Here is a 48,879-nt window from a genome sequence, read left to right as displayed (position 1 = left end):
GGACGGCTGAGTTGCGTTAGACTGTGTCATGACCTGCCTCCCTCAATAGTGGCTCTGTGTTGTTGCCTCAACCTCAACGTAACCCACGACGTTGAGGAGGGGCAGGTCAATCCATCATGTCTAGCCGGCTCCTGCGAGTGATGTGCCTACCCATGTTCAATGCCCAGTACTTTCGTACCTTCATCACCCTGGTCGAGACCGGCAGTTTCACCCGCACGGCCCGCCAGTTGGAGATGACCCAGCCCGGGGTCAGCCAGCATGTACGCAAGCTCGAGCAGTATCTGGACAAGCCGTTGCTCGAGCGTCACGGGCGTCGCTTCACCCTCACCGAGGCGGGGCGTCGTGCCTACGACTATGCGCTGAAACTGTTCGCCGAGCACGAGCAGTTTCGCCACTCGCTCGACGCCGATTCGCTCTTCTCCGGTGATTGCCGCCTCGCCTCGCCCGGCAGCGTGGGGCTGATGCTCTATCCGTTCATCCTCGGCCAGCAGCAGATGTACCCGGGGCTCACCGTCAGCTACAGCTTCGCCTTCAACCACGAGATCGTGCAGGACGTCCTGGCCGGTCGCTACGACCTCGGGATCGTCACCGAAGAGGTCAGGCAACCCGACCTGAACGTCGAGTCGTGGCACCGGGAGCCGCTCTGTCTGGTGGTGCCGGCCGACTTCACGGGTAGCGGTCTCGCCGACCTGATGGGCATCGGCTTCATCAGCCATTCGGAAGGGGTGAGCCATGCCGGGGCCCTGCTGCGCAGCAATTTTCCGACAGAGTTCCGCTCCATGAGCCACTTCCGGCGGCAGGGATTCACCAACGAGGTGGGCATGGTGCTGGACGCCGTGGCCCGCGGGCTGGGCTTCACCGTGGTGTCGCGCCTGGTGTTGGAGACCTCGCCGTGGCAGCGTCAGGTCAAGGAGCTCGACCTGCCGATGCCGGTCCACGAGACGCTACACCTGGTGAGTCGGGTCGGGGTCGAGATGCCGCGTCGTTATGCCCGTCTGCTGGAGGATTTCCGCGAGCAGCGCCGCCAGGCGCTCTATGGCTACAGCGAACAGCCGGGCTTCGGCCAGGCGGCCGACGACTGAGCGGTGCTCCCTGACGGCGAGGCCCTGCGGTTGCGGGGCCTCTCGTCAGTCACCTCTCTCGATCCCCTCTCTCGATCACCTCTCTCCATCACGATAGGCATCGATGCTCGGGCAGGAGCAGATCAGCTGCCGGTCGCCGAAGACGTTGTCGACCCGGTTGACCGCCGGCCAGACCTTGGCGTCCTTGACCGCGTCGGAGGGAAAGGCGCCGAGCTCCCGGGAGTAGGGGCGTTCCCAGGCGTCGTCCATCAGGTCGGCCATGGTGTGCGGGGCGCGCACCAGGGGGTTGTCGTCGGTCGTCCACTCGCCACGTTCGACCCGGGCGATCTCCTCGCGGATGGCGATCATGGCGTCACAGAAGCGATCGATCTCGTAGCGAGACTCCGACTCGGTGGGTTCGACCATCAGCGTGCCCGGCACCGGGAAGGACATGGTCGGGGCGTGGAAGCCGTAGTCCATCAGGCGCTTGGCGATGTCCTCCTCGCTGATGCCGGAGGCCGCCTTGAGCGGGCGGATGTCGATGATGCATTCGTGGGCCACGGTACCGTTGATGCCGCGATAGAGCACCGGGTAATGCGCCTCCAGCCGCCGCGCGACGTAGTTGGCATTGAGGATCGCCAGCTCGGTGGCGTGGGTGAGTCCTCGGGCCCCCATCATCTTGATGTAGGCCCAGGAGATCGGCAGGATCGCCGCCGAACCGAAGGCCGCCGCTGCGACCGCGCCGCAGTCGGCGTTCACGCCCTCGATGGGGGTGACCACGTGGTTGGAGACGAAGGGCGCCAGGTGGGCCTTGACGCCGATCGGGCCCATGCCGGGGCCGCCGCCGCCATGGGGAATGCAGAAGGTCTTGTGTAGGTTGAGGTGCGAGACGTCGCCGCCGAAGTCGCCGGGGCGGGTGATGCCCACCTGGGCATTCATGTTGGCGCCGTCGACATAGACCTGGCCGCCGTGCCGGTGGACGATCTCGCATACCTCGCGCACGCTCTCCTCGAACACGCCGTGGGTGGAGGGGTAGGTGATCATGATCGCCGAGAGCTCGCCGCTGTGTGTCTCGGCCTTGGTGCGCAGGTCGGCGAGGTCGACGTTGCCCTGCTCGTCGCACTCCACCACCACCACCTTCATCTGTGCCATGGCCGCCGAGGCGGGGTTGGTGCCGTGGGCGGAGCTGGGGATCAGGCAGACGTCGCGATGCCCCTCGCCGATGGCGGCCTGGTAGCGGCGGATCGCCACCAGGCCGGCGTATTCGCCCTGGGCGCCGGAATTGGGCTGCATGGAGATGTGGTCGTAACCGGTGATCTCCACCAGGAAGGCGGCCAGTTCACCGATCATCTGCTTGTAGCCGGCCACCTGCTCCTTGGGGGCGAAGGGGTGGATGCCGGCGAACTCGGGCCAGGTGATCGGGATCATCTCGCTGGTGGCGTTGAGCTTCATGGTACAGGAGCCCAGCGGGATCATGGCGTGGGTCAGCGACAGGTCCTTGTTCTCCAGGCGCTTCAGGTAGCGCAACATCTCGGTCTCGCTGCGGTAGCGCCGGAAGGTGGGGTGGGTCAGGAAGGCCGACTCGCGCCGGCAGGCCGCGGGAATGCCGCTGATGCCTGCCGAGACGATGCGCTCGTCCAGGGCGGTCACCGAGAGTCCGTGTTCCTCGCCCAGCAGCACGTCGAGCAGGGCGTCCAGGTCGTGGGCGGTGGTGGTCTCGTCGAGGCTCACGCCGACGTCGCCATTGTCGAAATAGCGCAGGTTGATCTCGTGGGTCAGGGCGCGACCATGGATCTTGCCCGCATCGATAGCGGTCAGGCGCAAGGTATCGAACCAGCTGTCGTGGGCCAGCGTCACGCCCTTCTGCTTGAGCCCCTCGGCGAGGATGGTGGTCAGGCGATGGATGCGCCCGGCGATGGTGGTGAGTCCCTCGGCGCCATGGTAGACGGCGTAGAAGCCGGCGATATTGGCCAGCAGTGCCTGGGCGGTGCAGATGTTGGACGTCGCCTTCTCGCGGCGAATGTGCTGCTCGCGGGTCTGCATCGCCATGCGCAGGGCGGGTTTGCCACGGGCGTCCTTCGACACCCCGATGATGCGTCCGGGGATCGAGCGCTTGAGTTTGTCGGTGGTGGCGAAGAAGGCGGCGTGGGGGCCGCCGTAGCCCATGGGGACGCCGAAGCGCTGGGAGCTGCCGACCACGATGTCGGCGCCCAGGGCCCCGGGCTCCTTGAGCAGCACCAGGCTCATGATGTCGGCCGCCACGCAGGTCATGATGCCGCGTCGAGCGGCCCCGGCCAGCAGCGGGGCGAGGTCGTGCACCCGGCCGCCGTCGCCCGGGTATTGCAGCAGGGCGCCGAAGACGTCGGCATCGGCCAGCTCCTCGGCGGGAGCCACGATCAGCTCGAAGCCGAAGTAGGCGGCGCGGGTGCGCACCACGTCCAGGGTCTGGGGCAGGACGTCGGTGGCGATGAAGAAGGCAGCGCTCTTCGACTTCTTGTTGGCGCGCTTGCACAGCGCCATGGCCTCGGCGGCGGCGGTGGCCTCGTCGAGCAGCGAGGCGTTGGCCAGTTCCATGCCGGTGAGGTCCATCACCATCTGCTGGAAGTTGAGCAGCCCCTCCAGGCGGCCCTGGGCGATCTCCGGCTGATAAGGGGTGTAGGCGGTGTACCAGCCCGGATTCTCCAGCACGTTGCGCTGTATCACCGGTGGCAGGTGGGTGTCGTGGTAGCCCTGGCCGATGTAGGTCTTGAACACCTTGTTCTGACGCGCCAGGCGCTTCAGGTAGTCGAGCGCCTCGGCCTCGCTGCGCGGGGCGTCCAGCGACAAGGGGCGGCCGAGGCGGATGCCGGCCGGTACGGTGCGCTCGATGAGCGCCTCCAGGCTTTCCAGGTCCAGGGCGGCCAGCATGGCGGCGACGTCATCGGCGTTCGGGCCGTTGTGGCGTTGGAGGAAATCGTCGTGTGCGGCCAGTTCGGCCAGTCGGCGGTTGTCGAGAACCATGGAGCACCCTGTGTGTCTGGACCCGCCGGATCGCGGCGGTCGGCGAAACAGCATCCCCGGCCGGGCTGGCCGGGGGGCGGAGAAGCGGCTCAGTCGTCGGCGTCGACCACGGCCTGGTAGCCGTCGGCATCGAGCAGTGCGTCGAGGGCGGCGGCATCGACGACTCGGACCTTCATGATCCAGCCATCCTCATAGGGCGACTCGTTGACGGCCTCGGGCGCGTCCTCGAGGGCCTCGTTGACCTCGACGATTTCGCCGGCCACCGGGGCATAGAGGTCGGAGGCGGCCTTGACCGACTCGATCACCCCGAACTCCTCGTGGTGCTCGAGTGCGCGGCCCACCTCGGGTAGCTCGACGAAGACCACGTCGCCGAGTGCCTCCTGGGCATGGTCGGTGATGCCGATGGTCACGGTACCGTCGCCGTTGTCCAGCACCCATTCATGGCTTTCGGCGTAGCGAAGGTTGGCAGGAATTGAGCTCATTGCATTTTTCCTATACGAAAAAGGTTTACCGGTTTCGTGAATGCTAACGCCATTGGCAGCGTTTGGCGAGTCCGTTCATGGCATCGCCCAAGGCGGTCCCTCATGGCGGTGCACGCCTCTCAGGGTGGCTCGCCGGATGTTCGTCGTCCAGTCCCACCGAGAGTGCCGGCCTCGTGAGCCGAGCCGGCGCGGCGAGTCGACAGGCGACGCCATTCCTCACTACGCTTGTGAGAACCGCGCCGGGCGCCCGGGCCTCCCGGGTCATGGGGGCGAAGCGCGATTGCATGGGGTGGGAGTGGCGCGATAGAGTGGCATGTTTCCGATAAGAAACAAGTTTCTTCTGGCGCGCCGAAGTCGACCGCCGGGATCCGCCAGGAGAACCCCCCGGCATCGACATGCGAGACTGGTGACAAAACGGTATGATCCGCTATGGTACGCGGGCTCGCCCTGTCGATCATTCGGCAGGGAGTGCTTTCGGCATGACGATCGACTGACCTGAACCAGTTGGCCTGCGGGGTTGGTTGGCAGGCCAGAACAACAAGCGAATAGGGAGACTTCCGTGGAAACCTTGAACAGCATCTTCGGTGCCATCAACAGCGTCGTGTGGGGGCCCCTGATGCTCATCCTGCTGCTCGGGGTGGGTCTCTACCTGCAGATCGGCCTGAAGCTCATGCCGATCCGCAAGCTCGGCATGGGCTTCCGACTGATGTGGCAGGGGCGCGAGGCCAAGCCGGTCCCGGGCGAGAAGAAGCGGGTGGAAGAGGAGGGCGAGATCTCGCCCTTCAACGCCCTGATGACGGCGCTCTCCGCGACCATCGGGACCGGTAACATCGCCGGCGTGGCCACGGCCATCGCCCTGGGTGGGCCTGGGGCGGTGTTCTGGATGTGGATCACCGCCCTGGTGGGCATGGCCACCAAATTCGCCGAGGCGGTGCTCGCCGTGCGTTACCGCGAGACCGACAGCACCGGCTACCATGTCGGTGGGCCGATGTTCTACATCAAGAATGGCCTGGGCCGGAAGTGGCTCTGGCTCGGCGGAGCCTTCGCCTTCTTCGGCGCCGTGGCGGCCTTCGGCATCGGCAATACCGTGCAGTCCAACTCGGTGGCCGATGCCCTCGACTCGACCTTCGCCATTCCCCACTGGTTGACCGGCGTCGTGATCATGGTGCTGGCCGGTGCCGTGATCCTCGGCGGCATCAAGCGGATCGCCAGGGTGGCGGGCAAACTGGTACCGATCATGGGCATCCTCTATGTCCTGGCCGGTATCCTGGTGCTGATCGTGAATGCCGGACAGATCGGCGAGGCCTTCCGGCTGATCTTCTTCTATGCCTTCAACCCCATGGCGGCGGCCGGTGGTTTCGCCGGTGCGGCAGTGATGGCGGCGATCCGCTTCGGCGTGGCCCGTGGCATCTTCTCCAACGAGGCGGGGCTCGGCAGCGCGCCCATCGCCCATGCCGCGGCCAAGACCAGGAACCCGGTGCGCCAGGGCCTGATCGCCATGCTCGGTACCTTCATCGACACCATCCTCGTGTGCACCATCACCGCACTGGTCATCCTGACCTCGACGGTATGGATCCAGGGCGAGGCGGGGGCTTCGCTGACGGCGCTCTCCTTCGATGCGGCATTGCCGGGCTTCGGTAATCAGATCGTCTCGTTGGCGCTGGCGGTATTCGCCTTTACCACCATCCTCGGCTGGTCCTTCTATGGTGAGAAATGCTTCCAGTTCCTGTTCGGTACCCGCTCCATCATGCTCTACCGGGTGCTCTTCGTGCTGGCCATCCCGCTGGGTGCCATGGCACAGCTGGGCTTCATCTGGCTGATGGCCGACACCTTCAACGCCATGATGGCGATTCCCAACCTGATCGCCCTGGCGCTGCTGTCGCCGGTGGTGTTCAAGCTGACCCGGGATTACTTCGACGGCAAGGAGATCCTGCCGGGCGAGGAGCTGGACCACGACCAGCCCTGAACGGGGATTCACGGCGGAGGGGCCCGGTGGGGTGCCCTTCGCCGCCGGGCCCCGGATTCCATTATCCATGAGGAAACGACATGAGCGAACTCAAGCGTACGCCGCTGCATGACCTGCACCGGGAACTGGGGGCGAAGCTGGTGCCCTTCGCCGGTTACGAGATGCCGGTGCAATATCCGCTCGGGGTCAAGAAGGAGCATGAGCATACCCGTGCCGCCTGCGGCCTGTTCGATGTCTCCCACATGGGCCAGGTGCTGCTGCGCGGGCCGTCGCCCGCCGAGGCCCTGGAGACCCTGGTGTCGGCGGATGTCGTGGGCCTGGCCGAGGGCATGCAGCGCTATGCCCTCTTCACCAGCGAGGAGGGGGGCATCCTCGATGACCTCATGGTGGTCAATGCCGGCGATCATCTCTACCTGGTGGTCAACGCCGCCTGCAAGGAGCAGGACATCGCGCATCTGCGTCGTGGCCTGGCCGATCACCGGGTCGAAGTGGTCGATCGAGGTCTGCTGGCGTTGCAGGGTCCCAAGGCCGCCGCGGTCATGCAGCGGCTCTGCCCGGAAGCCTGCAAGATGGTGTTCATGCAGCACGGCCGATTCACGATCGAGGGCATCGACGTGTGGGTCAGCCGGAGCGGTTATACCGGCGAGGATGGCTTCGAGATCTCGGTGGCCGCCGATCACACCGTGGACCTGGCGCGGCGTCTGCTGGCCGAGCAGGAGGTCGAGGCGATCGGCCTGGGGGCGCGCGACTCCCTGCGCCTGGAAGCCGGCCTGTGTCTCTATGGACACGATATCGACACCACCACCACGCCGGTAGAGGGGGGGCTGATCTGGGCCATCGGCAAGGCGCGCCGTCGCAGTGGCGAGCGTCCGGGCGGTTTCCCTGGGGCCAACCTGATCCTGCACCAGATCGAGGCCAGGGACCATCGCCGCAAGCGCGTGGGCCTGCTGGGCGAGGGGCGAGCGCCGGTGCGCGAGGGCGCCGAGCTCTACGACGCCGACGGCCAGCGCCTCGGCGTCGTGACCTCGGGAGGTTACGGCCCCAGCGTCGGCCGGCCGGTGGCCATGGGTTATGTGGTCGTCGAGGCTGCGGAGCCGGGTAGAACCGTCTACGCCGAGGTGCGCGGCAAGCGGTTGCCGATGACGGTCAGCAAGATGCCCTTCGTGACGCCCGGCTATTATCGCGGCTAGCAATTTTATACCGTTATCTTTCGTATCGTTGCATGATTGCCCACCGCCGATCCGACGCCAACGGCCACCTCCAAGGGAGGTGGCCGTTGGTCTTCGTTTCCCTGGTACAGCCTCCTAGTGCATGGCGTCGTCGTAATCCTGCCAGTAGTGCCCCATCCGGCGCTCTTCGGTCAGTTCATGGAGCTCGAAGCGCCGGGCCAGGCGGGCGCCACCATCACGGGTGAGTGGCTGCCAGGCCAGCCGGGCACGCTGGCGGGTCGAGTGCACGAAGAAGGCATCCAGCGGCAATGACAGGTAGACCCCCTTGTCGAAGCTGCCTTCACCGAAGTCGCTGCCGGCGTCGGTGACGGTGGCCCAGCCCCCCAGCCGCACCCCCGAGTCGAACTCCCGCGAGAGGTCGACGGTGATGCCGAGATCGCCGGCCAGGTAGCGTCCCATGCCGACCTTGGCCAGGACGTCCTCGAAGCCGGTTTGCCAGTAGCCGGTGAGGTGGCCGGTCCAGGTGCTGTAGTCGCGCAGGTCGAAGCGCTGGTCGAAATCGCGCTGCCTGACCCAGTTGACGTCGAGGCCTACCGCCAGGTCGCCATTGAAGGGACGGTAGAGGAGCTCGCCGCCGACCCCCGCGAACATGGTCTCGAGTAGCCCGCCATAGCCCATGGCATACCAGTCGCCCCCCAGGCGTGCGGTGTGACTGTACTGCAGGTTGCTGATGCCGACGTCGGTCTCGGCCAGGTAGTCGCCGATATGCGTGCGTACCCTCGGCAGTTCGGAGTCGGCGATGTACTCGTAGTTCTCGAGGTTGTCGGCCAGGGTGTAGGCCAGGGTGGCCGAGAACCAGCTGTTGGTACCGAGCCGGTACTCGCTGTCCAGGTTGGCTGAGACGCGGTAGAGATACCCGTCGGGGCCGCCGAAGTTCTGCTCGAGCATCGGGCCCAGGCTCCAGCTGACGCCGCGCGGGTCGGCCTCATGCAGGACCTCGCCGGTCGCGGGCCCGAGGGCGCCGTGGGCATAGATACCGTGGCGGTGGTCCACCGTGTCGTCGGCCGAGGCCGTTGCCGCCACCAGGGCGCGCCGGTCGTGCACGCTCTCGCGCAGTTCCAGTCCTCGTTCCTGCCAGCGAAAGCGGAATGTCTCCACCTCGCTGCCCAACTGGTTGTGCAGTAGTCTCCCGGCGCGCTGCTCGCTGTCGGCCAGCGAAGGGTAGCGGCTCGGTTCGCCTTCGACGATCACCTCGGGGCCGTCCTGGCGCAGCCGGCGCACGTTGATGCCGGCGTTGTTGGCGAGCTCGCGCCTCAACGTCTGCCAGTCTCGGGTATGTTCGGCGGGGGCCGGGCCCACCGTGACCGGTGCGGGATCGCGCTTCACCTGGGAGAGGGTCGCCAGGTTGGTGGAGAGCGAGATGCCCAGCATGGCGGTATCGCCGCGTTGCCAGCCGGCCCTGAGTTCGATGCCGTCGGTCAGGCGATAGCGGGCACCGAGGTTGAGGCGGGAGTCCTGGTCCTGGTGGTTGCGCTGGGGCTCACGCTGATAGTCGTTGCCCTCGAGCTCGAGCTGCAGGACCAGCGGGTCCCAGGGCGTCTGGTACTCGATGCCCCCGAACACGGCGGGCGGACCGCTGAACAGGCTGCCCAGGTTGAGGGTGCCGCCGTCGTCGCCCGAGCTGAACCCCGAGCGACGTTCGAAGCGATCGTCGAGCCGTGCGAGGGGGTTGGTGAAGTCGTCCTGGTTGCCCAGGTAGCCCCAGCCGATTCCCAGGCTGACATCGATAGCGTGCCAGCGCTTGCTCGCCACCAGGTATTCGGCACCGAACAGCCCGGTGCCCCCCATGTCGCGTACCCCGACGGCGACCTGGGGCCAGTGGCGGCTCTCCTCGCGCAGGCGCAATTTCGCGTCGAGGCCCTTGTCGAGGTTGTTGCGATCTTCCGTCGCTGCCAGGTACTGACGGTTCTCGACCTCCACGTAGCGGAAGCCGGCCTCCAGCCATTCGGTGGGCTGGAAGAAGAGGTTGTAGCGCCGATAGGGGGCGGTACGCGAGAAGGAGAAGGCGAAGTCGCCCAGGGGGGCCATGCGCGCCGTGGGCGTCTGCATCAGGCCGATGCCGCCGAAGTCGCCCTGGCCGAGGTCGGCCTGGGCGGTAGTGGCCGCCGTCAGGCCGACCGCCAGGGCCAGTGGCGAATGCAGCCGGCGGCGTCGTTCGAGTCCATTCATGGGGTCTGGCCGAAATCCGTATCGGTGAGGTCGAAGGCGTCACAGGTCCCTCCTGGCAGCCGCGAGGCGAGAAACTCCGGCAGGGCGCGGTTCACCCAGTCGGCTTCCCGGCTGTCGCCGGGAAGCCGCAAGACGATCCGACTCCCCGGCACCAGCGGGCTTGTCTCGGCGTTCCAGGCCGCAATGCCCAGCCGCCGTGGCGGGCTCTGGGGGGCGACGACCCAGGTCTCGTCGGCGGCGCGCCAGCTCTCCCCGGGCTGATCCCGCAAGGCCCGTTGCAGCGTCAGGCCGGGCGACCAGGGCCGCCGCACGACGCCACCGAAGGTCCACAGCTCCACCCAATCGGGCGGCTCGCATTGGCCGGCAGCGCTCAGGGTCGACAGCCGTGGGTCGTGGCGGGGAGCGGCGAGCAGGGCAGCCAGGTCGGCGCGTGCCGGGGTGCGGCCGCCTTGCCGGTGCAACTCGTCGATCGCGGCCTGCCAGTCGTTCAGGGCCGCCGCCGCCGATGGTTGACCGTCGAGGTTCCAGCGGCTGGCCAGGGTTGCGAGTTCCTCCTGGAGTCTCAGGGCCTGATCTCGCTGCGAGGCGACGTGCTGCCGACGCAGATAGTAGACGAAGGCCGGATGATCGTGCTGGATGCCGTGGGACAACCAGTACTCCGAAAGGCGGGGGGATTCGCCCGAGGCGCTCGGTGTCAGGCCGAGCGACAGGACCGCCAGCGCCAATCGGCTGGCGAGCCCCGTCGGCGAGCGAAGAGGGAAGGTTCCTTTATCCAGCATGGTGGTGTCTCGTGGGGGCGGTGGGTCGCCGCGGCGCCTCTCAAGGCCCGGCATGGGCAGTGGCGATATCCTCGGCATCGGTCCACCAGGGGCGTGCCACTTGCCAGCGAAGTCGCTGCCCGCCGGGCCAGATGGTGACATCACCGGCCCAGATGCGCTGGCTGGTGGGATCGCGCCACAGTCGGTTGGTGGTGCGTTCTCCCCCCTGCCAGCTCAGGTGCTCGGTGCAGCGCTCGAGGTCGAGGGTCGTCAACGGCAGCGCCAGCGGGCCTGGAGCAGCGCAGTGCAGGGTGACACTGGCCGTGGCGTACTGCTCCGCGCCGGCACCGTCTCGCCAGTGGGCATGCAGGCGATAGTGCTCCGCATCGTCGCTGGCTTCGCGCCACTGGCCGAGCAGGGCGGCGTCGAAACCGGCACTGGACATGGGAAGTCCATCCCGCAGGTGGAGAGTGGCTCGATCACCGGCCTGCCAGTAGGTGTCGCGGCCGTTGTCGCCACTGCGGTGGGCCATGACCATCAGGGCGTCGTTACCTTCGCTGGTCACGGCCAGCGAGGCATAGGGCAGTGCCTCGGCACGCGCGGCCGTGTCGTTCGCTCGCCAGGGCGCGGCCAGGGATTCGCCCATGGGGGTCAGCCCGCCGCCCTGCACGCATCCACCGAGACCGAGACCCAGTGCCACGGCCAGATAGCCACGCAACAGGACCGCCTTGCGGCGGCCCTGTCCTGGTAGCGGTTGTGGACTGTCGCGTCGCGGATCGTGACCCATCAGCGGGTGCCCGTGCCGGTACCCGTGCCGGTACCCGTGCCGGTGCCGCCGGTGCCGGTGGCACCAGTCACCACGCCGATGCCCACGGCGCCCTTGTCGATGGCGCCGGCGATCGCGTCACCCGAGTTTCCGGGGGCGTCGCCCGAGGCGCCTCCACCGGTGGTCACGCCACCTCCGGCGACCGCGTCGGGGGCCGGGGTGTTGCCCGAGTTACCGGGCGTCCCGGGTGTCTGGGTGGTACCTGCCCCCAGGTTGGCGTCGGCAGAGACATCGGCACCGACCGATGCGCCGCTGCCGAGGTTGGCGCTGCCCGTCGCATTGGCCTGGCCGGTGCCGGAAGCCTGCTGGGCGAGGGTCAGAGGCGAAAGCGCCATCAGGGCGATTCCGCCGATGGCGGCGGTCCGCCTCAATGGTTTCAAGGTGTGGATCATGGGTGTCGTTCTCCTGTGGTTGGGCCGGAGGGGGCTCCGGTCCCGATTGTGCCGGAACCGGTCCGGCATACGGCATCTGCAGAGGGGGCTCCAGTTTGCCCCTGGCAGAGGCATCTTGCTCGCGGGAAAGGTCCCGTATTGCCTCGTGATGGTGATGTAATACACGAGTCATTAAAGACGAGAAAGAAACCGATATTTTTCTAGTTATAATATTTGTAAATAATAGTAATAAATTGAAAAATGGAAAACATCGGGGATGACAAGCAGTCAAAAAGGATTATGCTTTCTCTCGTTTCGTTGATGGCGTCCAAGGATCAGGAAGCTCTCGTCGTACCCTCACCTGACCAGTCATTCATCGCCACTACGGCCGTCCAGGCCGGAGTGTCGGTGCGTGTTGCCCACTGGCAACCCAGGCTTCAGGGATGGTCTGTCGACTCTGGGGCGGTAGCGTGCCTGGAGGCCAGCCACGGTCTACCCGCCGGTCTGTCGAGCGTGTCCGAATGCGGATGCGCCGTCGCCTGAGCACGACATGACATGATGCTGTGCATGTTTTGCGACAGTTCTGTTCGATCAGATGTCGCTAAATGACAACATTTATGTCTGTAAATCGCGCCAGTTTCGAAAAATATAATATCGTGAACAAGTGTTATTTTTTTGAAATGAAGGTGTCAGATTGACATAAAAGGGATGTTGTTGCCGTCGGGGCCGAGGCGGCATCAGGGATGGTAACGACAACGGCTTGTAAGTGAGAAGCGTAATGACGCCCAATCGGATGCGCCGGATGATGACCGGAGCAGTACTGGCCACTGGCCTGATCGCCCTGCAGGGCTGCGCCTTCGCGCCCGGCGGGCATATCGACTACCGCACGGATACAGCCCCCCTCGACGACCTGGTGGATATCGAGCCCATCACCTTCGGGCTGGTGCGCTCCCAGCGGCGTGACAACATCGATCCGGACGACATCGGTCGCGTCAGCGAGTCGCTGCGCGGCGACATCGGTGCCTACGACTACCGGATCGGCAAGGGCGACGTGTTGAGCATCATCGTCTATGACCACCCGGAGTTGACCATCCCGGCGGGCAGCGAGCGCAGTGCCGCGGAGTCCGGCAACATCGTGCACAGCGATGGCACCATCTTCTATCCCTATATCGGTCGCATCGAGGCCCTCGGTCTCACCGTCGCCGAGGTGCGCGACATCATCACCCGGGGGCTCGAGCCCTATGTGGCCATGCCCCAGGTCGAGGTACGGGTCGCCGAGTTCAATTCCCAGAAGGTCAGCGTGACCGGGGCGGTGGCGGAGCCGGGGTCGATGCCGATCAGCAACGTGCCCTTGACGGTGCTGGACGCGATCAGCCTGGCCGGCGGGCCGACCGAGGAGGCCAACTGGCACGAGGTGATCCTGACCCGGGAGGGCGAGGAGACCCGGATCTCGCTGCACGACATGCTCAACAACGGCCAGCTGGCGCAGAACCGCCTGCTGCGGGATGGCGACCTGGTGCATGTGCGCGACAACACCGATCAGCGAGTCTACGTGATGGGCGAGGTGCGCGATGCCCGGAGCCTGCCGATGGGCGGGAGTCGCCTGACCCTGACTGATGCCCTGTCCGAAGCCGGCGGCATCGACGAGGGCAACGCCAACGCTTCGGGCATCTTCGTCATCCGCCGGGCGTCAGCGGAGAGCAACAAGCTGGCGACCGTCTATCAGCTCGATGCCCGCAACGCCACGGCCCTGGTGCTCGGTACCGAGTTCGAGCTGCAGCCCACCGACGTGATCTACGTCACCACCACGCCACTGGGTCGCTGGAACCGCGTGATTCGCCAGTTGCTGCCGACGGTCAGCAGCCTCTACCAGACCACGCGTATGGGGCGCGAGCTCGACACATTCAGGGAGTGATCGGAGCCGAGGCGACGTCATCGACCCATCTGTTCAGGACATTTTCATGGCGAAAGACATCAAGGCGGGCGGGCGCCCGCCCCACGACGAGATTGACCTGGGGCGACTGTTCGGGGTGCTGCTGGACGGCAAGTGGCTGATCGTCTCCGTGACTGCCCTGTTCGCGCTGGCGGCCATCGTCCATGTGCAACTGACCACGCCGATCTTCCGTGCCGATGCGCTGGTCCAGGTGGAGGGCAAGACCGGGCTCAGTAACCCGCTTGCCGAGGTACGTTCGATTCTCGGTGAGGAACCCAAGGCGGAAGCCGAGCTGGAGATCCTGCGCTCGCGCATGGTGCTGGGCAAGGCAGTGGACCAGGAGCGCCTCGATATCGTGGTGATCCCGACCCGCCTGGCCCTGGTCGGCGGTTTCCTGGTGCGTCGCGGCATGGAGCGTCCGGGCTTCGCCAGGCGCAGCGTCTGGGCCGGCGAGTATCTCAATATCGGCAGTCTCGAGGTCGATGAGGAGTGGCTCGGCCGGGCCTTCCGGCTGGTGGCCGCCGAACCGGGCCGCTACCGCCTCTATCACGGCGACGTGCTGCTCGGCGAGGGGCGCGTGGGCGAGAACGAGACATTCCTCGATGGCCAGGTGGCGCTCCGTGTGGCCGAGCTGGAGGCCGGGGAGGGCGCCGAATTCACCGTCGTCAGGCGGACCCGGCTGGCGGCGATCAACAGCCTGCGCTCGCGTTTCAGCGTCGGCCAGCGTGGCCGCGACAGCGGGGTCTTCAACATGACTCTGACCGACGAGGATCCCGAGCGTGCCCGGCGCACCCTGAGCGTGATCGGGCAGATCTACCTGACCCAGAACGTCGAACGCCAGAGTGCCGAGGCCGAGCAGAGTCTCGAGTTCCTCGAAGCGCAGGTGCCCGAAGTGCGTTCCGAGCTGGCCACCGCCGAGGACGCCCTCAACGCCTACCGCATGGAGCACGACAGCGTCGACCTGTCGCTGGAGACCCGCTCGGTGCTCGACCGCGTGGTCGAGCTCGAGGCGCAACTCAGCGAGCTGGAGATGGAGCAGGCCGAGATCCGCCGGCGCTACAACGGCGCGCACCCCACCTATGCGGCGCTGATGGAGAAGCGCGAGAACCTGGAGCGGAGTCGTGACCGGCTCAATGGGCAGATCCACGAGCTGCCCGAGACGCAGCAGCAGATCCTGCGCATGTCCCGCGACGTGGAAGTGACCCAGCAGGTCTATGTGCAGCTGCTCAACAAGATCCAGGAGATGAGCATCACCAAGGCCAGTACCGTGGGTAATGTGCGCATCCTCGACGATGCCGTGGCTCAGCCGGGGCCGGTGGAGCCGCGCAAGCCGGTCACGGTGGCGCTCTTCACCCTGATCGGCGGCTTCCTGTCGGTGGCCTTCGTGCTGGTGCGCAGCATCTTCAACCGCGGGGTGGAGAGCGCCGACCAGATCGAAGACCTGGGCTTGCCGGTCTACGCCACCGTGCCGCTCTCCGAGGACCAGCAGAAGCTGGTACGCCGCTTCAAGCGGCGGCACCAGAAGCGTGGCCGCGAGGTCGTCTGCGGCGTGCTGGCCCAGAACGCCCCCGACGACACGGCGGTCGAGGCGCTGCGTGGCCTGCGTACCAGCCTGCACTTCGCCATGCTCGAGGCGCCGAACAACCGGCTGATGATCACCGGCCCCAGCCCGAACATCGGCAAGAGCTTCATCAGCGTCAACCTGGGGGCCGTGATCGCTCAGGGCGGACAGAGCGTCCTGGTCCTGGACGCCGACATGCGCAAGGGCCACGTGCATAGTGCCTTCAACGCCGACAGCCAGGGTGGCCTGTCGGAGTACCTGGCCGGCAAGTGCGCGCTCGACGAGGTGCTTCGCCAGTCGCCGATCAAGGGCCTGAGTTACGTGGCCCGCGGCAAGGCCCCGCCCAACCCGGCGGAGTTGCTGATGAGCGACCGCTTCAGCCGGCTACTCGACGCCCTCGGCGAGCGCTACGACCTGGTGATCATCGATACGCCGCCGATCCTGGCGGTGACCGACGCCGCCGTGGTCGGGCACCAGAGCGGCACCACCCTGCTGGTCGCACGCTTCGGGCTCAATCCGCCTCGCGAGATCGACGTGGCGATGCAGCGCCTCGAGAGCAGTGGGGTCGCGGTCAAGGGCGGCATCCTCAACGCTATCGAACGCAAGGCCGCCACCAACTACGGCTACGGCTATTACCACTATGCCTACAAGACGACCAATACCTAGGCCGGCACGACCACCGACACCCGGGCCCGCGAGGCCGGTGACCGATTTCCGCCCCCGCGATGGCGGGGGCATTCCTCAACCCCTCACACCACACCATGGAAGTGTCATGACCACCATCAAAGAGCGAGTGATTGACCGGCTGGAGCGCAAGGACGCCGTGATCGGGATCGTCGGGCTCGGCTACGTGGGCCTGCCGCTGATGCTGCGCTACAGCGACATCGGCTATCGGGTGCTGGGTATCGATATCGACCCGGCCAAGGTCGAACGGCTCAACGCCGGAGGCAGCTACATCGAGCATATCCCCGGCGAGCGGGTCGCCCGTGCCTGCGATGCCGGCTTCGAGGCCACCACCGACTTCGCCCGCGTCGGCGAGGCGGACGCCGTGATCCTCTGCGTGCCGACCCCGCTCAACAAGTATCGTGAGCCCGACATGAGCTTCGTGATCGATACCGTGGATGCCCTCAAGGGCCACCTGCGCGAGGGGCAGGTGATTTCGCTGGAGAGCACCACCTACCCCGGTACCACCGAGGAGGAGCTGTTGCCGCGGGTCGAGGAGGGCGGCCTGGCGGTCGGCGAGCAGTTGTTCCTGATCTATTCACCGGAACGCGAAGACCCGGGCAACCCCGCTTTCGAGACCCGTACCATTCCCAAGGTGGTGGGGGGGCACACCGCGGCCTGCCGCGAGGTGGGGGTGGCGCTGTATCGGCCGGCTATCGACCGGGTGGTGCCGCTGAGCTCCACCAGGGCCGCCGAGATGACCAAGCTGCTCGAGAACATCCATCGGGCGGTGAACATCGGTCTGGTCAACGAGATGAAGGTGGTCGCCGACCGCATGGGCATCGACATCTTCGAGGTGGTGGATGCCGCGGCCACCAAGCCCTTCGGCTTCACTCCCTACTACCCGGGGCCGGGCCTGGGCGGCCACTGCATCCCCATCGATCCCTTCTACCTGACCTGGAAGGCCCGCGAGTACGGCCTGCATACCCGCTTCATCGAACTCTCCGGCGAGATCAACCAGGGCATGCCGGAGTACGTGGTCGGCAAGCTGATGGAGGGGCTCAATCAGCAGGGACGCGCCCTCAAGAGCAGCCGGGTGCTGGTACTGGGCATCGCCTACAAGAAGAACGTCGACGACATGCGCGAGTCGCCCTCGGTACGGATCATGGAGCTGGTTCGCGACCGCGGCGCCGAGGTGGCCTACAGCGACCCCCATGTGCCGGCCTTCCCGCCCATGCGCGGGCACCACTTCGACCTCGAGAGCGTGCCGCTTGCCCCCGCCACCCTGGCCGATTTCGACGCCGTGGTGCTGGCCACCGATCATGATCGCTTCGATTACCCGATGATTCGGGCCCACGCCCGGCTGATCGTCGACACCCGCGGCATCTACCGCGGCGATGGCCTCGACAAGGTGATCAAGGCCTGACCCCGACTCGACCCACCATGCGCACAAGGAACACGCCATGAAGTATTTCGCACTGATCGGCGCCGCCGGTTACATCGCCCCGCGCCACATGAAGGCCATCAAGGATACCGGCAATCACCTGGCGGTGGCCTACGACATCAACGACTCGGTGGGCATCATCGACTCCATCTCGCCGGAGAGCGAGTTCTTTACCGAGTTCGAGTGCTTCCAGGAGCACGCCTGGCAGCGCCGGCGCGACCCCTATACCGCGCTGGACTACGTGGCGGTGTGCTCGCCCAACCACTTGCATCACGCCCATATCACCGCCGGGCTGCGCCTGGGCTGCGACGTGATCTGCGAAAAGCCACTGGTGCCCACGCCGGCCCTGCTCGACGAGCTCGAGCGGGTCGAGCTGGAGACCGGCAAGCGGGTCTACAACATCCTGCAGCTGCGTCACCATCCGTCGATTCTCGAACTCAGGGAGCGGGTCGCCGCCGAGACCCACCACGACAAGCACGACGTCGAGCTGACCTATATCACCTCCCGTGGCCGATGGTACCAGGAGAGCTGGAAGGGCGACCCGCGCAAGTCCTTCGGTGTGGCCACCAACATCGGGGTGCACTTCTTCGACATGCTGCACTTCGTGTTCGGTGACCTCGAACGCAACGTGCTCCACTACGCCGACGAGAAGAAAGCGGCCGGCTACCTGGAGTACGAGAAGGCCCGGGTGCGCTGGTTCCTCTCCATCGATGCCGACGACCTGCCCTCGAGCGTCGAGGGCCAGCAGACCACCTATCGCTCGATTCTCTGCGAAGGGCGCGAGATCGAGTTCTCGGGGGGATTCACCGATCTCCACACCGTCAGCTATCGGGAGATCCTCGCCGGCCGTGGCTACGGCATCAACGAGGCCCGCCACTGCATCGAGACCGTCGATGCCATCCGTGTCGCTGCCGTTGAGGCGCCGTCTGCGGGTGAGGCTCACCCCTGCCTCAAGCGCTTCGCGCAGTGAGGTCGGCCATGAACATGCAGATACCACAGGTGCAGATACATCCCAGCGCCGTCGTCGACGCGGGGGCCGAGATCGGCGAGGGCTCACGCGTCTGGCACTTCGTCCATGTCTGTGGTGGGGCGCGCATCGGCCGTGAGGTCTCGCTCGGCCAGAACGTCTTCGTCGGCAATCGGGTCGCGATCGGCGATCGCTGCCGGGTGCAGAACAACGTCTCGGTCTACGACAACGTGACCCTGGAAGAGGGGGTGTTCTGCGGACCGAGCATGGTGTTCACCAACGTCCACAACCCGCGAGCGCTGGTCGAGCGCAAGGACGAGTATCGTGACACCCGGGTGCGCGAGGGCGCCACCCTGGGGGCCAACTGCACCATCGTCTGCGGGGTGACCATCGGCCGCTTCGCCTTCGTCGGTGCTGGCGCCGTGGTCAGTCGCGACGTACCGGACTTCGCGCTGGTGGTGGGGGTGCCGGGGCGCCAGATCGGCTGGATGAGCCGCCACGGCGAGCGCCTGGACCTGCCGCTGGAGGGCGAAGGGGCGGTGACCTGTCCGCATACCGGCGACCGCTACCGTCTGCACGGTCGCTCCGTCACCTGCCACCCCGCCTGAGCCGAAACCAAGGGAAGCGACACGCATGGACTTCATCGATCTCAAGGCCCAGCAGTTGCGGATCCGTGACCGCATCAACGATGGCATTCGCACCGTGCTGGAGCACGGCAAGTACATTCTCGGGCCGGAAGTGGAAGAGCTGGAGGCGCGGCTGGCCGCCTACGTCGGCGTGCGCCACTGCATCAGCTGCGCCAACGGCACCGATGCCCTGCAGATCGCCCAGATGGCGCTCGGCATTGGCCCCGGCGACGAGGTGATCACGCCTGGCTTCACCTATATCGCCACCGCCGAGACCGTGGCCCTGTTGGGCGCGCGGCCGGTCTACGTCGACATCGAGCCGCGGACCTACCTGCTCGACCCGGCCAAGCTCGAGGCCGCAATCACCCCGCGCACCCGGGCGATCATCCCGGTCTCGCTCTACGGTCAGTGCGCCGACATGGATGCCATCAACGCCATCGCCGGGCGCCACGGCATCCCGGTGATCGAGGACGCGGCCCAGAGCTTCGGCGCCACCCATCGGGGCCGGCGCTCCGGCGGTCTCTCGACCATCGCCACCACCTCCTTCTTCCCCAGCAAGCCGCTGGGCTGCTACGGCGACGGCGGGGCGCTGTTCACCGACGACGACGAGCTGGCGGTGGTGCTGCGGCAGATCGCTCGTCACGGCCAGGACCGTCGCTACCACCATGTACGCGTCGGCATCAACAGCCGGCTCGACACCCTGCAGGCGGCCATCCTGCTGCCCAAGCTGGAGATCCTCGACGAGGAGCTGCTGCTGCGCGAGAAGGTCGCCCAGTGCTACGGGCGGCTGCTCGGGGCGGCGGGGCTCGTGACGCCTCACATCGAACCCGGCAACACCAGCGCCTACGCCCAGTACACCGTGGAGGTGGAGGATCGCGAGCTGGTGCTGGCGCGGCTGGCCGAGGCCGGTATTCCTACCGCGGTGCACTACCCGATCCCGCTCAACCAGCAGCCGGCGGTGGCCGACCCCGGCGCCGAGCTGCCGGTGGGCAATGCGGCCTCGCGGCGGGTGGTCAGCCTGCCGATGCATCCCTACCTGGGCGCCGACGACCAGCACCGAATCGTCACGGCCCTCCAGGAGGCCCTGCTGTGAAGCCGGAAGTCCGGGGAGGCGTCGCGTGTTGAGCCGTCTTGCCGCACCGGCCCGCCGCCTGCTACCGACCCATGCCTTCGCTCGCGGGGTGAGCGTGCTGGTGGGGGGCACGGCGGGGGCGCAGCTGCTGGCCGTGCTGGCCGCACCGCTGCTGACACGGCTCTACACCCCGGACGACTTCGGTCTGCTGGCGGTGTATGGCGCGCTGCTGGCGCTGTTCACGGTGGTGGCGAGCGGCCGCTACCAGTTCGCCATTCCGCTGCCCGAGTCGGATCGCGCGGCCGCCGAGGTCGTGGTGCTCAGCCTCGCCGTCGTGGTCGTGACCACGGCGGCCGCGGTACTGCTGGTGGGTCTCGCCGGTGACGGCCTGGCCGAACGGCTCGGGGTGCCGGCGCTGGCCCCCTGGCTGTGGTGGCTGCCGGTGGGGGTGGCGCTGGCCGGCGGTTACCAGGCGGTGAGCCACTGGGCGGTGAGAACCAGGGCCTTTCCGGCCATCGCCGCCACGCGCCTCAAGCAGTCGCTTTCGCTGCTGGCGATCCAGCTCGTGGCGAGTCCGCTGGGGGGGCTGGGGTTGATCATGGGGCAGGCGGTCGGGCAGGGCATGGGCACCCTGTCGCTGGCACGCTCTACGCTGCAGGCCGTGGCGTACCATCGGGTGCGCCCGGCCGGCGTGCTGGCGGCCGCCGTCCGCTATCGTCGCTTCCCGCTCTTCTCCACCTGGTCGGGGCTGTTCAACACCCTTGGCAAGCAGTTGCCGCCGCTGCTGTTCGCCGTGCTGTTCAGCCCGGTGGCGGCGGGGCTCTATGCCCTCGCCCACCGGGTGCTGGCGATGCCCATGGCGCTGGTCGGCGAGGCGGTGGGGAAGGTGTTCTTCTCGAGCGCCGCCGAGGCTCACCGCGCCGGCCGGCTCGGCCCGCTGGTGACCGAGGTGCACGCCATCCTGGCGCAGATCGCCATGCCGCCGGCCATCGTGCTGGCGCTGGTCGGGCCGGAACTGTTTGCCCTGGCCTTCGGCGATGCCTGGCGGCCGGCCGGCGAGTTCGCCCGCTGGATGGCGCCCTGGCTCTACATGGTGTTCGTCACCTCGCCGCTGAGCCACCTGTTCTCGGTGATGGAGCGCCAGTGGCAGGGCATGGCCTTCCAGGCCCTGCTGCTGGTGGTACGACTGGTCGCCATCGCCATCGGCGCTGCGCTGGACGACCTGCTGCTCACCGTGGCGCTCTTCTCGCTTACCAGCACCGCCTGCTGGATCGGCTTCCTGGCTTGGCTCACGGCCATCACCGGCAACCGCTGGCCGGCCCTGGTGATGCCCACCGGCACGGCCCTGGCGTGGAGCCTGGCGTTGACCCTGCCGCTGTCGCTGGCGCTGCTCCCCGGCGAGACCCGTTGGCCGTGGCTGGCGGGCCTGGCACTCAGCGGTGGGCTGCTGGTAACGCGTTACCTGTTCCTGTTTCGAAAGGCCTATCGATGACCGCGATCCATTGTCACTTCACCTCACGCCACTGGGTATCCCGTGCACTCCCGGCCGGTAGCGCCCACCTGCGTGGCACCGCCTGGCTGGGCGGGCGCCGCCTGGGGCCCGACGAGGCTGCCGCGCTGGTCGATCCCGCCGTCGAGGCCGGGCGCTGGCGGGCGCGGCTGGCCGGGCTGAACGGCTTCCATGCGCTGGTCCGCCAGGATGCCGCCGGGCTGGTGGCCGTGGTCGACCGGATCCGCTCGTGCCCGCTCTTCTACGGGGTCGCCGGGGGTGAGCTGTACCTCAGCGATGACGCCGACTGGGTGCGTCGCCGGGTCGGCGACGAGGCCATGGACCCGGCGGCGTGCGAGGAGTTCCAGCTGGCCGGCTATGTCACCGGTCGCGACACCCTGTTCCGGCGGGTCAAGCAGCTGCGCGCCGGTGAGTGCCTGGTGGCACACGAGACCGATACCGGGCTCTCCCTGTCGCCGCAGCGCTACTACCGTTTCGGCCATGCCGAGGTACCCGGCCGCGACGAGGCGGCACGGCAGGCGGCGCTGGGTGAGGTCACCGAGGCCGCCTTCCGGCGCCTGACCGAGTTCGCCGACGGGCGCCAGATCGTGGTGCCGCTCAGCGGTGGCTACGATTCGCGACTGGTGGCGACGATGCTGGCCCGGCTCGGCTATCCGAAGGTACTGACCTACGCCTATGGCCACCCCGGCAATCGCGAGGCCGCGGTGAGCCACGAGGTGGCCCGCCGCCTGGGGCTGCCCTGGACCTTCATCGAGTACAACCGGGAGGCCTGGCGGGAGGCCGCCGAGGGGGCGGATTACTGGGACTACCAGCAGTGGGCCTCCGGTTGGCACAGCATCACCAACATGCAGGACTGGCTCGCGGTGAAGCGGCTCGAGGCCGATGGCCGGGTCGATCCGGATGCCGTCTTCGTCCCCGGGCACTGTTGCGTCACCGGCTTCGTGCCGCCGGAGGTGTTCGCCGCCGAGCGCGAGGGGCGGGCGATGGCACCGGGCGCCCTGTGCGAGGCGATCCGGGCTCGCCACTACACCCAGTGGTGCACGGCCGAGGGGGATGCCGCCTTCGATGAGCGGGTGGTCCCGCGGCTCGCCCGCGAGTATCCCTTCGATCGGCCTCTCGAGACCGATGCCTTCATCCGCGACTTCGTTCGCTTCGGCTGGCAGGAGCGGCAGGCGAAGTTCATCGTCAACACCGTCCGCTCCTTCGAGTTCTTCGGGTTCGACTGGTGGATGCCCCTCTACGACCGCGAGTTCATGGACTTCTGGCAGCACGTGCCGCGCTCCTGGCTCGACGGGCGAGAGGCCTATGTGGCCTTCGTCGAGCGTGCCTTCGCCGACAACGGAGGCGGCGATGTGCCGCTCGGCAATGCCGCCCGGCAGGCCCGGCGTAGCCTGGGGGCCCGGCTGGCGCGCCTGGCGCTGTTCAGGCGCGGGCCCGGGGCGCGGCTCAAGCTCGCCCTCAGGCGCGCCCTTCCGGGCCTGGCCAAGGGCAATACCACGGCCTCGAGTGGTCGTTTCCCGGCCGAGGAGTTCGAACGACTCATGGCCAGGGGGTATTCCCACAACGGCGTGGCGGCGCACGTCTTTCTCGAGAGGTTTTCCTGACCCATGGCCGCTCCCCGACCGTTACGCCGCCTCCGCCGCCTGGGCGACGCGGCCGCGCTGCTGGCGCGCAACCTGCACCGGGCGCAGGGGCTGACCCCGGTAACACCGCGCACCTTTGGTGATTACCGCCTGTGCGGCATGGATCGCACGCGCCTCGCGGCGGCCCTGTCGCTCTACGCCGAGCTGCATGATGGCAAGCCCCTCGATCCGGCACGCCGGCTGCTCTACCGGTGGGCCGGCGAGCGCCTCGGAGTGGTTGCCGAGGACGCCGATGGCCGGGTGGTGGGCGTCGGCTTCTATGGCTTCAATCTCCGCGACCTGCGCGAGGGCAGGGTGCACGCGAGCTTCAGCGGTGTGCGGCCGGCCCATCGCGGCCGAGGGCTGGCGACCGAGGTGCGCCGCACCGCGATCCTGCATTTCCGTGCCAACGGCGTGACCGGGTACTCGTCACGCATCTCCGCGGACAACGTCGCTTCGCTCAAGGCCAGCTGCAGGCTCGGCTTCCGGGTGGTGGACCGCTATACGGACCCGGCGAGCGGCGAAACGCGCTACTACCTGGTGTGCGACTTCGATCGGGACTTTCACGTCGAGGGTGACGACGCACAGGGAGGAGGCGACAGGGAGCATCGGCCCACACCGGCAAAGGATTCTGCACAATGAAGAGTGATCCCCTGTTTCATCCGGGATGGATCCGGTTCAACGAGCAACAGTGGGGGCTCGAGGCCGAGCCCGTGTCGTTGACCCCCGACAAGGGCGATGCCTGGCGCCTCGACACGGTGTTCTACCGCAACCGGCGCGGCAAGCTGGTCACCCCGCCGCGCAACCCCTACCTGCCACTCCACTTCGAGTGCAGCAGCGAGCGCCCGGCATCGATCAATCGGCGCAAGCGGATGGCGCTGACCCGCCTCGCCGAGCGACTGTGCGAGACGGGGCTCGGCGGCAGCCTCAGCCTCTCTCCGGTGGCGGACGACGTCCGTCCCTTCGAGTGGGCGCGGATGACCGCGCGTCCGCGCTTCACCTACCACCTGGAGATCGCCGGGCGCGAGGCGCGCATCGATCCCAGTGCCCGCAAGAAGGCCCGCAAGTGCCGGCGGCTCGAGTATCGCTGCGAGGTGAGCGACGACTATGCCGCGGTGGCGGGGTGCCTGTCCGGCCCCGAGGCGCGCAAGGGGTTCGATTACCGCCTGGAGGCCGCCGAGCTCGAGTCGCTCGCCGAGCTGATGGGGCCGGAGCACTTCGTCTGCTTCCTGGCCCGCGACAGCCGGGGCGAGCCCATGGGCACCCGGGTCTGCCTCTATGCCCCCGGGGGCCATGCACTGGCCTGGTCGGCGGGCATGAGGACCGAGGCCATGAAGGATGGCGTCAACAACCTGGTGGCCGAGGAGGCCCTGGCGTTCTTCGAGACGAAGGGTTGCACGGTGTTCGACTTCATCGGTGCCAACATCCCGCCGGTGGCGGAGATGAAGGAGGCCTGGGGCGGACGGCTGGTCTGCCACTTCGCGATCAGCCAGCGCGGCGTGCGCCAGCTGGCCCGGGAAGCCTATGTGACGGCACGTACCCTGCTGAAGAGGGAATCCAAGTGAACGACATGACTGCACCGCACGGCTCACGCCCGGCGCCCCGTCCGGGTGCCGCCTCGATACCCCGTTCGCCGCTCGTTCCCGCCTCTTCGGAGGCCAACGAGGCCCCCGGCACGGCGGCGCTCGGTAGCGATCCGCTGCTCGCCTGGCTCGAGCAGGTGCTCGACGAGCGTTTCGGCCTGCCCCTGCGCCTGGAGCGTGACGGCCCCGCACGGCTGGTGCTGTCCCTGGACGGGGCGCCGGGCCAGTTGCTGTTCGACCGTCTGCAGCCGGGCTTCTTCCTGCCCGGCGGCGACCTGCCCCACACCCACTGGGACGCCGCCGCCGAGGGCTTCACCGCCCCCCTCGACGCGCCGCTGCCGGCGCCGGGGGCGGACAACCCGCCGCGCCCGCTGGTGGAGCCGGCGCCGGGTGGCCTGGCCATCCACTACGACATCCTCGGTCTCGCCTACTGGATGCTGAGCCGCCAGGAGGAGGTCGACGCCGAGACCCGGGACCGCCACTGCCGGTTCCCGGCCGGCGCCTCCCATGCCGGCCGGCACGGCTACCTGGATCGCCCGGTCGTCGACGAGTGGCTGGCGGTGCTCGGCCAGGTGATTCGCCGTCAGTGGCCGGACGTGACCCTGCGGCGCCACGCCTTCCGGGTGCGACCCACCCACGATGTCGATCGCCCCAGCCGCTACGGCTTCGCGCGGGACGTCAAGCTGGCCCGGGTGATGCTGGGGGATACGTTGCTCCACCACCGCCCCCAGGCACTGCTGCTCGGCCCCTGGGTGCGCCTGACCACGCGCCGTCGGCTGCATCCCCTCGACCCGCTCAACACCTTCGGCTGGCTGATGGACGTCTCCGAGCGGTACGGCCTGACCAGCGCCTTCTACTTCATCTGCGGCCGCACCGATCCGCGCAAGGACGCCGACTACGAACCGGAGCACCCGGCGATCCGGGAGCTGCTCAGGAGCATCCACGCGCGCGGCCACGAGATCGGGCTGCACCCCAGCTACCACACCTTCCGTAACCCCAAGGAGCTGGCCCACGAGGCGGGGCGACTGCGGCGGGTGTGTGCCGAAGAGGGGATCGAGCAGCCGGAGTGGGGCGGACGCATGCACTACCTGCGCTGGCAGACCCCGCTGACCCTGCAGGGCTGGACCCAGGCGGGCATGGACTACGACAGCACCCTGGGCTATGCCGAGGCACCGGGCTTCCGCTGCGGTACCTGCTTCGACTACCCGGCCTTCGATCCGGTCAGACGCGAGGCGCCGCCCCTGCGGATCCGCCCGCTGATCGCCATGGAGTCCTCGGTGATCGCGCCGCTCTACCTGGGGCTGGGGACGGGCGAGGCGGCCTTCGAACGCTTCGCCACCCTCAAGGCGCGCTGCCGCGCCCTGGGCGGGACCTTCACCCTGCTGTGGCACAACTCCGAGCTGACCACCGCGGCACAGCGCGCGCTCTACCAGCGCGTGCTGGCGGCATGAGGAGGGCGGTCGTGTCTGTCGGGAAGCCTGCCGCATGATCCTGTCCGGTGACATCCTGGCCTCGCGTGCCTCGAGCGTCGGCTTCTTCGTGCTGTTTCCGGGGTTCATGATCTACCACACCCTGGTGGCCCTGGGGGCGATTCCGGCCTTCCTGGGCGGCCTGTTCGGGGTGGTCACGGTGATGATGTTCGGTGTCTACCTGCTGCTGCTGCCGTCGCAACGCCACGTGATGTTCTCCTGTACGCGGGGCTTCGTGTTGCTGGTCGCGGCCTTTCTCGCCTATGTGCTGTGCTGGTCGCTGGCCAGCTACGGCCTGCAGGGGGGCGGCCAACTGCGGGCGGCCATGATCCAGTCGCTGGAGACGATGGTGCTGTGGCTGGTGCTGTTCGTGATGGGGTACCGGGTGCCGCTGGCTTCGCCGGCCCTGGCCCGGGCGTTCTGGGTCGCCTTCGTGGTGACGGCCGGCTACCTGCTGTTCTTCGTGATCACGACCGGCCAGCTCATGTTCTTCGCCCGACAGATGCTCGAGGCCGACGCTGGCGAGGGGGTCTCCACCTATCAGGGCTACGCCCGCAGCGCCCTGGTGATGCTGGTGTTCCTGATCGCCGTGAGCCGTACCGCCTCGGCCCGGGCCGGCCTGATCGCCCTGGGAGCCTTCGTGATGTTCGTCCTCGGCGCCCGCTCGGAGCTCTACGCCTTCCTGGCCCTGGCCACGCTGCTGCTGGTGGTGTGGGCGGGGATGAGCGCCAGGTACCTGTTGACCCTGCTGGCGGTGCTCGCCCTGGCCGTGCTGGTGGTGGCCAACCAGTTCGAGGCGATGTCGGGGACGCGCCAGTTGCAGGTGCTGGACCTCTCCGGGACCAGTTCCTGGCTGGCGCGCCAGCACCTCGAGCAGCGCGCCCTGGCGCAGATCGTCGCCAACCCCTGGCTGGGCGAGTTCGGCGGCCACGTCACGGCCGCGGGCGGCACCGGGGGCTATGCCCACAGCATGCTCTCGGCCTGGGTCAACTACGGCCTGATCGGCTTCGCGCTCTATGTCGGCATGACCGGGGTGGCCTTCCTCGGGGCGGCGTATCGCATGGTCTATCGCCGCGACACCGCCGCCTGGTGGGTGTTCGCCTTCTCCCTCAATTTTGTCTGCCTGCTGCTGGTCGTGCTGGCCAAGCCGGTGTTCTGGCCCTTGCCGGCACTGGGCTGGGGCGCCTTCGCCAACGCCCTGGCCTGCACCCGGCTGGCCGCCGAGGACGACGACAGCCGTCACGACGACAACGCGCAGCAAGAGGCTGCCGACGATTCACAAGGACGAGACGCTCATGAAAGTGGCACACCTGACCTCCGCCCATCCCCGCTATGACACGCGGATCTTCCTCAAGCAGTGTCGTTCGCTGGCCGCGGCCGGCCACGAGGTGACCCTGGTGGTCGCCGACGGCCACGGCGACGAGCGGCGCGAGGGCGTGAACATCACCGACGTCGGCAAGTTGCCGGGGCGCCGTAACCGTATCCTCAGGACCACCCGCCGGGTGCTGGACCGGGCCCGTGCCCTCGAGGCCGACGTCTACCACCTGCACGATCCGGAGCTGATGCCGATCGGCCGCCGGCTCAAGCGCCAGGGCAAGGCCGTGATCTATGACGCCCACGAGGACCTGCCGCGCCAGATGCTGGCCAAGCATTACCTGAACGGGACCGTGCGCCGGCTGCTGTCCCGCGGGATCGACATCTACCAGCGCCGGGCCTGCCGCGACTTCGATGCCATCGTCGCCGCGACGCCCTACATCCGCGATGGCTTCGCCGGGTTCCATCCCCGCGTGGTGGACGTCAACAACTTCCCCCTGCTGGGAGAGCTGAACGGTGCCCCCGACCCGACCCTGGCGGCATCGCCGGATGCGCCACCCTCGGTCTGCTACGTGGGGGGCATCGCGCCAATCCGCGGCATCCGCGAGATCGTGCGGGCGATGGAGGCGGTGGACCAGGAGTGTCGCCTGCAGCTCGCCGGCAGCTTCAGCCAGCTGGCGGTGGAGCAGGAGGTGATGACCTATGCCGGCTGGTCGCGGGTCGAGGCCCACGGCTATCTCGACCGGGACGGCGTGCGCCGGGTGATGGGCGACTCGCTCGCCGGCCTCGTCACCCTGCATCCGGTGATCAACTACCTCGATGCGCTGCCGGTGAAGATGTTCGAGTACATGAGCGCCGGGGTGGCGGTGATCGCCTCGGACTTTCCGCTGTGGCGGGAGATCGTCGTCGGCAACGACTGCGGGCTCTGCGTCGACCCGCTCGATCCAGAAGCCATCGCCGGCGCCATCGACTTCCTGGTGGCCAACCCGGTACGGGCCCGCGAGATGGGGGCCAATGGCCGGCGGGCCGTGGCCGAGCGCTACAACTGGCAGCAGGAGGAACGCAAGCTGCTCGACACCTACCGCGACCTTTCCCGCTGACCCGAGGCCCGAATGAAACACGTCTGGATACTCAACCATTATGCCAAGCATCCGCAAGCGGCCGGCGGCGCGCGCCACTTCCAGCTGGCCCGTCATCTGCCGGCTTACGGCTGGCGCGCTACCCTGATCGCCGCCAGCGTCGACCATCCCAGTGGCCACCAGCGCCTGGACGACGGCGAGCCGGCACGGCGGGAGACCCACGACGGGGTGCCCTTCCTGTGGCTGCGCACCTCGAGCTACCGCGGCAACGGCGGCGGGCGCATGAAGAGCATGCTCGAGTACGCGCTGCAGGCGGTGCGTCCCGGGCGCCTTGCCGATCTCGAGCGCCCCGACCTGATCATCGGCTCGAGCGTCCACCCCTTCGCCGCCGTGGCCGGCTGGTGGCTGGCCAGGCGCCACGGGGTGCCCTTCGTCTTCGAGGTGCGGGACCTCTGGCCACAGACCCTGATCGACATGGGGCGGCTGCGCGAGAGGGGGGCGATGACCCGGGCGCTGCGTGGGCTCGAGACCTTCCTCTACCGCCGTGCCCGGCGCGTGTTGACGCTGCTGCCCCGGGCACAGGATTACCTCGTCCCCCAGGGCGTGCCGGCCGAGCGGGTGATATGGCTCTCCAACGGGGTCGACCTGGACGACTACCCGGCCCCCGCGCCGCCACCGATGCGACCGCCGGAAATGCCGCTGTCGCTGATGTACTTCGGTGGCCACGGCGAGGCCAACGGTCTCGAGGTGTTGATCGCCGCCATGGGGCGAGTGCGAGACGCCTGCGAGCGAAACGGTGAGGCGGTTCCCGTGCAGTTGCGCCTGATCGGCGAGGGTCCGGCCAAGGAGGCGCTGCAGCGCCAGGCCACCGAGCTCGCCCTCGACGGGCGCTGGGTGCGCTTTGAGCCACCGGTACCCAAGCGCGAGATCCCGCAGCTGGCGCGGGAGGCCGACGCCTTCGTGATCACGGTGCGTGACCTGCCCAAGCTCTACCGCTTCGGTATCAGCATGAACAAGCTGTTCGACTACATGGCCGCGGCGCGCCCGGTGATCATCGCCTCCGGCGCAGTCAACGACCCGGTCGCCGATGCCGGGGCCGGCCTCACGGTGCCGCCGGAGGATCCGGCGGCCCTGGCCGAGGCGATCCTCGCCCTGGCGGCATTGCCGGCCGAGGAACGCGAGGCGCTGGGGCGTGCCGGACGAGAGCACATGGAGGCCGCCTACGACTACCGGATCCTGGCCGGCCGGCTGGCCGGCGTGATGAACGACGTCATGGAAGAAACGCGATGAAACGACTGCTCGATATCCTCGGGGCCCTGGTCGCCCTGGTGCTGCTCTCGCCGCTGCTGGTGGTGGTGGCCCTGCTGGTGCGGCTCGGGCTCGGCTCGCCGGTACTGTTCCGCCAGACGCGTCCCGGCCTCAATGGCCGGCCGTTCCGCATGATCAAGTTCCGCACCATGCGTGAGGCCTTCGATGCCCGGGGCAATCCCTTGCCCAACGAGGAGCGCATGACCCGCGTCGGGCGCTGGCTGCGGGCCAGCAGTCTCGACGAACTGCCGGAGTTGTGGAACGTGCTGCGCGGCGACATGAGCCTGGTGGGGCCGCGGCCGCTGCTGATGGAGTACCTGCCGCTCTACGACGCCCACCAGTTCCGCCGCCACGAGGTGCGCCCCGGGGTCACCGGCTGGGCCCAGGTCAACGGGCGCAATGCCCTGACCTGGGACGAGAAGTTCGACCTGGACGTGTGGTACGTGGATCACCGCTCGCTGGGGCTCGACCTGCGCATCCTGCTGCTCACGGTGAAGAAGGTGGTGGTGCGTGAGGGCATCGCCCATGCCGGCGATGTCGCCATGCCCCGCTTCCGGGGAGGTCGTGGTGGGTAGCCGTGGACATCTGGCCATCTTCGGCGCCAGCGGCCACGGCAAGGTAGTGGCCGACATCGCCATGCAGGGCGGCTGGCGGGAGGTGACCTTCTACGACGATGCCTGGCCCGACAAGCCGCGCCTCGAACACTGGCCGGTGCGCGGTGGCATGGAGGCGCTGCTGACCGAGCTGTCGCGGTTCGACGGCGTGGTGGTGGCCGTCGGGAACAATGCCGTGCGCCAGGCCAAGCTCGAGGTCCTGGTCGATGCCGATGCGCGACTCGCCACCCTGGTGCATCCGCGGGCCACGGTCAGCCCGCTGGCGCGCCTTGGAGCCGGCTCGGTGGTGGTCGCCGGCGCGGTGATCAACGCCTTCGCCGACCTGGGCATGGGCGCCATCGTCAACACCAGCGCGACCGTCGGCCACGACTGCCGCTGCGGACCCTGCGTGCACGTGGCCCCGGGGGCCAACGTGGCGGGTGACGTCGCGGTCGGTCGCGGCAGCTGGATCGGCGTGGGCGCCTCGGTGAGGCAGGGCGTGACGATCGGCGAGGGGGTGATGGTGGGGGCCGGGGCCGCCGTGGTCGCCGACATCGCCGATGGTCTCACCGTGGGCGGGGTGCCGGCCCGCCCGCTCGCCCAGGAGAACACCACCGCCAGGGACGACCGGGCCGTCGGCAGACGGCGGCTCGGCCTGGCGTCATCACAAGGAAGCTCATGATGCTCAACGGACCCTTTTCTCCCTGGCCCTCCTTCACCGAGGAGGAGGCCGATGCCGTCGCCGGCGTGCTGCGCTCCAACAAGGTGAACTACTGGACCGGCCGGGAAGGCCGCGACTTCGAGCGCGAGTTCGCCCGTTTCGCCGATGCCGACTATGCCGTCGCCGTCGCCAACGGCACCACCGCCCTGGACCTGGCGCTCAAGGGGCTGGGCATCGGCGAAGGCGAGGGGGCAGGACGCGACGAGGTGATCGTCACCTCACGCACCTTCCTCGCCTCGGCCTCGAGCATCGTCACCGCCGGGGCGGTGCCGGTGTTCGCCGACGTCGATCGCGACACCCAGGACATCACCGCCGAGAGCGTGGCCGCGAAGCTCACCCCGAAGACTCGTGCGATCCTCGCCGTCCACCTGGCCGGCTGGCCGTGCGAGATGGACGCCCTGATGGCGCTGGCCGAGCGACATGGCCTGTACGTCATCGAGGACTGCGCCCAGGCCCATGGGGCGCGCTACCGCGGCCGCAGCGTGGGCGGCCTGGGCCATGTGGGCTGCTGGTCGTTCTGTCAGGACAAGATCATGACCACCGGCGGCGAGGGCGGGATGGTCACCACCAGCGACCGGGCGTTGTGGCAGCGCCTGTGGGCCTACAAGGACCACGGCAAGAGCTGGGAGGCGGTGTACGAACGCGAGCACCCGCCGGGATTCCGTTGGCTGCACGAGAGCTTCGGCACCAACTGGCGCATGACCGAGATGCAGGCCGCCATCGGCCGGATCCAGCTCACGCGAATGCCGGCCTGGACGGCCGCCCGCCGGGCCAACGCCGGGCGCATCTGGCAGGCCGCGCGGGGGTGCCCGGCGCTACGCGTGCCGGCGGTACCCGGGCATATCGAGCACGCCGCCTACAAGGCCTATGTCTTCGTCGAGCCGGCGCGGCTCGCGCCGGGCTGGAGCCGGGACCGCATTATCGCCGAGATCGTGGCCCGCGGCGTGCCGTGCTTCTCGGGTTCCTGCTCCGAGGTGTATCGCGAGAAGGCCTTCGACGACACCGGCTGGCGGCCGGCACGGGCACTGCCGGTGGCTCGCGAGCTCGGCGAGACCAGCCTGATGTTCCTCTGCCACCCCACCCTGACCGAGGCCGAGATCGACAGGACCTGCACGGTGCTGGACGAGGTGATGAGGCGCGCCTGCGGCCGGGAATGAGACAGCGCCGGGCAGGGGCATCGGGCCCCGCCCCGTCACGGAGAGACAATCATGAGAGACCTGCTGCACCCCCTGTTTCGCCTGCCGCGCAAGCGAAAGCGCACCATCCAGCTAGCGGTGGACTGTGCACTGATCGCCTTGAGCTTCCTGCTGGCGATGCTGCTGCGACTCGAGGACTGGGCGCCGTTGGGTGAGGCGCGCACCTGGGCGGCCCTGCTGGTGATGATCCCGCTGAGCCTGGTGATCTTCATCCGGCTCGGCTTCTACCGGGCGGTGATCCGCTACATGAGCCACAAGGCGATCCGCGCGGTGTTCATCGGCGTCAGCGTCTCGGCGCTGTCGCTGCCGTTGGCCAGCTACCTGTTCGCACTGGGCATTCCCCGCTCGGTGCCCTTCATCTACGCCATGCTGGCGCTGATGACCATCGGTGGGGTGCGCTTCGGGCTGCGGGCGATCTACCTGCGCAACCAGATCCGCCACAAGTCGCGGGTGGTGATCTACGGCGCCGGCGCGGCCGGTCGCCAGCTGGCGGTATCGCTGCGCCATGGCCAGGAGTACCTGCCGATCGCCTTCGTCGACGACGCCAACGCCGTGCAGAACACCTTCATCGAAGGGCTCAAGGTCTATCCGCCCCGCCAGCTCGGCTATCTGGCGGACACCTACGGCGCCGAGCGGGTGCTGCTGGCGATCCCCAGCGTCAGCCGCGAGCGTCGCCGAGAGATCCTCGCCGACCTCGAGCCTCAGGGCTTTCCGGTGCAGACCATTCCCGGCGTGGCCGACATGGTGAGCGGCCGGTCCCGCATCAGCGAAGTGCGCGACGTGGCGGTGGAGGACCTGCTGGGGCGCGATCCGGTGCCGCCCAATCCCGCGCTGATGGACGCCAACATCCGCGGCAAGGTGGTCATGGTCACCGGCGCCGGGGGCTCGATCGGCTCTGAGCTGTGTCGCCAGATCGTGCGCCACGGTCCCGCACGCCTGCTGCTGCTGGACCTCTCGGAGTTCAGCCTCTACCGCATCGAGCAGGAGCTCCACCAGATCGCCGAGGCCGAGGGGCTCGAGGTGTGCGTCAAGGCGCTGCTCGGCTCGGTGCAGCACCGGTCGCGCCTGGAGACGGTGATGAAGGCCTTCGCCGTCGAGACCGTCTATCACGCCGCGGCCTACAAGCATGTGCCGATGGTCGAGCACAACGTGGTGGAGGGGATCCGCAACAACATTTTCGGGACTCTCGAGACCGCACGTGCCGCCATCGCCGCCGGGGTCGAGACCTTCGTACTGGTCTCCACCGACAAGGCGGTACGTCCCACCAACGTGATGGGGGCGAGCAAGCGTCTCGCCGAACTGGTGTGCCAGGCCCTGGCCGGTCACCAGCGCCAGACCCGGTTCTGCATGGTGCGCTTCGGCAACGTGCTCGGTTCCAGTGGCTCCGTGGTGCCGCTGTTCCGTCGCCAGATCCAGGCCGGCGGCCCGATCACCCTGACCCATCCCGAGATCACCCGTTATTTCATGACCATTCCCGAGGCCGCCCAGCTGGTGATCCAGGCCGGTGCCATGGCGCGCGGCGGTGATGTCTTCGTGCTCGACATGGGAGAACCGGTGAAGATCGCCGAACTGGCGCGCCAGATGGTCCGACTCTCGGGGCTCCGGGTGCGTGACGAGCGTCATCCCGATGGTGACATCGCCATCACCTGCCGCGGTCTGCGCCCCGGGGAGAAGCTCTTCGAGGAACTGCTGGTGGGCGACGACGTCGCTCCCACCTCGCACCCCCGCATCATGACCGCCCGCGAGGGGTACTGGGAGTGGCCGCGGCTGGAAGGGTTCCTCGAGCGGCTCTTCCAGGCCTGCCGGGCCTTCCGCCACGACGAGCTCCGCGAGCTGTTGCTGGAGGCACCGACCGCCTACCGGCCCGAGGGCGAGATCGTCGATCTGGTATGGCTGGAGAAGAGGAGCGTGGCAGCCTCGACGCGGCCACCGGCGCCGGTCACCCCGCTGCGTCCGGCCATGGAGCGACAAGGGTAGCCCGAGGCGGCTGCTGTGGCGCAACCGGACGGGACGCCATGACGGCCCCGAGCACGTCATCTCGACAACCGCATCACGCCCCGGATCGCCGGGGCGCCGTTCAAGGAGGAGCCAACATGTGTGGCATCGTTGCAGCCGTGGGGTCGGACAATGTCCTGCCCGTTCTGATGGAAGGCCTGAAGCGTCTCGAGTACCGGGGCTACGACTCCGCCGGGGTCGCCCTGGTGGAGCGAGCCGGCCAGCTCGGCCGCGCGCGCGAGGTGGGCAAGGTGGCGGCCCTGGAGGCCGTCCTCGCCGGTGCGCCCCTGGTCGGCATGACCGGGGTGGCCCATACCCGCTGGGCCACCCATGGCCGGCCCAGCCAGGACAATGCCCATCCCCATGTCTCGGGGCGCATCGCCGTGGTGCACAACGGCATCATCGAGAACCATCGGGTGTTGCAGGCCGAACTGGAGGCCGATGGCTACGTCTTCGTCTCGCAGACCGACACCGAGGTGATCGCCCACCTGATCGAGCGCGAGATGCGCGGCGGCCTTGGGCTGCGGGACGCCGTCGAGCGGTCGATGCAGGTCCTCGAGGGGGCCTATGCCCTCGGCGTGATCCACGCCGACGAGCCCGACCGGGTGATCGGGGCGCGGCAGGGCAGTCCCCTGGTGCTGGGCATCGGCGAGCACGGTCACTATCTGGGCTCCGATCCCCTGGCCCTGCTGTCGGTCACCGATCGTTTCGTTTACCTGGAGGATGGTGACCTGGTGATCGCCACCCGTAGCGGCTGGGAGGTGCAGGCGCGCTCCCCGGAGGGAGACCGGCGGTTGGTGAGTCGCCCCGTGGCGCGCCATGAACACGGCGACCAGGTGGTGGGCAAGGGCGAGTTCGCCCACTACATGCTCAAGGAGATCCACGAACAGCCGGTCGCGGTGGCCAATGCCCTGGAGGGGCGCCTGGCCGACGACCGGGTGCTCGTCGGCGCGCTGGGCCCAGACGCCGAGCGATTGCTGGCGGCCACGCGCCAGGTGCATATCGTCGCCTGCGGCACCAGCTACCATGCCGGCCTGGTGGCCCGCTACTGGCTCGAGGAGCTGGCCGGGGTGCCCTGCCAGGTGGAGGTGGCCTCGGAGTACCGCTACCGGGAGGTGGTGGCTCCGCCGGGCACCCTGTTCCTGACGCTGTCGCAGTCCGGCGAGACCGCCGACACCCTGGCCGCCCTGCGCCATGCCGGCGGCCGGCGGGGCGAGCGGGCCTATGCCGGCAGCCTGGCGGTCTGCAACGTGCCCGGCAGCTCGCTGGTGCGCGAATCCGACCTGGCGTTGATGACCCACGCCGGGCCGGAGATCGGCGTGGCCTCGACCAAGGCCTTTACCACCCAGCTCACCGCCCTGATGCTGGTCACCCTGGCGCTACGCCAGGTGCGCGGCGGCGACCCCGGCCTTACCGCTCGCCTGGTGCGTCGGCTGCGTTACCTGCCGACCCTGCTGGGCGATACCCTGGCATTGGATGCGGAGATCGCCCGGCTCGCCGATCGTTATGCCGACAGCCGGCACGCGCTCTTCCTGGGACGCGGCAATCAGATGCCCATCGCCCTGGAGGGAGCGCTCAAGCTCAAGGAGATCTCCTATATTCACGCCGAGGCGTATGCCGCCGGCGAGCTCAAGCACGGCCCGCTCGCGCTGATCGACGAGCGGATGCCGGTGGTGGCGGTGGCGCCGATGTCGCCGCAACTGGAGAAGCTGCGTTCCAACCTGCAGGAGGTGCGAGCCCGTGACGGCCGGCTGTTGGTGTTCGCCGACCCCGATGCAGGGATTCGCGCCGAGGCGGGGCAGACGGTGGTCAGCGTGCCTGCGTGCTGCCAGTACCTGGCGCCGATCGTCTACACCGTGCCGCTGCAACTGTTCGCCTACCATGTGGCAGTGGTACGCGGCACCGACGTCGACCAGCCCCGCAACCTGGCGAAGTCGGTGACCGTGGAGTGAGGCGTCCGGGCTCACGGGTGTGCCGTCCCGTGCATCGGGGCAACTTCGGTCGTCTATGATGGTCGGAAGAGGTTCGACGGGCGCCCAGCGGTTGCCAGGACGGTGACAGCTTCCGGGCGGCCCGGGACGGCAAACCATTCAGCGGACGAACAGGGGTCATGATCGACGACGGACAGCATCGAGCAGTACCGGGACAGCTCGCCCGGTTGACGCAGGATCGGCAGGACCAGTGCCATGCCCGCCTCGCGGGCATGGCACTGGCGTTTTTCGGGGTCGGGTTTCTCGTCCTGCCGTGGTGGATGCTGGCCGTCGTGCCGCCGTTGCTCGTGCTGGCCGCCCTGGCCCCGGTCGAGCGCTCGCCGCTGTCCTTTCCGCGGCGCGGGGATCTCTGGGTCATGGCGGCGCTGTTGCTCTATGGGCTGGGCTGGGTGATCGCCGGGCCCTGGCACGGTGAAGGGCTCCGGGGGCTGAAGGAAGCCGCACCGGTATGGCTGGCCGTGGCGGCGCTGGTGGCGCTGTCGCGGCTTCGGGTGTCGTCGGCCTGGCTGTGGGGCGGGTTCGCCGTGGGTAGCCTGGCCACCGGCGGGTGGGCGGTGTGGCAGCGGCTCGTCGAGGGCATCAGGCGGGCCGACGGGCACGAGCCGCTGCATGCCATCCTGTTCGGCAACCTGGGCCTGCTCGCCGGCCTGATCTGTCTGGCCGGGCTGTGCTGGGCCTACGGTCGTGACGAGCGCCGGCGCTGGATGCTGCTGCTCGCTGCGGGGGGGCTGGCCGGGCTCGTGACCTCGGCACTCTCCGGCTCGCGGGGCGGCTGGATCGGACTGCTGCTGGTGCTCTGGGTGCTCTACCGCGGCTATGGCCCACGGTTGGCGCTGCACTGGCGGCTGGCCGGGGTGGGGCTGCTGGTCGTGTTGCTGGCGGGACTCTACGCCACCCCGCAGACCGGCGTCGAACGACGCGTCGACAATGCCGTGGACAGCCTGGGGCAGTACCTGGCCGGCGACCCGGAGATGACCTCGGTGAGCGCCCGGCTCGAGATGTGGAAGGGGGCCGCGCACCTGATTGCCGACCGCCCGCTGGCCGGCTGGGGGGCCCGCGGCTATCGGCAGGAGATGCGCCTGCGGAGCCTGGCCGGCCTCCAGGCCCCCTCGCTGGGGCGCTACTGGCACGCCCATAATGACCTGCTCGACGCCTGGGCGAAGCGTGGGCTGCCGGGGCTGGTCTCCCTGCTGGCGTTCTACCTGGTGCCGTTGGGGCTGTTCGCCGGGGGGCTACGCAGTGCGTCGCGGGAGCGCCGTGCCCTGGCGATGGCGGGCGTACTGCTGCCGGCGGCCTTCCTCGGCTTCGGGCTGACCTACAGTTTCCTCGCCTACCCGGCGGGGGGGCTGGTCTATGGCCTGTTGCTGGTGGTCCTGTGGGGCCTCTACCGCCAGGTGCCGGTGATGGGCCAGGGCCGAGGTTCAGGAAGCGATGTGGCGAAAGGTGAGGCTGATCCTTAGCCCCGGCATCCGCCGGGGCAGCAGCGCATGCTGCAGCTCCCGCTGCACCCCTGACCCCATCAGCAGCAGGCTGTCGTGAGGCAGCCAGGCGTTGAATGGCTCGTGTTCACCGTGCTTCCAGCGATAGCGCAGCGGGCGTTCGGCGCCCAGGCTCACCGCGGCGATCAGCGGGTCGGGGCCGAGCTCAGGCTCGTCGTCGCTGTGCCAGCCCATGCGCTCGTCACCATCGGCGTAGCGGTTGAGCAGCACGCTGTTGAAGTCGGCGCCGATGCCGGCCAGGACCAGGCGGGCGATCACGGCGTCGCGGATCCGGGCGACCTCGGGATGCCAGGGAACGGGGGCGAAGTCCCGGCCCGAATAGCGGTAGCGGGCGTCGTCGGATCCCATCCACACCTGGCGGCGGGGAATCGGGTGCTCGCGGCCGTAGAGGCGCAGCCGTGGTCGCTGCCAGTCGAGCTCGCGGTCGAGACTCGCCAGCGCCTGGCCGGCTGCGGGTTCGCCGAGCAGGGCATCGAAACGCATGAGAAGGGGATCGGCGAGGAGCGTCTCGCCGCCGGGGGGGCAGACGATCATGCCGCCAGCATGCCACGGGCCGGGGCCGGCCGCCAATCGACGGGCTCAGGCGGCGAGGTGCAGGCTCGCCAGGGCGAAGCCATAGCCGATCAGCGCCCCGGCGGCGACGTCACTGAAGTAGTGCAGGCCGAGACCGACCCGGGAGACGGCGATCAGCAGCGCCAGCGGCACGATCACGGGCAGCACCCAGGGCGCATGGGCGGCCGTGAGGGTGCAGAACAGCACCGCGTGCATGGTGTGGCCGCTGGGAAAGCTGTAGCGATCCCGGGCCGGCTCGGTACAGGCGATGGTGTGCCGGAAGGTGATGAAGGGGCGTTCCCGGCACAGTCGGGTCTTGAGCCATCGATAGACGCTGATGGCGGCCAGGGCGGTGACGGTGTACTGGGCCATCAGCCACCCACCTCGTTGCCCGTGCAGCAGCGGCTGGATCAGGATCAGTGCCACCCATGCCGGCCAGTCGCCGAGCTTGCTGGCCAGGCGCAGGGTGGCCAGCCACGGGCGGTGCAGGCTGAGGCGAGCCAGGCGATGACAGAGCCGCCACTCGAGCAGGTCGAGGCGTTCAAACACGGCAGGGGGGCGTGGCTTCATGGGCAACCTCCCGGGCTTGGGTCAGGGCGCTGAGGAAGTCGTCGGCGATCGACGACCAGTCGTACTGCAGGGCCCGGTGGCGGGCGGTGCGTCCCAGCCGCGCATAGCGGGCGGGCTGCTGGCACAGGCGGACGGCGGCATCGCGGAAGCCCGCCGCGTCGCCGACCGGCAGGCTCACCCCGTTGACGTCGTCGTCGATCAGCTCGGCGCCGGCGGCGTGGCGGAAGGCCACCACGGCGAGGCCGCTGGCCATGGCCTCCGCCACCACGTTGCCCCAGGTCTCCGAGATCGAGGGGAAGACGAAGAGATCGGCACTCGCGTAGTGGCGCACCAGGGCCTCGGGTTCGATGAAGCCGGTGAAGTGGGCGCCGGGCAGCGCTCGCTGCAGGGCCGGGCGGCCGGGGCCGTCGCCGACCACGACCAGGGTCAGGCCCGGCCGGGCATCGAGCATGGCGAGGAAGGTCTCGCGCAGCAGGTCGAGGTTCTTCTCCGGCGCCAGGCGTCCGACGTGCAGCGCCACCGGGCGATGTTCGTCGCTGCCCCAGTGGCGACGCAGCCCGGGATCGCGGTGCGCCGGCGAGAAGCGCTCGCCGTCGATGCCACGGCCCATCACCCGCAGGTTCTCGAACCCCCTGGCGGTGAGATCGCCGGCCTGCCGTCGGGTCGGCACCAGGGTGGCGGCGCAGCGGTTGTGGAAGGTGCGCAGCCGCCGGGTGACCAGCGGTGCCAGCCAGGGGAGGCCGTAGTCGCGGCAGTAGTGGTCGAAGTTGGTGTGCCAGCCGCCGACCACCGGGATTGACAGCAGGCGGGCCGCCCGCATGGCCGACCAGCCGAGCGGCCCCTGAGTCGCCAGGTAGACGACCTCGGGTCGCTGCCGGCGCCATAGCCGCACGATGGCCCGGGTGGCCGGCAGGCCGAGGCGAACCTCGCGATAGCCCGGTACGGGGACGGCCCGCACCCGTAGCTCGGCCTCCACGCCCTCGGCCCGGAGCGGGTGCGCCGAGATCGGGCGGGGACGGATCAGCTGCAGGGCATGGCCTCGGCGTTGCAGCTCGCCGCCGAGTTGCTCCAGGGTGTGGGCGACGCCGTTGATGTCGGGGGACCAGGTCTCGCTGACCAGACAGATGCGCATGATACTCCTCGTCCTGTCGCGGGCCCGTCAGGGGTCCCGTCAGGGATCGAGGATGGCGCACGAGGATGACAGCCCGGCGTCGGTGGCGTGACCAGGCGATGACGCCAGGCCGGTCGGTCAGCGCAGCACGCGGCGCGGATCGATGGGCTTGCCGCCGTGGCGCAGGTCGAAGAGCAGGTCAAAGCGCTCGGTGGCGTTGCTGTAGCCGACCTCGCACACCTCGTCGCCCCGGCTGACCCGGTCACCGTTGGCTACCAACGGCCGTTCGCACAGCGCATAGACGCTCTGCAGGTTGTCGGCGTGATGGACGATCACCACCTGGCCGAGCTGGCGCATGCTGTCGGCGAAGCGGACCTCGCCGTCGGCCACCGACCTGGCCCGGGCGCCGCGCTCGGTGGCCAGCAGCATCGGCTGCAGGGTGCCGCGGCCGTCGGCGCCGAAGCGGCGCACGAGGCGGTAGTCGGCCAACGGCCAGGGCCAGTTGCGGGCCGAGGCGGGCAGGTCGCCGGGGTCAGGGAGACGGGCCCGAGGCGGGGGGCTGCCACCGCCGCTGCGGTTCGCGCCATTGCCACCGCTGCTGGCCACGGAGCGAGAGGGGGTGCGCGTGGCACTGCCGGTAAGCGGTACCTGGATGATCTGACCAATCCGCAGGGCGGTGGGCTCCACCCCCGGGTTGGCGGCCTGGAGGCGTGAGGCCCGGGTGTTGAAACGCCGGGCAATGCCGGCGTAGGTGTCGCCGGGACGGATCTGGTAGCGATACGGGCCGCCGGAGGGGGCGCGCTCCTGGTGGGTCGGCATCAGCAGCCGCTGGCCCACGGCCAGCCGGCGGGAGTCGACACCCGGGTTGAAGCGCTGCAACCGCTCGAGCGGCACGCCGCCACGCCGGGCGAGCTGACCCAGGGTGTCACCGCGCTGCACCGTGACCCAGTGTCCGGCCGTGCCGGGATCGCTGCTGCGCTGCACCTCGCCAGCGCGACCGGCGCAGCCGGCCAGTAGCAGTACGATCAGGGTCAGTGCGAGAGCGAGGCGTCCTTTTCCTGCCACAGGGCGTTCAGCCATGAGTGGAAGCGTTCCTTGTAGTCCGGGTCGTCGTGATAGTCGCCTGCCACCATCCAGTCGGGAACCTCCAGGCGCCTGGCGATCAGGGTCACCGGCCCTTCCTGCCCGCAGAGATAGCCCCAGAAGGTGGGGTGCGGGTTGGTGTAATGCAGGGTCACGTCGAGGATACCACCGAGCTGATCGCCGAGCAGGCCCAGTACCTGGGCGATGCCGCCGGCCCGTGGCCGCAGCAGGTGGCGGTAGGGGGAGCCCTGGGCGGCATGCTTGGCGGGGGTGAAGCGGGTGCCCTCGACGAAGTTGTAGATGGCGATGGGCCGTTCCCGGGCTCGTTCGCACATGCGTGCAGTGGCCTCCCGGTCGCGGCGTGCCAGATGGGGATGGCGTTCGCGCTGGTCGCGACTCAGGCGCCGCAGCATGGGGAACTCCATGGCCCAGAACGCCAGGCCGACGATGGGCACCCAGATCAGCTGGCGCTTGACGAAGAAGTGGGGCATGGGGATGCGACGATGCAGGGCGAAGAACAGCAGGAAGATATCGGTCCAGCTGCGATGATTGGAGAGCACCAGCCACCACTGCTCGCGTGAGAGCCCCTCGGGAAGGCGGATGGCGAGCCTGGGGTTGAGCCAGCGGCGCATCCACCAGAGGTTGGAGCCCACCCAGTTGAGCGCCACCTCGTTGAGGCCCTTCAGCACCAGGCGGCGCAGGTGGCGCCCGGGGGTGATCAGCTTGACCAGGGTCAGCACGATGAGCGGGATACCCCAGAACAGGGTGGTCAGGGTCAGCAGCAAGAGGCTGACGAGCCCCTTGAGAAACGGCATGCGCTCTCCTTAAGTGCCAAGTGCGCTGGCTGTGTGTGTCCGTGAGCACCCGCGGGGTGCCGAGCCGGCTAATCCTACTGCATGGCGCCCGCGCTGCCCAGCCATCGGCAGGGGAGCACAGGGATAGGATTGCCCTGCCAGGCGACGGCGGTCGGGGGCGAGCGACAGGCAAGGCGGGCCAGTTACTCTCGCAGTTCCGGCAGGTCCTCGAACTGGGCCAGGGCCGCAGGGTTGGCGAGCGCCTCGGGGTTGGCCACCGGCCGGCCATGGACGGCGTCGCGTACCGCCACCTCCATCAGTTTGCCGGAACGGGTGCGTGGCAGGTCATCCACCTGGAGGATCCTGGCCGGCACATGGCGCGGCGAGGCGTGGGTGCGGAGCGTGTCACGGATGCGCTGGCGCAGGGCATCGTCAAGGACCAGGCCGTCGCGCAGGCGGACGAAGAGCACCACGCGCACGTCGTCCTGCCACTCCTGGCCGATGCACAGCGACTCCAGTACCTCGTCGACCTTCTCCACCTGCCGGTAGATCTCGGCGGTGCCGATGCGCACGCCGCCGGGGTTGAGCACGGTATCGGCGCGACCGTGGATGATCAGCCCGCCCTCGGCGGTGAGCTCGGCATAGTCGCCATGGGCCCAGACCCCGGGGAAGCGGTCGAAGTAGGCGGCGTGGTAGCGCCGGCCATCCGGGTCGTTCCAGAAGCCGAGCGGCATGGAGGGGAAGGGGCGGGTACAGACCAGTTCGCCCTTCTCGCCGATGGCGCAGGGCCTGCCGCTGTCGTCGTAGACCGTCACCGCCATGCCCAGGCCCAGGCACTGCAACTGGCCGCGGTAGACGGGACGGATCGGGCACCCCAGGGCGAAGCAGGAGACGATGTCGGTGCCACCGGAGATGGAGGCCAGCAGCAGGTCCTCCTTGATCGCCCGGTAGACGTAGTCGAAGGTCTCGTGGGGCAGCGCCGAGCCGGTGGAGAGCAGCGTCCTCAGGGCCGAGAGGTCGTGATCGCGGCCCGGGCGCAGGCCCTCCTTGGCGCAGGTGGTGAGGTAACGGGCACTGGTGCCGAAGCAGGTCACGCCCTCGCGTTCGGTGAGCCGCCACAGGGCGGCCGGGTCGGGGGCGAAGGGGGAGCCGTCGTAGAGTACCAGGGTGGCGCCGGAGGCCAGTCCCGAAACCAGCCAGTTCCACATCATCCAGCCGCAGGTGGTGTAGTAGAAGAGCACGTCGCGCTCGCCCAGGTCGCAGTGCAGGCGGTGCTCCTTGAGGTGCTGCAGCAGGGTGCCGCCGGCACCGTGGACGATGCACTTGGGCTTGCCGGTGGTGCCGGAGGAGTAGAGGATGTAGAGCGGATGGTCGAAGGGCAGTTCGACGACGTCGAGCGGCTCGCTGTCGGGATGCAGGTAGTCGTCCCAGGCCACCGCCTTGTCGATGCCATGGGTCTCGGGCGGGGACTCGGGGTCCAGGAAGGGGAAGAGCACCAGCCGCTCGAGTGTCGGTAGCCGGCACGCGAGTTCCTTCAGGCGATCGTGGAGGACGATCACCTTGCCGTTCCAGTGATAGCCGTCGCCACAGATCAGTACCTTGGGTTCGATCTGGCCGAAGCGGTCGAGCACCCCCTGGACGCCGAAATCCGGCGAGCAGGAGGACCACACGGCGCCGAGGCTGGCGGCGGCCAGCATGGCGATCACCGCGTGTTCGCTGTTGGGGACCAGGCCGGCTACCCGATCACCGGCCGCCACTCCGCTGTCACGCAGGGCCCGGGCCAGGCGGGCCACGCGGGCCTGGAGCGCGGCGTGGCCGAGTTCCTGGCGGCGCCCCCGCTCGTCGCAGGCGATAAGCGCCGGGGTGGCGTCGCGACGGCGCAGCAGGTTGGCGGCGAAGTTGAGCCGCGCTTCGGGAAACCAGCGCGCCCCGGGCATGGCGTCCGCGTGCTCCAGCACCCGCTGCCCCGGTTCGCCGATCGCGCCCAGTGTCCAGATCCGCGACCAGAAGGCCTGCGGATTCGCCAGGCTCCAGGCGTGCAGGTCGGCGTATTCGTCTAAGGAGAGGCCCGTGTCGGCGGCGAGTTCGTGCATGAAGGTGGCCAGCTGGCTGGCTTCGCGGCGCTGGGGGGCCGGCCGCCACAGAGGAGTGGCCATGGTCGCCTCCTCGGGAAACGCTGCATAAATGTCTGCGCGGGCGAATCACTGCGTTGCGCGGTGCTCGAAGTCCTCACCTATACCCCATAGGCTCCGGTTTCTGCGCTCCGTGCGCCTTGTGCTTCATCCCGCTCGCCGATTTATTCAGTGTTTCCTTCATGATTTCGCTGTCCTTACTCCCTAAACGTAGCAGTTGGCGCCAGGGTGTCGGCGAGTACCTCCTGCAGCGCCTGGGCGGCCACCGACAGCTCCTGGCCGGCGGTCGTCAGCACGCCCACCGGGCGGGCGATCACCGGGGCGGTGAGTGGCAGGCAGCGACCGCCCAACTCGTGCATCTGCTGGCGGCACAGGGCGGGGACGGCGCTGACCCCCAGGCCACTGGCCACCATGCGCCCCACGGTCACCAGCTGATGGCTCTCGAAGGCGACCGGCAGCTCGATGCCCTGGGCCGCCAGTTCATGCTCCAGCAGCAGTCGCACCATGGAGGGGCGCTGCAGGGTGATGAAGTCGTAACGCAGCAACTCGGCCCAGCGCACCGATGTCGCTTCGGCCAGCGGTGAATCCGCTGGTACCACCGCCACGAAGCGGTCTTCGAACAGTGGCGTGAAGGCGAGTCCCCCGCTGGCTTCCGGCGCGAAGGCGATACCCAGCTCCACTCGACCATGGCGCACCATGTCGATCACCTGCTCGTTAATCACGTCATGCACCGTCACCTTGATCCGCGGGTGGCGGTGGCGGAAGGCCATCAGCGCCGTCGGCAGCTGGTTGCAGGCGAAAGAGGGCATGGCGGCCAGGGCCACCCGGCCCAACTGCAGGGTGAAGCGCTGGCGCAGCAGGTCCTCGGTGTTGTCCCACTCGGCCAGCAGGCGCTTGGCCAGGGGCACCAGGGACTCTCCTTCCGGGGTGAGACGGACACTGCGGGTGGTGCGGATCAGCAGGCGCCCGCCGAGGGACTCCTCCAGCCCCTTTATCGCCAGGCTCAACGCGGGCTGGGACAGATGCAGGTGCTCGCAGGCCTGGGTGAAGCTAAGGGTCTGGGCCACGGCGAGAAAGGCGCGGAGCTGTTTGACGGTCATGGCATGCTACCAGGCGCAATTTATTGAGATTATAAAATAATCGATAAGAAAAACAAACTTAACAAATATATGACCAGGCGCAACACTGAGGCCATCCGTCGACTACCCTCATAACGGGCAGGACGACGACGTCCCGCATCATCATCCAAACCAGTGAGGCCCCTATGTCCGGATTCGACAAGCGCGTGTACTCCCATGAAGAGGCCATGGCCGGCATCGAGAGCGGCATGACCGTGATCGCCGGCGGCTTCGGGCTCTGCGGCATTCCCGAGAACCTGATCGCCGAGATCAAGCGTCGCGGCGTCAAGGACCTGACGGTCTACTCCAACAACTGCGGTGTCGACGGTTTCGGCCTCGGCCTGCTGCTGGAGGACCGCCAGATCAGCCGGATCTATGCCTCCTACGTGGGCGAGAACGCCCTGTTCGAGCGGCAGATGCTCGACGGCGAGCTCGAGGTGGTGCTCACCCCTCAAGGCACCCTGGCCGAGAAGATGCGCGCCGGCGGCGCCGGCATCCCGGCCTTCTACACGGCCACCGGCTATGGCACCCCGATCGGCGAGGGCAAGGAAGTACGCGAATTCAACGGGCGCCACTACATCCTCGAGGAGTCGGTCGTCGGCGACTTCGCCATTGTCAAGGGGTGGAAGGCCGACCGCTACGGCAACGTCGTCTACCGTGACACCGCCCAGAACTTCAACCCGATGGCGGCCACCGCCGGCAGGATCACCGTCGTGGAAGTGGAAGAGATCGTCGAGCCGGGGGAGTTGCGTCCCGATCAGATCCATACCCCGGGCATCTATGTCGACCGTATCATCCAGGGCACCTTCGAGAAGCGCATCGAGAGGCGCACCGTGCGCGAGGGCTGAACACCGCGTCCTCCCGTGATGGCCGGCGACCACCGCCGGCGCTTGCAACGCTCGCTTCTCCACCGAACACAAGAGGCAACACGATGGCACTCACTCGCGAACAGATGGCACAGCGCGTGGCGCGCGAACTCGAAGACGGCTTCTACGTCAACCTGGGCATCGGCATTCCGACCCTGGTCGCCAACTATATCCCCGAAGGCATCGACGTCATGCTGCAGTCCGAGAATGGCCTGCTCGGCATGGGCCGCTATCCCACCGAGGCGGAACTCGACCCCGACATGATCAACGCCGGCAAGGAGACCGTCACCGCCCGTCCCGGTGCCGCGATCTTCTCCTCCGCGGAGTCCTTTGCCATGATCCGGGGGGGGCATGTGGACCTGACCGTGCTGGGCGCCTTCGAGGTCGATCAGCATGGCAACATCGCGTCCTGGATGATCCCCGGCAAGCTGATCAAGGGCATGGGGGGGGCGATGGACCTGGTGGCCGGTGCCGAGAACATCATCTGTACCATGACCCACGCTTCCAAGCATGGCGAGTCGAAGCTGCTCGAGAAGTGCAACCTGCCGCTGACCGGCGCGGGCTGCATCAACCGGGTGCTGACCGACCTGGCCTACCTGGAGATCGAGAATGGCGCCTTCATCCTCAAGGAGCGGGCCCCGGGAGTTTCCGTCGAGGAGATCGTCGCGAAGACCGCCGGCAAGCTGATCGTCCCCGACCACGTGCCGGAGATGACCTTCGACGCCTGATCCGCTTCCCTGGCGCCATCCCGCGGCCCGGACGCTCGACGTCCGGGCCGCGATCGTTTCCGGGCAGGGGCGGGTTGTCGAAAATCTGACCATTCCGTGGCCGGAGCCGCCGAGGCGGCGCTCTTCGGGGCTTTCCCCGGGCTCTTGCACAGCGTTATCCACAGATTCTGTGGATGACTGGTCCCCCTCGGGGCCTCAGGACATCTCGCAGCGCGTGTGGTGAGGCAGCAGCAGCTCGGCGGCACGCTCCTGGTTGGCGCTGACCTGTTTCTGCACGAGCGCCAGGCCGCCCAGCTCGATGCGGTGCTCGTCGCCCTCGGCGAAGGCCAGTCGTTGTGAACCGGTAGGGTAGAAGCGGTAATCGAGCAATGGCGAGATGGGGAAGATGCCGTGGTGGCGATCGGGGTTGCCGGCCAGTCCTGCCTGGCGCATCTGGGCGTCGAGATCGATGAGGTCGTGACCCAGGCGCTGGCAGTCGAAACCGGCATGGTGCAGGCGCGGCCCCATCACCGAAAGCCAGCCGGCCAGCGGGTGGGCCCGGCACAGGGCCTGGTAGGTCGACCAGTCGGGCATTGGCCAGGGGCGACCGCGACAGAGCAGGTTCTGGCCGCGGCGATCCTCCGGAGCTGCCTGGGCGATCAGCGCCTCGAGGCTTTCGCGTGGGCCTCGGGACAGGGTGCCGAGCTGTAGCTCGGCGAGCACCAGCCAGGCGGCGTTGCCGGGGGGGGATAGCAGCGACACCAGCAGGCCGCGGTCGGCCATGGCATGGCGGTGCTGATGGCGATAGCCGAAGTGGGCCAGGGTCGGCAGCAGGGCATCCATGCCGTAGGGGCCGTGGTTCAGGGTGAGGATCGCGAGGTACTCGGCTGGCGCCTCTACCGGCCACAGCCGCAGCCCACCGATGTCCGGGTGCTGGTGCACGTAGTCCAGCCACAGTTGCTGGACGAACTCTTCCCGCTGCATCTTGCATGTCCCTCTGTCGTGATGCCCTTCGACGCCGAACCGGCTGGCTGGCAGCCTGTCGGACTTAACGCTGATCTACTGCGAAACTCGGTCTTTCGGCCAATTTCATTCGATCTGATTCGTTAAATAGCTCGCTATTCGCCTCATCAGATCGATAAACTTGTCTCGAAATCCGTGTTTCTCGCGACGATCGGTAAAATCCGACAGGCTGCTGGGCGAAAGTATAGGCAGAGGGTCCGGTGGGCCATTCAACGAGGGGAAGACGTTCCCGGTAGAACAGGGGGCTGTGGACGCTCCCCGTCCTCGTCGGGGGAGCGCTGCCACGACGAGGCGAGTCGTCGGCGGATCAGGCGTCTACGGTGGCCAGCAGGCAGCTGTCGCGCACGTAGTGGTCGAACTCGGTGAAGCCGCCGACATGGGTCTGGTCGACGAAGATCTGGGGGACGGTGTGGACCGGTTTGCCGATGGTCTTCTCCAGGTCGGCCTTGGTGATGCCTTCCTGGTGGATGTCGACGTAGCGGAAGCCGTCGATGGCCTTGGCGGCCTCCAGTCGCTCGGTGAGCTGCACGGCACGCACGCAGAAGGGGCAGCCGGGGCGACCGAAGATGACGACGAACATGAGCGATCTCCTCGTACTCGTTACGAGCACGGACGAATAGTGAGCAGGAAAAGGAAAAATCCGGGCGCCATTGTGACCGATGCCGCCCGTCCTGGCCAATAGGTCCGGGCTAGGCCTGCCATTGCAGGAGGCTATCGGCATACGTGACCGGCTGTCAGGGATATTCCAGCTCACCGCTGTCGGCGCGCCGCAGCAGGTCGCCGAGTTCGGCGTGGATGCCGGGGCTGGTCACCAGCAGGTTCTCACCGTGGAGGTCCTCGGGGATGCCCTCGGGGCAGGGGTAGAGGTGCCCGGTGCGGGCGCCGGCCTCGCGGGCGATCAGCCAGCCGGCCGCG

Annotated in this window: 41 protein-coding genes (1 of these 41 running past the window's edge); 25 read left to right on the top strand and 16 right to left on the bottom strand. The window is 68.3% G+C overall.

What is annotated here, in order from left to right:
* Positions 1 to 152 precede the first annotated feature (152 nt).
* Positions 153 to 1,082, top strand: a complete 930-nt coding sequence (locus AC5W54_RS04830; RefSeq protein ID WP_495960937.1) for a LysR family transcriptional regulator — start codon at positions 153 to 155, stop codon at positions 1,080 to 1,082.
* A 75-nt stretch (positions 1,083 to 1,157) separates the two neighbouring features.
* On the opposite strand, the gene gcvP is transcribed toward AC5W54_RS04830, so the two are convergent.
* Both gcvP and gcvH read right to left on the bottom strand, forming a co-directional pair.
* Positions 1,158 to 4,061: an aminomethyl-transferring glycine dehydrogenase gene (gcvP, locus tag AC5W54_RS04825; RefSeq protein WP_495960936.1), complete on the bottom strand. Its 2,904-nt coding sequence runs from the start codon at positions 4,059 to 4,061 to the stop codon at positions 1,158 to 1,160.
* 89 nt (positions 4,062 to 4,150) lie between these two features.
* Positions 4,151 to 4,543 carry a glycine cleavage system protein GcvH gene (gene gcvH, locus AC5W54_RS04820; RefSeq protein ID WP_495960935.1) on the bottom strand — a complete coding sequence of 131 codons (393 nt, stop codon included), beginning with the start codon at positions 4,541 to 4,543 and terminating at the stop codon, positions 4,151 to 4,153.
* Positions 4,544 to 5,102: 559 nt separating this feature from the next.
* On the opposite strand from gcvH, the gene AC5W54_RS04815 reads away from it, so the two are divergent.
* Both AC5W54_RS04815 and gcvT read left to right on the top strand, forming a co-directional pair.
* Positions 5,103 to 6,509 (top strand): alanine/glycine:cation symporter family protein, encoded by a 1,407-nt coding sequence (locus tag AC5W54_RS04815; RefSeq protein WP_495960934.1) that lies wholly within the window; start codon positions 5,103 to 5,105, stop codon positions 6,507 to 6,509.
* Positions 6,510 to 6,589: 80 nt separating this feature from the next.
* A complete protein-coding gene (gene gcvT / locus AC5W54_RS04810) occupies positions 6,590 to 7,699 on the top strand; it encodes a glycine cleavage system aminomethyltransferase GcvT (RefSeq protein ID WP_495960933.1) in 1,110 nt (369 codons plus the stop codon).
* Positions 7,700 to 7,813: 114 nt separating this feature from the next.
* Here the strand turns inward: gcvT and AC5W54_RS04805 are convergent, their stop codons facing one another.
* The 4 genes from AC5W54_RS04805 to AC5W54_RS04790 all read right to left on the bottom strand — a co-directional run bounded on the left by AC5W54_RS04805 (position 7,814) and on the right by AC5W54_RS04790 (position 11,883).
* Positions 7,814 to 9,907 carry a YjbH domain-containing protein gene (locus tag AC5W54_RS04805; RefSeq protein WP_495960932.1) on the bottom strand — a complete coding sequence of 698 codons (2,094 nt, stop codon included), beginning with the start codon at positions 9,905 to 9,907 and terminating at the stop codon, positions 7,814 to 7,816.
* Positions 9,904 to 10,686: a hypothetical protein gene (locus tag AC5W54_RS04800; RefSeq protein WP_495960931.1), complete on the bottom strand. Its 783-nt coding sequence runs from the start codon at positions 10,684 to 10,686 to the stop codon at positions 9,904 to 9,906. The genes AC5W54_RS04805 and AC5W54_RS04800 overlap by 4 nt, the downstream gene beginning before the upstream one ends.
* A gap of 40 nt (positions 10,687 to 10,726) precedes the next feature.
* Positions 10,727 to 11,383, bottom strand: coding sequence for a YjbF family lipoprotein (locus AC5W54_RS04795; protein WP_495960930.1), 657 nt, complete (start codon positions 11,381 to 11,383; stop codon positions 10,727 to 10,729).
* A 68-nt stretch (positions 11,384 to 11,451) separates the two neighbouring features.
* Positions 11,452 to 11,883: a hypothetical protein gene (locus AC5W54_RS04790; RefSeq protein ID WP_495960929.1), complete on the bottom strand. Its 432-nt coding sequence runs from the start codon at positions 11,881 to 11,883 to the stop codon at positions 11,452 to 11,454.
* 781 nt (positions 11,884 to 12,664) lie between these two features.
* Between AC5W54_RS04790 and AC5W54_RS04785 the strand changes: the two genes are divergently transcribed.
* The 20 genes from AC5W54_RS04785 to AC5W54_RS04690 all read left to right on the top strand — a co-directional run bounded on the left by AC5W54_RS04785 (position 12,665) and on the right by AC5W54_RS04690 (position 37,969).
* Positions 12,665 to 13,777 carry a polysaccharide export protein gene (locus AC5W54_RS04785; RefSeq protein ID WP_495960928.1) on the top strand — a complete coding sequence of 371 codons (1,113 nt, stop codon included), beginning with the start codon at positions 12,665 to 12,667 and terminating at the stop codon, positions 13,775 to 13,777.
* A gap of 46 nt (positions 13,778 to 13,823) precedes the next feature.
* Positions 13,824 to 16,022, top strand: coding sequence for a polysaccharide biosynthesis tyrosine autokinase (locus AC5W54_RS04780; RefSeq protein ID WP_495960927.1), 2,199 nt, complete (start codon positions 13,824 to 13,826; stop codon positions 16,020 to 16,022).
* Positions 16,023 to 16,128: 106 nt separating this feature from the next.
* A complete protein-coding gene (locus tag AC5W54_RS04775; protein ID WP_495960926.1) occupies positions 16,129 to 17,445 on the top strand; it encodes a nucleotide sugar dehydrogenase in 1,317 nt (438 codons plus the stop codon).
* Between the two features lie 37 nt (positions 17,446 to 17,482).
* A complete protein-coding gene (locus AC5W54_RS04770) occupies positions 17,483 to 18,433 on the top strand; it encodes a Gfo/Idh/MocA family protein (protein ID WP_495960925.1) in 951 nt (316 codons plus the stop codon).
* 14 nt (positions 18,434 to 18,447) lie between these two features.
* Positions 18,448 to 19,038 (top strand): acyltransferase, encoded by a 591-nt coding sequence (locus AC5W54_RS04765; protein WP_495960943.1) that lies wholly within the window; start codon positions 18,448 to 18,450, stop codon positions 19,036 to 19,038.
* A 25-nt stretch (positions 19,039 to 19,063) separates the two neighbouring features.
* Positions 19,064 to 20,149: a DegT/DnrJ/EryC1/StrS family aminotransferase gene (locus AC5W54_RS04760; protein WP_495960924.1), complete on the top strand. Its 1,086-nt coding sequence runs from the start codon at positions 19,064 to 19,066 to the stop codon at positions 20,147 to 20,149.
* 25 nt (positions 20,150 to 20,174) lie between these two features.
* A complete protein-coding gene (locus AC5W54_RS04755; protein WP_495960923.1) occupies positions 20,175 to 21,620 on the top strand; it encodes a lipopolysaccharide biosynthesis protein in 1,446 nt (481 codons plus the stop codon).
* Entirely contained in the window at positions 21,617 to 23,242 is a 1,626-nt protein-coding gene (locus AC5W54_RS04750) for an asparagine synthase-related protein (RefSeq protein WP_495960922.1), read from the top strand. The genes AC5W54_RS04755 and AC5W54_RS04750 overlap by 4 nt, the downstream gene beginning before the upstream one ends.
* A 3-nt stretch (positions 23,243 to 23,245) precedes the next feature.
* Positions 23,246 to 23,902 (top strand): GNAT family N-acetyltransferase, encoded by a 657-nt coding sequence (locus AC5W54_RS04745; protein ID WP_495960921.1) that lies wholly within the window; start codon positions 23,246 to 23,248, stop codon positions 23,900 to 23,902.
* Complete coding sequence (locus tag AC5W54_RS04740; protein ID WP_495960920.1) at positions 23,899 to 24,825, top strand: GNAT family N-acetyltransferase; 927 nt, start codon at positions 23,899 to 23,901, stop codon at positions 24,823 to 24,825. Before AC5W54_RS04745 ends, AC5W54_RS04740 begins: the two co-directional genes overlap by 4 nt.
* Before the next feature lie 5 nt (positions 24,826 to 24,830).
* Entirely contained in the window at positions 24,831 to 26,294 is a 1,464-nt protein-coding gene (locus tag AC5W54_RS04735) for a polysaccharide deacetylase family protein (RefSeq protein WP_495960919.1), read from the top strand.
* Positions 26,295 to 26,328: 34 nt separating this feature from the next.
* On the top strand, positions 26,329 to 27,648 hold the full coding sequence (locus AC5W54_RS04730; RefSeq protein ID WP_495960918.1) for a hypothetical protein: 1,320 nt from the start codon (positions 26,329 to 26,331) through the stop codon (positions 27,646 to 27,648).
* Entirely contained in the window at positions 27,608 to 28,726 is a 1,119-nt protein-coding gene (locus AC5W54_RS04725; protein ID WP_495960917.1) for a glycosyltransferase family 4 protein, read from the top strand. The genes AC5W54_RS04730 and AC5W54_RS04725 overlap by 41 nt, the downstream gene beginning before the upstream one ends.
* A 12-nt stretch (positions 28,727 to 28,738) precedes the next feature.
* On the top strand, positions 28,739 to 29,995 hold the full coding sequence (locus AC5W54_RS04720) for a glycosyltransferase family 4 protein (RefSeq protein WP_495960916.1): 1,257 nt from the start codon (positions 28,739 to 28,741) through the stop codon (positions 29,993 to 29,995).
* A complete protein-coding gene (locus tag AC5W54_RS04715) occupies positions 29,992 to 30,588 on the top strand; it encodes a sugar transferase (protein WP_495960915.1) in 597 nt (198 codons plus the stop codon). The genes AC5W54_RS04720 and AC5W54_RS04715 overlap by 4 nt, the downstream gene beginning before the upstream one ends.
* Positions 30,581 to 31,288, top strand: coding sequence for an acetyltransferase (locus AC5W54_RS04710; protein ID WP_495960914.1), 708 nt, complete (start codon positions 30,581 to 30,583; stop codon positions 31,286 to 31,288). Before AC5W54_RS04715 ends, AC5W54_RS04710 begins: the two co-directional genes overlap by 8 nt.
* Entirely contained in the window at positions 31,288 to 32,484 is a 1,197-nt protein-coding gene (locus AC5W54_RS04705) for a DegT/DnrJ/EryC1/StrS family aminotransferase (protein ID WP_495960913.1), read from the top strand. The genes AC5W54_RS04710 and AC5W54_RS04705 overlap by 1 nt, the downstream gene beginning before the upstream one ends.
* A gap of 51 nt (positions 32,485 to 32,535) precedes the next feature.
* The gene (locus AC5W54_RS04700; protein WP_495960912.1) at positions 32,536 to 34,500 is read left to right on the top strand and encodes a polysaccharide biosynthesis protein; all 1,965 of its coding nucleotides are present in this window, start codon (positions 32,536 to 32,538) and stop codon (positions 34,498 to 34,500) included.
* Positions 34,501 to 34,616: 116 nt separating this feature from the next.
* The gene (gene glmS, locus AC5W54_RS04695) at positions 34,617 to 36,470 is read left to right on the top strand and encodes a glutamine--fructose-6-phosphate transaminase (isomerizing) (protein WP_495960911.1); all 1,854 of its coding nucleotides are present in this window, start codon (positions 34,617 to 34,619) and stop codon (positions 36,468 to 36,470) included.
* A 158-nt stretch (positions 36,471 to 36,628) separates the two neighbouring features.
* The gene (locus AC5W54_RS04690) at positions 36,629 to 37,969 is read left to right on the top strand and encodes an O-antigen ligase family protein (RefSeq protein ID WP_495960910.1); all 1,341 of its coding nucleotides are present in this window, start codon (positions 36,629 to 36,631) and stop codon (positions 37,967 to 37,969) included.
* Here AC5W54_RS04690 and AC5W54_RS04685 read toward each other — a convergent pair.
* The 7 genes from AC5W54_RS04685 to AC5W54_RS04655 all read right to left on the bottom strand — a co-directional run bounded on the left by AC5W54_RS04685 (position 37,931) and on the right by AC5W54_RS04655 (position 45,350).
* The gene (locus tag AC5W54_RS04685; RefSeq protein WP_495960909.1) at positions 37,931 to 38,542 is read right to left on the bottom strand and encodes an alpha-ketoglutarate-dependent dioxygenase AlkB family protein; all 612 of its coding nucleotides are present in this window, start codon (positions 38,540 to 38,542) and stop codon (positions 37,931 to 37,933) included. The two genes, AC5W54_RS04690 and AC5W54_RS04685, sit on opposite strands and share 39 nt — an antisense overlap.
* Positions 38,543 to 38,587: 45 nt before the next feature.
* Entirely contained in the window at positions 38,588 to 39,130 is a 543-nt protein-coding gene (locus AC5W54_RS04680) for a phosphatase PAP2 family protein (RefSeq protein WP_495960908.1), read from the bottom strand.
* Positions 39,102 to 40,262, bottom strand: coding sequence for a glycosyltransferase family 4 protein (locus tag AC5W54_RS04675; RefSeq protein WP_495960907.1), 1,161 nt, complete (start codon positions 40,260 to 40,262; stop codon positions 39,102 to 39,104). Before AC5W54_RS04675 ends, AC5W54_RS04680 begins: the two co-directional genes overlap by 29 nt.
* A gap of 117 nt (positions 40,263 to 40,379) precedes the next feature.
* Positions 40,380 to 41,321 (bottom strand): LysM peptidoglycan-binding domain-containing protein, encoded by a 942-nt coding sequence (locus tag AC5W54_RS04670; RefSeq protein WP_495960906.1) that lies wholly within the window; start codon positions 41,319 to 41,321, stop codon positions 40,380 to 40,382.
* Positions 41,273 to 42,139, bottom strand: coding sequence for a 1-acylglycerol-3-phosphate O-acyltransferase, YihG family (gene yihG, locus AC5W54_RS04665; protein ID WP_495960905.1), 867 nt, complete (start codon positions 42,137 to 42,139; stop codon positions 41,273 to 41,275). Before yihG ends, AC5W54_RS04670 begins: the two co-directional genes overlap by 49 nt.
* Positions 42,140 to 42,321: 182 nt before the next feature.
* The gene (locus AC5W54_RS04660; RefSeq protein ID WP_495960904.1) at positions 42,322 to 44,274 is read right to left on the bottom strand and encodes an acetoacetate--CoA ligase; all 1,953 of its coding nucleotides are present in this window, start codon (positions 44,272 to 44,274) and stop codon (positions 42,322 to 42,324) included.
* A 173-nt stretch (positions 44,275 to 44,447) separates the two neighbouring features.
* Positions 44,448 to 45,350 carry a LysR family transcriptional regulator gene (locus tag AC5W54_RS04655; protein ID WP_495960903.1) on the bottom strand — a complete coding sequence of 301 codons (903 nt, stop codon included), beginning with the start codon at positions 45,348 to 45,350 and terminating at the stop codon, positions 44,448 to 44,450.
* 164 nt (positions 45,351 to 45,514) lie between these two features.
* Here AC5W54_RS04655 and AC5W54_RS04650 point away from each other — a divergent pair, with 164 nt between their 5' ends.
* Positions 45,515 to 46,216: a CoA transferase subunit A gene (locus tag AC5W54_RS04650; RefSeq protein ID WP_495960902.1), complete on the top strand. Its 702-nt coding sequence runs from the start codon at positions 45,515 to 45,517 to the stop codon at positions 46,214 to 46,216.
* Between the two features lie 83 nt (positions 46,217 to 46,299).
* Positions 46,300 to 46,962 carry a CoA transferase subunit B gene (locus tag AC5W54_RS04645; RefSeq protein ID WP_495960901.1) on the top strand — a complete coding sequence of 221 codons (663 nt, stop codon included), beginning with the start codon at positions 46,300 to 46,302 and terminating at the stop codon, positions 46,960 to 46,962.
* Between the two features lie 195 nt (positions 46,963 to 47,157).
* On the opposite strand, the gene AC5W54_RS04640 is transcribed toward AC5W54_RS04645, so the two are convergent.
* The 3 genes from AC5W54_RS04640 to AC5W54_RS04630 all read right to left on the bottom strand — a co-directional run.
* Complete coding sequence (locus tag AC5W54_RS04640; protein ID WP_495960900.1) at positions 47,158 to 47,925, bottom strand: VOC family protein; 768 nt, start codon at positions 47,923 to 47,925, stop codon at positions 47,158 to 47,160.
* Positions 47,926 to 48,271: 346 nt separating this feature from the next.
* A complete protein-coding gene (locus AC5W54_RS04635; protein WP_495960899.1) occupies positions 48,272 to 48,544 on the bottom strand; it encodes a GrxA family glutaredoxin in 273 nt (90 codons plus the stop codon).
* A gap of 154 nt (positions 48,545 to 48,698) precedes the next feature.
* A protein-coding gene (locus AC5W54_RS04630; RefSeq protein WP_495960898.1) for an inositol monophosphatase family protein crosses the window boundary here: on the bottom strand, positions 48,699 to 48,879 show its final stretch. It continues 641 nt past the right edge of the window; the window shows 181 of its 822 coding nt (coding positions 642-822); its start codon lies off the right edge, out of view; it ends in the stop codon at positions 48,699 to 48,701.

Source organism: Halomonas sp. LMYGS-3, assembly GCF_059509875.1.
This window is presented reverse-complemented; position numbering and strand designations above follow the sequence as displayed.

Bases quoted from the DNA above. Each gene is read 5' to 3' on its own strand.
- AC5W54_RS04830 (WP_495960937.1), top strand. From the start codon at position 153: ATGTTCAATGCCCAGTACTTTCGTACCTTCATCACCCTGGTCGAGACC.
- gcvP (WP_495960936.1), bottom strand. From the start codon at position 4,061: ATGGTTCTCGACAACCGCCGACTGGCCGAACTGGCCGCACACGACGAT.
- gcvH (WP_495960935.1), bottom strand. From the start codon at position 4,543: ATGAGCTCAATTCCTGCCAACCTTCGCTACGCCGAAAGCCATGAATGG.
- gcvT (WP_495960933.1), top strand. From the start codon at position 6,590: ATGAGCGAACTCAAGCGTACGCCGCTGCATGACCTGCACCGGGAACTG.
- AC5W54_RS04805 (WP_495960932.1), bottom strand. From the start codon at position 9,907: ATGAATGGACTCGAACGACGCCGCCGGCTGCATTCGCCACTGGCCCTG.
- AC5W54_RS04800 (WP_495960931.1), bottom strand. From the start codon at position 10,686: ATGCTGGATAAAGGAACCTTCCCTCTTCGCTCGCCGACGGGGCTCGCC.
- AC5W54_RS04790 (WP_495960929.1), bottom strand. From the start codon at position 11,883: ATGATCCACACCTTGAAACCATTGAGGCGGACCGCCGCCATCGGCGGA.
- AC5W54_RS04785 (WP_495960928.1), top strand. From the start codon at position 12,665: ATGATGACCGGAGCAGTACTGGCCACTGGCCTGATCGCCCTGCAGGGC.
- AC5W54_RS04780 (WP_495960927.1), top strand. From the start codon at position 13,824: ATGGCGAAAGACATCAAGGCGGGCGGGCGCCCGCCCCACGACGAGATT.
- AC5W54_RS04775 (WP_495960926.1), top strand. From the start codon at position 16,129: ATGACCACCATCAAAGAGCGAGTGATTGACCGGCTGGAGCGCAAGGAC.
- AC5W54_RS04770 (WP_495960925.1), top strand. From the start codon at position 17,483: ATGAAGTATTTCGCACTGATCGGCGCCGCCGGTTACATCGCCCCGCGC.
- AC5W54_RS04765 (WP_495960943.1), top strand. From the start codon at position 18,448: ATGCAGATACCACAGGTGCAGATACATCCCAGCGCCGTCGTCGACGCG.
- AC5W54_RS04760 (WP_495960924.1), top strand. From the start codon at position 19,064: ATGGACTTCATCGATCTCAAGGCCCAGCAGTTGCGGATCCGTGACCGC.
- AC5W54_RS04750 (WP_495960922.1), top strand. From the start codon at position 21,617: ATGACCGCGATCCATTGTCACTTCACCTCACGCCACTGGGTATCCCGT.
- AC5W54_RS04745 (WP_495960921.1), top strand. From the start codon at position 23,246: ATGGCCGCTCCCCGACCGTTACGCCGCCTCCGCCGCCTGGGCGACGCG.
- AC5W54_RS04740 (WP_495960920.1), top strand. From the start codon at position 23,899: ATGAAGAGTGATCCCCTGTTTCATCCGGGATGGATCCGGTTCAACGAG.
- AC5W54_RS04735 (WP_495960919.1), top strand. From the start codon at position 24,831: ATGACTGCACCGCACGGCTCACGCCCGGCGCCCCGTCCGGGTGCCGCC.
- AC5W54_RS04730 (WP_495960918.1), top strand. From the start codon at position 26,329: ATGATCCTGTCCGGTGACATCCTGGCCTCGCGTGCCTCGAGCGTCGGC.
- AC5W54_RS04725 (WP_495960917.1), top strand. From the start codon at position 27,608: ATGAAAGTGGCACACCTGACCTCCGCCCATCCCCGCTATGACACGCGG.
- AC5W54_RS04720 (WP_495960916.1), top strand. From the start codon at position 28,739: ATGAAACACGTCTGGATACTCAACCATTATGCCAAGCATCCGCAAGCG.
- AC5W54_RS04715 (WP_495960915.1), top strand. From the start codon at position 29,992: ATGAAACGACTGCTCGATATCCTCGGGGCCCTGGTCGCCCTGGTGCTG.
- AC5W54_RS04705 (WP_495960913.1), top strand. From the start codon at position 31,288: ATGCTCAACGGACCCTTTTCTCCCTGGCCCTCCTTCACCGAGGAGGAG.
- AC5W54_RS04700 (WP_495960912.1), top strand. From the start codon at position 32,536: ATGAGAGACCTGCTGCACCCCCTGTTTCGCCTGCCGCGCAAGCGAAAG.
- glmS (WP_495960911.1), top strand. From the start codon at position 34,617: ATGTGTGGCATCGTTGCAGCCGTGGGGTCGGACAATGTCCTGCCCGTT.
- AC5W54_RS04690 (WP_495960910.1), top strand. From the start codon at position 36,629: ATGATCGACGACGGACAGCATCGAGCAGTACCGGGACAGCTCGCCCGG.
- AC5W54_RS04685 (WP_495960909.1), bottom strand. From the start codon at position 38,542: ATGATCGTCTGCCCCCCCGGCGGCGAGACGCTCCTCGCCGATCCCCTT.
- AC5W54_RS04680 (WP_495960908.1), bottom strand. From the start codon at position 39,130: ATGAAGCCACGCCCCCCTGCCGTGTTTGAACGCCTCGACCTGCTCGAG.
- AC5W54_RS04675 (WP_495960907.1), bottom strand. From the start codon at position 40,262: ATGCGCATCTGTCTGGTCAGCGAGACCTGGTCCCCCGACATCAACGGC.
- AC5W54_RS04670 (WP_495960906.1), bottom strand. From the start codon at position 41,321: ATGGCTGAACGCCCTGTGGCAGGAAAAGGACGCCTCGCTCTCGCACTG.
- yihG (WP_495960905.1), bottom strand. From the start codon at position 42,139: ATGCCGTTTCTCAAGGGGCTCGTCAGCCTCTTGCTGCTGACCCTGACC.
- AC5W54_RS04660 (WP_495960904.1), bottom strand. From the start codon at position 44,274: ATGGCCACTCCTCTGTGGCGGCCGGCCCCCCAGCGCCGCGAAGCCAGC.
- AC5W54_RS04655 (WP_495960903.1), bottom strand. From the start codon at position 45,350: ATGACCGTCAAACAGCTCCGCGCCTTTCTCGCCGTGGCCCAGACCCTT.
- AC5W54_RS04650 (WP_495960902.1), top strand. From the start codon at position 45,515: ATGTCCGGATTCGACAAGCGCGTGTACTCCCATGAAGAGGCCATGGCC.
- AC5W54_RS04645 (WP_495960901.1), top strand. From the start codon at position 46,300: ATGGCACTCACTCGCGAACAGATGGCACAGCGCGTGGCGCGCGAACTC.
- AC5W54_RS04640 (WP_495960900.1), bottom strand. From the start codon at position 47,925: ATGCAGCGGGAAGAGTTCGTCCAGCAACTGTGGCTGGACTACGTGCAC.
- AC5W54_RS04635 (WP_495960899.1), bottom strand. From the start codon at position 48,544: ATGTTCGTCGTCATCTTCGGTCGCCCCGGCTGCCCCTTCTGCGTGCGT.